Origin of the sequence: Autumnicola lenta (assembly GCF_031846515.1) — a bacterium.
In the GTDB taxonomy this organism is placed as follows: Bacteria; Bacteroidota; Bacteroidia; order Flavobacteriales; family Flavobacteriaceae; genus Autumnicola; species Autumnicola lenta.
The window spans coordinates 1-57671 of sequence record NZ_JAVRHO010000015.1; the positions used below are offsets into that span (position 1 = coordinate 1).

50 protein-coding genes (1 of these 50 running past the window's edge) are annotated in these 57671 nt (G+C 38.8%); 33 read left to right on the forward strand and 17 right to left on the reverse strand.

From position 1 onward, the window contains the following. Positions 1–323: 323 nt before the first annotated feature. Positions 324–626, forward strand: coding sequence for a GNAT family N-acetyltransferase (locus RM545_RS11310; protein WP_311495389.1), 303 nt, complete (start codon positions 324–326; stop codon positions 624–626). Here the strand turns inward: RM545_RS11310 and mtaB are convergent. Beyond that, positions 623–1960 (reverse strand): tRNA (N(6)-L-threonylcarbamoyladenosine(37)-C(2))-methylthiotransferase MtaB, encoded by a 1338-nt coding sequence (gene mtaB / locus RM545_RS11315; protein WP_311495390.1) that lies wholly within the window; start codon positions 1958–1960, stop codon positions 623–625. The two genes, RM545_RS11310 and mtaB, sit on opposite strands and share 4 nt — an antisense overlap. A 205-nt stretch (positions 1961–2165) precedes the next feature. On the opposite strand from mtaB, the gene RM545_RS11320 reads away from it, so the two are divergent. After that, a complete protein-coding gene (locus tag RM545_RS11320; protein ID WP_311495391.1) occupies positions 2166–2432 on the forward strand; it encodes a hypothetical protein in 267 nt (88 codons plus the stop codon). A gap of 69 nt (positions 2433–2501) precedes the next feature. On the opposite strand, the gene RM545_RS11325 is transcribed toward RM545_RS11320, so the two are convergent. Together RM545_RS11325 and RM545_RS11330 are read right to left on the reverse strand one after the other, a co-directional pair. After that, positions 2502–3674, reverse strand: a complete 1173-nt coding sequence (locus RM545_RS11325; protein WP_311495392.1) for a GlmU family protein — start codon at positions 3672–3674, stop codon at positions 2502–2504. A gap of 149 nt (positions 3675–3823) precedes the next feature. Then, on the reverse strand, positions 3824–4075 hold the full coding sequence (locus RM545_RS11330; protein ID WP_311495393.1) for a type B 50S ribosomal protein L31: 252 nt from the start codon (positions 4073–4075) through the stop codon (positions 3824–3826). A gap of 148 nt (positions 4076–4223) precedes the next feature. Here RM545_RS11330 and RM545_RS11335 point away from each other — a divergent pair, with 148 nt between their 5' ends. From RM545_RS11335 to RM545_RS11365, 7 genes are all read left to right on the forward strand, one after another. Next, a complete protein-coding gene (locus RM545_RS11335; protein ID WP_311495394.1) occupies positions 4224–4754 on the forward strand; it encodes a DUF4199 domain-containing protein in 531 nt (176 codons plus the stop codon). Positions 4755–4757: 3 nt separating this feature from the next. Then, a complete protein-coding gene (locus RM545_RS11340) occupies positions 4758–5717 on the forward strand; it encodes a glycosyltransferase family 2 protein (protein ID WP_311495395.1) in 960 nt (319 codons plus the stop codon). Between the two features lie 49 nt (positions 5718–5766). Continuing rightward, positions 5767–7497: a phospho-sugar mutase gene (locus RM545_RS11345; protein WP_311495396.1), complete on the forward strand. Its 1731-nt coding sequence runs from the start codon at positions 5767–5769 to the stop codon at positions 7495–7497. A gap of 13 nt (positions 7498–7510) precedes the next feature. Continuing rightward, the gene (locus tag RM545_RS11350) at positions 7511–9340 is read left to right on the forward strand and encodes an ABC transporter ATP-binding protein (RefSeq protein WP_311495397.1); all 1830 of its coding nucleotides are present in this window, start codon (positions 7511–7513) and stop codon (positions 9338–9340) included. Positions 9341–9702: 362 nt separating this feature from the next. Then, on the forward strand, positions 9703–10248 hold the full coding sequence (locus RM545_RS11355) for an RNA polymerase sigma factor (RefSeq protein ID WP_311495398.1): 546 nt from the start codon (positions 9703–9705) through the stop codon (positions 10246–10248). Positions 10249–10280: 32 nt separating this feature from the next. Continuing rightward, positions 10281–10805 (forward strand): hypothetical protein, encoded by a 525-nt coding sequence (locus RM545_RS11360; protein ID WP_311495399.1) that lies wholly within the window; start codon positions 10281–10283, stop codon positions 10803–10805. Between the two features lie 6 nt (positions 10806–10811). Further along, positions 10812–11252, forward strand: a complete 441-nt coding sequence (locus RM545_RS11365) for a hypothetical protein (RefSeq protein ID WP_311495400.1) — start codon at positions 10812–10814, stop codon at positions 11250–11252. 104 nt (positions 11253–11356) lie between these two features. Here RM545_RS11365 and RM545_RS11370 read toward each other — a convergent pair whose 3' ends face one another. After that, positions 11357–12424, reverse strand: a complete 1068-nt coding sequence (locus RM545_RS11370; RefSeq protein WP_311495401.1) for a WD40/YVTN/BNR-like repeat-containing protein — start codon at positions 12422–12424, stop codon at positions 11357–11359. Between the two features lie 109 nt (positions 12425–12533). On the opposite strand from RM545_RS11370, the gene RM545_RS11375 reads away from it, so the two are divergent. Both RM545_RS11375 and purL read left to right on the forward strand, forming a co-directional pair. Further along, positions 12534–13748, forward strand: a complete 1215-nt coding sequence (locus RM545_RS11375; RefSeq protein WP_311495402.1) for an RsmB/NOP family class I SAM-dependent RNA methyltransferase — start codon at positions 12534–12536, stop codon at positions 13746–13748. A gap of 721 nt (positions 13749–14469) precedes the next feature. Beyond that, on the forward strand, positions 14470–18150 hold the full coding sequence (purL, locus tag RM545_RS11380; protein WP_311495403.1) for a phosphoribosylformylglycinamidine synthase: 3681 nt from the start codon (positions 14470–14472) through the stop codon (positions 18148–18150). A gap of 94 nt (positions 18151–18244) precedes the next feature. Here the strand turns inward: purL and RM545_RS11385 are convergent, their stop codons facing one another. Then, the gene (locus RM545_RS11385) at positions 18245–18901 is read right to left on the reverse strand and encodes an NAD-dependent epimerase/dehydratase family protein (protein WP_311495404.1); all 657 of its coding nucleotides are present in this window, start codon (positions 18899–18901) and stop codon (positions 18245–18247) included. Positions 18902–19069: 168 nt separating this feature from the next. Then, the gene (locus RM545_RS11390; RefSeq protein ID WP_311495405.1) at positions 19070–19666 is read right to left on the reverse strand and encodes a DUF4136 domain-containing protein; all 597 of its coding nucleotides are present in this window, start codon (positions 19664–19666) and stop codon (positions 19070–19072) included. A gap of 282 nt (positions 19667–19948) precedes the next feature. Between RM545_RS11390 and RM545_RS11395 the strand changes: the two genes are divergently transcribed. From RM545_RS11395 to RM545_RS11420, 6 genes are all read left to right on the forward strand, one after another. Beyond that, positions 19949–21724 carry an AMP-dependent synthetase/ligase gene (locus RM545_RS11395; protein ID WP_311495406.1) on the forward strand — a complete coding sequence of 592 codons (1776 nt, stop codon included), beginning with the start codon at positions 19949–19951 and terminating at the stop codon, positions 21722–21724. Positions 21725–21886: 162 nt separating this feature from the next. Then, positions 21887–22357 carry a MarR family winged helix-turn-helix transcriptional regulator gene (locus tag RM545_RS11400; protein ID WP_311483972.1) on the forward strand — a complete coding sequence of 157 codons (471 nt, stop codon included), beginning with the start codon at positions 21887–21889 and terminating at the stop codon, positions 22355–22357. Positions 22358–22411: 54 nt separating this feature from the next. Next, positions 22412–24817: a 3-hydroxyacyl-CoA dehydrogenase/enoyl-CoA hydratase family protein gene (locus tag RM545_RS11405; protein ID WP_311495408.1), complete on the forward strand. Its 2406-nt coding sequence runs from the start codon at positions 22412–22414 to the stop codon at positions 24815–24817. Positions 24818–24970: 153 nt separating this feature from the next. Further along, a complete protein-coding gene (locus tag RM545_RS11410) occupies positions 24971–26161 on the forward strand; it encodes an acetyl-CoA C-acyltransferase (protein ID WP_311495409.1) in 1191 nt (396 codons plus the stop codon). A gap of 37 nt (positions 26162–26198) precedes the next feature. Then, complete coding sequence (locus tag RM545_RS11415) at positions 26199–26558, forward strand: four helix bundle protein (protein ID WP_311495410.1); 360 nt, start codon at positions 26199–26201, stop codon at positions 26556–26558. A 51-nt stretch (positions 26559–26609) separates the two neighbouring features. Then, positions 26610–28415 carry an acyl-CoA dehydrogenase FadE gene (locus RM545_RS11420; protein WP_311495411.1) on the forward strand — a complete coding sequence of 602 codons (1806 nt, stop codon included), beginning with the start codon at positions 26610–26612 and terminating at the stop codon, positions 28413–28415. A 68-nt stretch (positions 28416–28483) separates the two neighbouring features. Here the strand turns inward: RM545_RS11420 and RM545_RS11425 are convergent, their stop codons facing one another. After that, a complete protein-coding gene (locus RM545_RS11425) occupies positions 28484–29389 on the reverse strand; it encodes an SMP-30/gluconolactonase/LRE family protein (protein ID WP_311495412.1) in 906 nt (301 codons plus the stop codon). 237 nt (positions 29390–29626) lie between these two features. Here RM545_RS11425 and RM545_RS11430 point away from each other — a divergent pair, with 237 nt between their 5' ends. Beyond that, positions 29627–30682, forward strand: a complete 1056-nt coding sequence (locus tag RM545_RS11430; protein WP_311495413.1) for a mechanosensitive ion channel family protein — start codon at positions 29627–29629, stop codon at positions 30680–30682. Here the strand turns inward: RM545_RS11430 and RM545_RS11435 are convergent. Continuing rightward, entirely contained in the window at positions 30668–32467 is a 1800-nt protein-coding gene (locus RM545_RS11435; RefSeq protein ID WP_311495414.1) for a glycoside hydrolase family 15 protein, read from the reverse strand. The two genes, RM545_RS11430 and RM545_RS11435, sit on opposite strands and share 15 nt — an antisense overlap. 95 nt (positions 32468–32562) lie before the next feature. Between RM545_RS11435 and RM545_RS11440 the strand changes: the two genes are divergently transcribed. The 5 genes from RM545_RS11440 (at position 32563) to RM545_RS11460 (ending at position 38286) form a co-directional block, all read left to right on the forward strand. Next, complete coding sequence (locus RM545_RS11440; protein WP_311495415.1) at positions 32563–34770, forward strand: bifunctional alpha,alpha-trehalose-phosphate synthase (UDP-forming)/trehalose-phosphatase; 2208 nt, start codon at positions 32563–32565, stop codon at positions 34768–34770. Positions 34771–34910: 140 nt separating this feature from the next. Beyond that, the gene (locus tag RM545_RS11445) at positions 34911–35198 is read left to right on the forward strand and encodes a YtxH domain-containing protein (RefSeq protein ID WP_311495416.1); all 288 of its coding nucleotides are present in this window, start codon (positions 34911–34913) and stop codon (positions 35196–35198) included. Positions 35199–35322: 124 nt separating this feature from the next. Beyond that, positions 35323–36678 carry a M28 family metallopeptidase gene (locus RM545_RS11450; RefSeq protein WP_311495417.1) on the forward strand — a complete coding sequence of 452 codons (1356 nt, stop codon included), beginning with the start codon at positions 35323–35325 and terminating at the stop codon, positions 36676–36678. 280 nt (positions 36679–36958) lie between these two features. After that, positions 36959–37204 carry a hypothetical protein gene (locus tag RM545_RS11455; protein WP_311495418.1) on the forward strand — a complete coding sequence of 82 codons (246 nt, stop codon included), beginning with the start codon at positions 36959–36961 and terminating at the stop codon, positions 37202–37204. 53 nt (positions 37205–37257) lie between these two features. Further along, entirely contained in the window at positions 37258–38286 is a 1029-nt protein-coding gene (locus RM545_RS11460) for a hypothetical protein (RefSeq protein WP_311495419.1), read from the forward strand. A gap of 161 nt (positions 38287–38447) precedes the next feature. Here RM545_RS11460 and RM545_RS11465 read toward each other — a convergent pair whose 3' ends face one another. After that, on the reverse strand, positions 38448–40571 hold the full coding sequence (locus tag RM545_RS11465; protein WP_311495420.1) for a Tex family protein: 2124 nt from the start codon (positions 40569–40571) through the stop codon (positions 38448–38450). Positions 40572–40653: 82 nt separating this feature from the next. Beyond that, positions 40654–41619: an App1 family protein phosphatidate phosphatase gene (locus RM545_RS11470; RefSeq protein ID WP_311495421.1), complete on the reverse strand. Its 966-nt coding sequence runs from the start codon at positions 41617–41619 to the stop codon at positions 40654–40656. A gap of 68 nt (positions 41620–41687) precedes the next feature. Here RM545_RS11470 and RM545_RS11475 point away from each other — a divergent pair, with 68 nt between their 5' ends. The 3 genes from RM545_RS11475 to RM545_RS11485 all read left to right on the forward strand — a co-directional run bounded on the left by RM545_RS11475 (position 41688) and on the right by RM545_RS11485 (position 44160). Beyond that, positions 41688–42563 (forward strand): diacylglycerol/lipid kinase family protein, encoded by an 876-nt coding sequence (locus RM545_RS11475; RefSeq protein ID WP_311495422.1) that lies wholly within the window; start codon positions 41688–41690, stop codon positions 42561–42563. A gap of 116 nt (positions 42564–42679) precedes the next feature. Beyond that, positions 42680–43297 carry a hypothetical protein gene (locus tag RM545_RS11480; protein ID WP_311495423.1) on the forward strand — a complete coding sequence of 206 codons (618 nt, stop codon included), beginning with the start codon at positions 42680–42682 and terminating at the stop codon, positions 43295–43297. A 20-nt stretch (positions 43298–43317) separates the two neighbouring features. Continuing rightward, positions 43318–44160: a PRC-barrel domain-containing protein gene (locus RM545_RS11485; protein WP_311495424.1), complete on the forward strand. Its 843-nt coding sequence runs from the start codon at positions 43318–43320 to the stop codon at positions 44158–44160. 87 nt (positions 44161–44247) lie between these two features. Here RM545_RS11485 and RM545_RS11490 read toward each other — a convergent pair whose 3' ends face one another. Together RM545_RS11490 and RM545_RS11495 are read right to left on the reverse strand one after the other, a co-directional pair. Further along, complete coding sequence (locus RM545_RS11490) at positions 44248–44928, reverse strand: gluconate 2-dehydrogenase subunit 3 family protein (protein WP_311495425.1); 681 nt, start codon at positions 44926–44928, stop codon at positions 44248–44250. Between the two features lie 10 nt (positions 44929–44938). Then, a complete protein-coding gene (locus RM545_RS11495) occupies positions 44939–46639 on the reverse strand; it encodes a GMC oxidoreductase (RefSeq protein WP_311495426.1) in 1701 nt (566 codons plus the stop codon). Positions 46640–46782: 143 nt separating this feature from the next. On the opposite strand from RM545_RS11495, the gene RM545_RS11500 reads away from it, so the two are divergent. The 6 genes from RM545_RS11500 (at position 46783) to RM545_RS11525 (ending at position 53358) form a co-directional block, all read left to right on the forward strand. Further along, a complete protein-coding gene (locus tag RM545_RS11500; RefSeq protein WP_311495427.1) occupies positions 46783–47802 on the forward strand; it encodes a sugar phosphate isomerase/epimerase family protein in 1020 nt (339 codons plus the stop codon). A 1-nt stretch (position 47803) separates the two neighbouring features. Next, positions 47804–49042 carry a nucleoside permease gene (locus RM545_RS11505; protein ID WP_311495428.1) on the forward strand — a complete coding sequence of 413 codons (1239 nt, stop codon included), beginning with the start codon at positions 47804–47806 and terminating at the stop codon, positions 49040–49042. 13 nt (positions 49043–49055) lie between these two features. Further along, a complete protein-coding gene (locus RM545_RS11510) occupies positions 49056–50195 on the forward strand; it encodes a Gfo/Idh/MocA family protein (protein ID WP_311495429.1) in 1140 nt (379 codons plus the stop codon). 14 nt (positions 50196–50209) lie between these two features. Continuing rightward, positions 50210–51268 (forward strand): sugar phosphate isomerase/epimerase family protein, encoded by a 1059-nt coding sequence (locus RM545_RS11515; RefSeq protein WP_311495430.1) that lies wholly within the window; start codon positions 50210–50212, stop codon positions 51266–51268. A gap of 9 nt (positions 51269–51277) precedes the next feature. Then, the gene (locus RM545_RS11520; RefSeq protein ID WP_311495431.1) at positions 51278–52033 is read left to right on the forward strand and encodes a 3-keto-disaccharide hydrolase; all 756 of its coding nucleotides are present in this window, start codon (positions 51278–51280) and stop codon (positions 52031–52033) included. A 110-nt stretch (positions 52034–52143) separates the two neighbouring features. Then, the gene (locus RM545_RS11525; protein ID WP_311495432.1) at positions 52144–53358 is read left to right on the forward strand and encodes a bifunctional alpha/beta hydrolase/OsmC family protein; all 1215 of its coding nucleotides are present in this window, start codon (positions 52144–52146) and stop codon (positions 53356–53358) included. Between the two features lie 16 nt (positions 53359–53374). Here the strand turns inward: RM545_RS11525 and RM545_RS11530 are convergent, their stop codons facing one another. Next, positions 53375–54469 carry an AI-2E family transporter gene (locus tag RM545_RS11530; protein WP_311495433.1) on the reverse strand — a complete coding sequence of 365 codons (1095 nt, stop codon included), beginning with the start codon at positions 54467–54469 and terminating at the stop codon, positions 53375–53377. Positions 54470–54791: 322 nt separating this feature from the next. Between RM545_RS11530 and RM545_RS11535 the strand changes: the two genes are divergently transcribed. Beyond that, complete coding sequence (locus RM545_RS11535) at positions 54792–55400, forward strand: superoxide dismutase family protein (RefSeq protein ID WP_311495434.1); 609 nt, start codon at positions 54792–54794, stop codon at positions 55398–55400. Between the two features lie 170 nt (positions 55401–55570). Here the strand turns inward: RM545_RS11535 and RM545_RS11540 are convergent, their stop codons facing one another. The 4 genes in view from RM545_RS11540 to RM545_RS11555 are tightly spaced (at most 7 nt apart) and all read right to left on the reverse strand, a layout consistent with a single transcriptional unit that may run on beyond the window. Next, positions 55571–56320 carry a LytR/AlgR family response regulator transcription factor gene (locus tag RM545_RS11540; RefSeq protein ID WP_311495476.1) on the reverse strand — a complete coding sequence of 250 codons (750 nt, stop codon included), beginning with the start codon at positions 56318–56320 and terminating at the stop codon, positions 55571–55573. Between the two features lie 7 nt (positions 56321–56327). Beyond that, a complete protein-coding gene (locus RM545_RS11545; protein ID WP_311495435.1) occupies positions 56328–56654 on the reverse strand; it encodes a 2TM domain-containing protein in 327 nt (108 codons plus the stop codon). Beyond that, on the reverse strand, positions 56651–56965 hold the full coding sequence (locus tag RM545_RS11550) for a 2TM domain-containing protein (RefSeq protein ID WP_311495436.1): 315 nt from the start codon (positions 56963–56965) through the stop codon (positions 56651–56653). Before RM545_RS11550 ends, RM545_RS11545 begins: the two co-directional genes overlap by 4 nt. Then, positions 56965–57671, reverse strand: the 3' portion of a protein-coding gene (locus RM545_RS11555) for a 2TM domain-containing protein (RefSeq protein WP_311495437.1). The gene runs 616 nt beyond the window's last position; the window shows 707 of its 1323 coding nt (coding positions 617–1323); its start codon lies beyond the right edge, outside the window; it ends in the stop codon at positions 56965–56967. The genes RM545_RS11550 and RM545_RS11555 overlap by 1 nt, the downstream gene beginning before the upstream one ends.

A 57671-nucleotide genomic window follows, 5' to 3' on the forward strand; every position in this document is an offset into this window, starting at 1 on the left:
AAAGAATAATTCAGGTTTCTACTTTTAAAATAATAATGTTTTTTCAGAAAGTTCTACTTCTGAAGGTGGTACTAAAAGTAATTCCGCGTAATACTGCAACTTAATAATAAAACCGGCACATTAGAACGAATTTTATTATAAAAGGCTTATTTTTGTACAACTCTTTGATATTCTGTAAAATCATCTATACTTTAATAATATCTGATTTGGTATACAATTTGAAGTAGTAGAAGCTTGAAAGGAGCAGGCTATTCTTTATTTACCAGAAAGATTTCTTAAGCTGCTCTTCCTTCTAGAGTCTCTAAAATTAAAACAACTGCATTATGAGTAATGAAGATTTAAAAATTACAGACAACGAATTTCTAAGACAATACGAAACTACTGTCAACGAGGAACTTGCAACGATTGAATATTCCAGGCAGGAACGAAAGGTCTTCCTTACCAAACTACACATGTCCGAAAGTGTCCGGGAGCAGGGTTACATGGAAAAATTTATAGAAGCTGTTCTGGAAGAAATTCAGGAAAGTAATACCAGAGTGATGCCCACAAGTCCTGAAATTGCCAAATACATGCGTAAAAACCGAAGGAAATACAAAGATTTGCTTCCGGTAGGTATAAATATTTAAACTGCTACAGCTTCGGACTCATGGAGAAACTCTAATCTTACCAGTCCGTCGTTATCAATTTTCTGAAGTTTTATCTCGTGTAATGTATTTACAAGGGCTGGATTCCACGGTGTTTTAACTTTAACATAGTTTTCCGTAAATCCATGGATAAACCCTTTTTTATTTTCTCCTTCAAAGAGAACCGTTGCTGTATTTCCTATCTGACTTTCATAAAAAGCACGACGCTTTTTAACTGAAAGTCCTCTTAGCATTTTGCTGCGTTTTTTGCGCACTTTTACCGGAACAGCGTCAGCCATTTCTGCAGCGGGAGTATTATCTCTTTCCGAATAAGTAAAAACATGCAAGTAGGAAATATCCAGTTCGCTTAAAAAATTATACGTCTCCAGGAAATGTTCGTTTGTTTCCCCGGGAAAACCAACTATAACATCCACACCAATACAGGCATCTGGCATCACGGTTTTAATCTGCTCTACCCTGTTTACATAAAGTTCCCGCATATATCTGCGACGCATTGCTTTTAAAATTGAATTGCTCCCGCTTTGCAGAGGAATATGAAAATGCGGGACAAAAATTTCACTTTCCGCCACAAAATCTATAGTCTCGTTTTTCAGGAGGTTTGGTTCTATGGAAGATATTCTCAATCGCTCAATTCCTTTAACCTTATCCAGCGATTTTACCAGGTCCAGGAAAGTATGTTCATGTTTTTTATTTCCGAATTCTCCCTTCCCATAATCCCCAATATTAACACCCGTCAATACGATCTCCTTTATTCCTTTTGCTGAAATTTCTGCAGCATTGTGCAGGACGTTTTCCAGCTTATCGCTTCTGGAAATTCCACGCGCGAGCGGAATTGTACAGTAAGTGCATTTATAATCGCATCCATCCTGAACTTTTAGAAAAGCCCTTGTACGATCTCCAAAAGAGTAAGAACCTACGTAAAAATCTGCCTCCTCAATTTCACAGGAGTGAATTTCTCCCATGTCATTTTTTGAAAGATCGTTGAGATAATCCGTAATTTTAAATTTTTCGGTAGCACCTAAAACCAGATCCACACCGTCTACAGCAGCCAGTTCTTCCGGTTTTAGTTGCGCATAACAGCCAACGGCAATCACAAAAGCATTTTCATTCACCTTCTGAGCCTGCTTAACAATGGTTTTAAATCTTTTATCTGCGTTGTCGGTTACAGAACAGGTGTTAATAACATAGATATCCGCTTTTTCATCAAATTCCACCTTTTTAAAGCCTTCATCTTTAAAAGAACGCGCTATTGTAGAAGTTTCTGAAAAATTGAGCTTACAGCCCAGGGTATAAAATGCTACTTTCTTATTGTTCATAAAATAACCGGTTAATCAGGATATAAAAACCTGTTTTTCAAGGGCTGCAAATATACCGAATTTTACCTACTACTCAAAAATCCTTCAGCGGATTACAAAGCAATGGTTTCGTTTTAAGATCAATGCCAAAAATTGCCAATTTTCGACCTATACTATGAAAATGACCTAAAGCAAAAATTTTGTATATTGAAATAAAACTTACAACATGGGATTTGGCGGCAGTAGCAGCGGGGCAAACGTAATAATGAAAAACAACCGCAGAAGCAGAAAGTCTAAGACTGAGAAATTTCAGAAAACCACAGGTTCTAAAATAGGAGGAATAGGATTTGATCAAAAAATTTCTGAAGCTGATCTTGAAAAAATCAGAAATGGTTTAAAAACAAGCAACAAGAAGCGACAATTAAAGATTTTGGCAGCAACGGCAATTTCCCTTCTCCTTTTCGGATTTATTTTCTTTTACTTCATGTTTTAATTCGCAAATTCCAGCTCACCAGAAAATCGATGTTCAAATTAGCACATTTTGAAATTTTCAAATTGAAGACTAATCCCTTCTCCATTTTTTGGTTTCTTCAAAGACATGTTCCAGAATTGCCTTGTCTTCTTCAGTGAACTCAACGCCTCTTCTTTTCATTACAATCTCAGCAACTTCAAAAGCTTTTTGTGTTTTATATGTAGTTGTACCTGCACTTCCTCCCCAGCTAAAACTCGGTATAAAATTCCGCGGAAATCCAGCCCCAAATATGTTAGCACTCACTCCCACCACTGTACCTGTATTAAACATGGTGTTAATTCCGCATTTACTGTGGTCGCCCATCATTAATCCGCAAAATTGCAAACCTGTACGCGCAAAACCTTCATCTTCGTAACTCCATAACCTAACTTCAGCATAATTATTTTTAAGATTCGATGTATTCGTATCTGCGCCAAGATTACACCATTCCCCTAACACCGAATTACCTAAGAATCCGTCGTGGCCTTTATTCGAATTTTGCATAAGCACGGCATTGCTAATCTCTCCTCCTGCCTTACCGCCCGGACCAATAGTGGTTCCTCCGTAAATTTTCGCACCCATTTTTATAACAGCATTCTCAGCAATTCCCAGAGGACCACGCAGCAGGCTACCTTCCATTACCTGCGCATCTTTTCCTATATAAATAGGGCCGGAAGAAGCATTTAGGGAGCAAAATTCCACCGAAGCACCTTCTTCAATAAAGATATTTTCAGGATTTATCACATTAATGGAAGAAGGGATAGGTACTGAAGTTCTATCCTGGGTGAGCAATTCGAAATCTTCATTTATGGCTTGAGCATTTTTGGAAAAGATATCCCAGGTATTTGCTATAAAGAGAGCTTCCCCGGAAAGCTCCCGACGATCGTATTCATCAAAATCAACTTCCTGATCTTCAGTTACATAAAAAGCCACAACTTCTTCTTTAAAAAAGACAGCCTGATTCGCCTGAAGGTTTTTTACCTGCTCCAACAGACCTGTAGTGGGCAAAAAGGCAGCATTTATCATTACATTTTCCTCCATTTCCACCAACGGCCATTTTTCAGCTAAATAATCTTCAGTAACTGTTGTAGTGGTACTTTCCAGAACCATTTCCCACTTTTCACGGATGGTGAGGATGCCTATTCTTATATCTGCCACAGGCCTGGTGAACGTAAATGGCAGTAATTGATTTCTATAAGAACCGTCGAATAAAATATAATTCATACTGAAAAAAGTTTATGAAAAATCAAATTTAAGTGTAATGCTTAAAATGGCAATTATCGGCAATAAATAAAATTTTTGATTAAAGGTAATAAACAAAAAAAAAGGCTGCCTAAAAAGACAGCCTTGTATAGCTTAGAAAATTCAGGAAATTATTTCTTGAATTTTGAATATTTGTTTTTGAATTTATCAATTCTACCCGCACTATCAACTAGTTTAGATTTACCAGTATAGTAAGGATGAGAAGTTCTTGAAATTTCTAACTTCACCAAAGGATATTCAGTTCCGTCAACTTCAATTGTTTCTTTTGTATTCGCGGTAGATTTTGTAAGAAACACGTCTTCGTTAGACATGTCTTTAAATGCTACTAATCTATAATTTTCCGGATGGATTCCCTGCTTCATCGCTTTATTCTTTTAATTTTCGAGGTGCAAATTTAAGTAATTTGATCATAAAAACAAGTATTCCTATAAAACTTTTTAAAAAAAACTGTGTGTAACGTTTTACTATATTTGCTTACTAATGCAGCATAATCACTAAGCATCCAAAATTATGAAAAAATCTGTACAAGCTGTTATTTTGCCTTACGGCCTATATCTTGGGCTGGCATCTATTCTCATTTCGGTATTAATTTACGCACTAAACCTGGAACTGTTCACAAAATGGTATGTTACTGTTATTAGTTTTACTGTGGTGCTGGTATTGGGAATTATGGCCGTAAAAAAAGCTAAAAGTCTGGATCCAGATCCTTTTTTCTCTTTCAAAAGCGCGTTTTCTGCCTTCTTTCTTCCGGTTATCCTTGGCTCTTTTATTTCTATAATTTTCACAGCCATTCTTTTTAACGTTATTGATCCTGAAGCGGCAGCTTATGTTCAGGAAATGACCCTTGAAGCGAGCAGGGATATGATGGAACGTTTTGGCGCATCACCGTCGCAGATAGATGAAGCCATAGCCGGCCAGGCAAATGTTAATCCTTATTCTGTAAATAATATTTTTATGGGCTTCGCTTTTACCATAGTTTTATACGCAATACTATCTTTGTTGGTAGCCTTAGTTTTTAGAGAAAAAGATCCCAGAGCATAATTTATGCAAATATCTATCGTCATACCTCTTCTAAATGAAGAGCAATCTATAACCGAATTATATAATTGGATCGCAAAAGTGCTGCGGTCCAATTCTTTTTCTTATGAAATTATTTTTATAGACGATGGTAGTACAGATAATTCCTGGGAAGCAATAGCATCACTTTCTAAAGAGGATGACAGGGTTAAAGGAATTAAGTTTAACCGCAATTACGGGAAATCCCAGGCGCTGCATGCCGGTTTTCTTAAAGCACAGGGTGAGGTCGTGATTACCATGGATGCTGATCTCCAGGACAACCCGGAAGAAATTCCGGAGCTTTACAGAATGGTAAAAGAAGAAAGTTACGACCTTGTCTCCGGCTGGAAAAAGAAGCGTTACGATAACGTGCTTTCAAAAAATATACCGTCGAAACTGTTTAATGCCGCAGCCAGGAAAACATCTGGCGTAAAGCTTCATGATTTTAACTGCGGACTAAAAGCTTACAAAAAGGCAGTGATAAAAAACATTGATGTTTATGGTGAAATGCACCGTTACATCCCGGTTTTAGCAAAAAATTCAGGGTTTATAAAAATTACCGAAAAAGAAGTACAGCACCAGGCAAGAAAATACGGCAAAACAAAGTTTGGTGTAGAACGTTTTATTAATGGTTTTCTGGACCTTATAAGTATCTGGTTTCTGTCAAAGTTCGGGAGGCGCCCCATGCACCTCTTTGGCGCACTGGGGGTTCTCATGTTTATAGTTGGTTTTATTTCTGCCGGGTGGATTGGTATTTCCAAGCTCTACAAATTGTACCACGGTCTTCCCAATGTTCTTGTTACTTCTAACCCGTGGTTTTATATTGCCTTAACTGTAATGATAATTGGTAGCCAGCTTTTTCTGGCAGGTTTTCTGGGTGAACTCATTCTCAGGTCAAAAAGAGAGAAAGAGCGTTATTTAATTAACAAAACCACAGGAAATTTTTAGATTGTTTACGGGATATAATCCTTATTTTTGTTAAAGAAAATTTTATGATATGTCACAGATAAAACCTGAAATACGCTCCAGAGCTGAAGCCTGGCTTACCGATGTTTTTGATAAGGAAACTAAAAATGAAATCCAAAACCTGATGGAAAACAACCCAAAGGAACTGGAAGAAAGTTTTTACAAAAACCTGGAATTTGGTACAGGCGGGATGCGAGGTATTATGGGTGTTGGGACAAACAGAATTAATAAGTATACCCTCGGAAAAAATACACAGGGACTTGCAGATTTCCTGAAAAAAGAATTTCCCGGGGAACAACCAAAGGCCGCCATTGCGTATGACTGCCGGAACAATAGTAAAGAACTGGCAAAAGTAGTTGCAGACGTTTTCTCTGCAAACGGAGTGGAAGTTTACTTATTTTCAGACCTACGACCTACTCCGGAACTTTCTTTTGCGGTAAAATACCTTGATTGTCACTGCGGAATAGTTTTAACCGCAAGCCACAATCCGCCGGAATACAACGGATATAAAGTATACTGGCAGGACGGCGGGCAATTAGTGCCACCCCAGGATAAGCAGGTGGTAGACCTTATCAACAACCTGGAATACAGCGAAGTGAATTTTAATTCCAAGCAGGAATTGATCCACGAAATAGATACTGAAGTTGATAAAGCTTTTTCTGAAGCATCTGTCAAAAATGGCAGTTTTCATACTTCAGCTTCAGCAAAAGAAAATCTGGGCATAATATTTACTTCCCTTCACGGAACTTCGATTACACTAGTTCCCGGTGTTCTTGAAAAAGCAGGTTTTACAAACGTAAATATCGTTCAGGAACAAAAAGAACCTGACGGAAATTTTCCTACAGTAAAATCACCAAACCCTGAAGAGCCTGAAGCTCTAAAAATGGCACTGGACCTTGCGAAAGAGAGAAATGCAGATATTGTAATTGGTACAGATCCAGATTGTGACCGGCTGGGGATTGCCGTTCCGGATCTTAATGGGGAAATAATCCTGCTAAACGGAAACCAAACCATGCTCGTGATGACCTGGTTCCTGCTGGAGCAATGGAAAAAGGAAAATAAATTAAAAGGAAATGAATTTGTTGCATCCACAATTGTTTCCACTCCTATGCTTAAAAACATTGTTGAATCTTACAACGTTGAGTACCACGAAGTCCTTACTGGATTTAAATGGATCGCGAAACTAATAAAAGACCATCCTGAACTTGATTTTATAGGAGGTGGTGAAGAAAGTTTTGGTTATATGGTAGGGGATTTTGTACGGGACAAAGATGCTGTTACAGCTACTCTTCTCGCTTGCGAAATTGCTGCCAAAATGAAGGAAGAAGGCAGCTCCTTTTATAAAAAATTACTTGAACTTTATACTGAATATGGCCTGTACCGCGAAGAATTAATTTCTTTAGTAAAAAAAGGTATTGAAGGAGAGCAGGAAATCAAGCAGATGTTGATTGATCTTCGTGAAAATCCATGGCAGGAAATAGACGGGGAAAAAGTAGTATTAATAGAGGATTATCAGTCTTCCACTGCACGAAACCTTCAGGACCATACTGAAGAGAACATTGATTTACCAAAATCCAATGTTCTTATTTACTACACAGAAGGCGGCACGAAAATCGCAGCAAGACCAAGTGGTACAGAACCAAAAATTAAATTCTACATCAGCGTCAATGCTGATCTTGATAAAGTTAACAATCACGAAAAAGTAAATCAGGAATTAGCCGATAAAGTTTCCAGAATTAAGAAGGAACTTCAAATAGGCTAGCCCCTACGCGCTTATGAGTTATTTTAAGAAGATACTTCAGTTCGCAAAACCATACAAGCGTTTTGCGATACTGAATATCATTTCCAATATTTTTTATGCACTTTTCAGCACCCTTTCTTTTCTTGCATTTATTCCAATGCTTCAGGTGCTCTTTCAAGAGGAAGAACCAGTATTAACAGAACCTGACTGGGACGGCAGCTTTTCAGGTTTAAAAGATTTTGGAAGTGATTATGCCAATTACTTTTTAAACCAGAGGATTGAAGAACATGGCCAGATTTCAGCATTAATTACCATTTGTGTAGCTGTTGTCGTTTTATTCCTTCTCAAGAATTTTTTCAACTACCTGGCAATGTACTTTATCGCCAATGTACGCAATGGAATGCTGCGCGATATAAGGAATAAAATTTATTACAAGATAGTAGAACTTCCTATCTCCTTTTTTTCTGAAAAACGAAAAGGTGATTTTATATCGCGCATTACCAGTGATGTGCAGGAGATCCAGTCTTCTTTTTTAAGCATGCTGGAAATGTTTATAAAAGAACCGCTAACGCTTATCTTCACCCTTTTTGCGATGATCGCTATAAGTCCGAAGTTAACGTTATTCGTTTTTATATTTCTACCAATTTCCGGATTATTAATTTCTTCTATAGGTAAAAAACTTAAAGCAAAATCTACAAGCGCACAACAGGAAAACGCTAATTTTCTCTCCCTGGTAGAAGAGACACTTTCCAGCCTTAAGATCATCAAGGGTTTTAATGCAGAAGATAGATTCAGAACAAAATTCACCAACAGTACGAACAGATTAAACCGGATTCTAAATTCATTACTGCACAGGCAGGACCTTGCATCTCCTTTAAGCGAATTTTTAGGAGTAGTGGTAATTACAGTAATTCTGTGGTTTGGAGGAAACATGGTGTTGATTGAAGGGTCTATGGATGCCTCTACTTTTATTGGTTTTCTTGTGCTCACATACAATATTCTCACTCCAGCAAAAGCAATTTCAAAGGCAACTTATAGTATTCAAAAAGGAAATGCCAGTGCCGAGCGGATCCTGGAAATTATTGAAACTGAAACTAATCTTAAGGACAAAACTGATGCTATAAATAAAACTTCTTTTGATTCTGATATTCTTATTGAAAACATTTCTTTTCAATATGAGAAAGAAAAGGTCCTGAAGAATTTCTCACTGGAAGTAAAAGTTGGAGAAACCGTAGCCCTTGTAGGGCAATCTGGCAGCGGAAAATCTACCATTGCCAATCTTATTACCCGTTTTTACGATGTAAATAATGGCGCTATTTATATTGATGGGAAAGACATCAGGGACATTTCCAAAGCTTCCTTACGAGGACTAATGGGGCTAGTTACACAGGATTCTATTTTATTTAATGATACCATAAGAAATAACATCGCGCTTGGAAAAGAGAATGCTACAGAAGAAGAAATTATTGATGCGCTAAAAGTGGCAAACGCCTGGGAATTTGTAAAAGATCTACCACTCCGGCTGGACACAAACATTGGCGACAGTGGCAATAAATTGAGTGGCGGACAAAAACAACGATTATCCATTGCCCGGGCGGTACTTAAAAATCCACCAATAATGATCCTTGATGAGGCAACTTCCGCACTTGATACAGAGAGCGAAAAACTTGTACAAAAGGCTCTGGAAAACATGATGAAGAACCGCACCTCCATTGTTATTGCACACCGTCTTTCAACGATTCAAAATGCAGATAAAATCGTGGTAATGCAAAAAGGACAAATTGTAGAGCAGGGCCGGCATGAAGATCTTCTTACAAAAGGCGGTAACTACCAAAAGCTGGTAGAAATGCAATCTTTCGATTAGCTGCCAGACATTCTTACACCAAACATTTACAAATAAAAAATGGACGAAGTAGGTTCGTCCATTTTTAAATGTTACTTCCATTTTGGGGCTGATGAAAATAACACAATAAGTCTGATTTTATTTGGGGCAAAAAAAGACTATTCTCTTATTTTTGATGAGATAAAGATAGAACTTTATTCCGCTATTCCAAGAAAAAAGTGTCTTTAAACTCTAAAATATGTATTTTAGCGGAATATATACACTAAATCGACATATTTTTCCTACAAAAATTAAAATGATCTGTATTTACAGGCTCTCACTTTTTCAATACCTTTACATATCAAAATCCTCATATTCTAAACTATAAGCAAACTTGAAGCAGATTGGAACCATCTGAAAAGGAATTCATAAAACGCCTTAAAAATGAGGCTACAGCTCAGGACGCTTTTAGAGAACTTGTCTCTGCATATAAAGAACGACTTTACTGGCAAATTCGGTATATAGTTAAGGATCATGACGATACCGATGATATTCTGCAGAATACCTTTATTAAAATCTTCAAAAATATTGGTAACTTTAAAGGAAAAAGTCAGTTGTTTTCCTGGATGTATAGAATAGCTACTAATGAAGCCATTACTTTTCTAAACAAAGAAGCACGAAAAAAACATATTTCCTCACAGGAATTGCAAGAAAAAGTCATTGATAATCTCGAAAGTGATGTCTATTTTGAAGGAAATGATATTCAGCTTAAACTGCAAAAAGCTATTAATAGCCTGCCGGATAAACAGCAACAAGTTTTTAATATGAAGTACTTTCAGGATCTAAAGTATAGGGAAATGGCTGAAATTCTTAAAACCAGCGAGGGAGCTTTAAAAGCCAGCTATCACATTGCCGCCAGAAAAATTGAAGATTTTTTAAAATCTCATTAAACCTTTTGACAAATTAATAGTCAAACTATCAAATGGAAAAGAATAAGCTACCATACAAACCCAATTCGGGCTTTAAATTGCCTGATAACTATTTTGATGATCTCACCAGTCGTCTTATGGATAGCATTGATTCTGATTCTACCGATAACAACCCGCTTTTAACCGAAATAGAAAGTAGTGGTTTCAAAGTACCGGAAGGTTATTTCGAGAATTTTGAAGTAGAATTATCTCCTAAGGAAGAGAAGGAAACCAAAGTAATTCCTCTTTTCAGCAAAAGGAATCTATACTATGCTTCGGGTGTGGCTGCAATCGTTATTGCGATTTTCAGCACCTTTCATCTTGATTCTTCACCTGAATCTACCTGGGATAATGTGAAGCTCTCTGCGATAGAAAATTATATTGATGCAGGCTATACAGATTTGTCTCCATTAGAAATTACCAATTTTTTATATGAAGGAAATTATGTTGTGGAAACAAATTTTGATAATTTAAATTCTGATGCGGTTTACGATTATCTGGACGAAAATGTTGAAGATCCGGCTTATATTCTTGAATAAGGTATTATGAAGAAGTTTTTATTTGTTTTATTTATGTTTTCCTGGTTCTGGCAAAGTAATGCGCAGGAGGATAAGGAGCGTATAAAAGCTCTGAAAACAGCTTTTATAACTCAGGAAATGAAAATGAGCAATAAAACAGCTCAAAAATTCTGGCCTGTCTATAATGATTATGAAACCAGGAGAAGGGAACTTCATGAAGAAGAAGATACTAAATTAAAAGATACAGAATGTATAAATGAGCAGGATGCAGGAAAAATGCTTGCTGAATATTTAGACATAGAACGAAAAGAATATGTTATAAAAAAGCAACTTTTGGAGGATTTGAAAAAAATATTTTCTGCAAAGGATATTATAAAACTGCATCGACTCGAAGATGAATTTCATAAAAAACTAATTAGAGAATACAGGGCGAGGAAGCAAAGTGCAAGAGAGGAAAATAATAAATAGAATAATATAGTTTTTTAGTTGATTAGTTAGTAGTTAGTTGGGATATTCCGGATGATTAATTTTGTCCGGAATATTCTTTTAATACCTAAACCATCTTCCCCTTATCAATTAAATTTTACCATTGCTATTCTTCCTTTTCCCGCGGCATAAGCGGTAGAATCATTCACAAATCTCAGGGTATAAAAACTTTCATCTGAAAGTTTTTCCCAGCTTTCGCCTGCATTTTTACTGTAGGAAATTCCGGTAAATCCAACAGCAATAACTTCATCACCACCCGAATTTGGCAAATATCGCACGCCGCTTTTATAGCCCGGCTCCTCCCCTTCTCCAACCAATTCCCATGTCCTTCCACCATCCCGGGTAATGACTTTATTCCTGGAATTTTCTTCAGGAGCAGTATAATCACCTCCTATTATTATCCCTATGCTTTCGTTGTAAAAATCCATGCTGTAACCTCCCGTTGTAGCGTTTCCCTGCACTAAGGGAGTATCAAAAACTTCCCAGCTTTTTCCTTTATTTGGAGAATAAAAAACTCTGGACTTCATTCCGCCGCTAAGAATCCAGGTATTATCACCCTGTATCGCAATATTAGAATTACTTGCCGCAAAAGCAGCTTCCCCTTCTTCAGTTTCCGGCAAGATCGAGCAATCTAATTTTTTCCAGGTTTCTCCGCCATCGCGGGTGATAATAACAGAAAGGCATTTATCGGTAGGGTCGCCCATTGCTATTCCCTCCTGGTCGTTCCAAAAAGCCAGGGCATCGTAAAAGACCTTCTCATTTTCCTCCTTATACACCAGCTCCATCTGGCCGTTTTCCCCGGTTTTGTAGAGAAGTGCCGGATTTCCAACACTCAGCATAAAAAAATCGTTCGCAGTACTCGCTACAGCCCTAAATTCTGGAGTTGTACCATTATATTCCTGCACATTCGTTTTCCAACTTCCTTCCGCAGCATTATATAGTCCGTAGACCCCATTGTTTCCTGCAAAGGCCAGGTTATTTCCAATAACTTCAATTGCTCTTACACTCAGCGAATCGTCCTCCAAAATTGTCTGTACATGAACATTAGAAATAAATGTTTCTCTATCTTTTTCTTCTTCGGAAGGATTTCCAGATTTATTTTCAGATTTGCAGGAAATGATCAATAATATGTATAGGTAAAGGAGTTTTTTCATATTCAGAATAAATTATTCAGTAGGCCGAAAATTGCCATTTTAGGCAATGCTTCAAAGATAAATTTTTCCGAAGCAAAAAACCGTACCTTTGCAGCCTTAAAATTTATTTATGCGCTTACACAGAAATTTGGTTTTTGCCACTATCGATGCTTTATCAGATATTTTTAATGAAGGAAAATATGCAGACAAAGTGATCGCAAATGCCTTGAAAAGAGACAAAAGATGGGGTTCCCGTGATAGAAGTTTTATTGCTGAAACCACTTATGATATCGTGAGATGGAAACGTCTTTATGCTGAGATTGCCGAAGTTAAAGAACCTTTTTCCCGTGAAAACCTATTCCGATTGTTTGCAGTTTGGGCAACCCTTCGCGGAATCGAATTGCCGGACTGGAAACAAATTGAAGATACGCCAACCCGAAGAATTAAAGGGAAGTTTGACAGCCTTAGCCAGATAAGAAAATACAGAGAATCCATACCAGACTGGCTGGATGAACTGGGTGTGCAGGAACTTGGAGAAGAATTATGGACAAAAGAAATTCATGCTCTTAATAACACTGCTCCGGTTGTGGTGCGTGCAAACTCTTTAAAGACTACTAAAGAGAGTTTGAAGGAAGAGTTGCAGAAAGAAAATATTGAAACTCATCCTTTAAAAGCATATCCTGAAGCTCTTGAACTTAATGAAAGAGCAAATGTTTTCAGAACAAAGGCATTCCAAGACGGCTTTTTTGAGGTACAGGATGCATCTTCACAGCAAGTGGCCCATTTTCTTGAAGTGGAGCCGGGAATGCGGGTTGTGGATACCTGTGCCGGTGCCGGTGGAAAATCCCTTCACCTTGCTGCACTAATGGAAAATAAAGGACAGATTATCGCGCTGGATATCTACGGAAATAAACTGAAGGAACTGAAGCGGCGCGCTAAACGTGCCGGGGCTCACAATATCGAAACCCGCGAAATTGACACTACCAAAGTGATCAAGAAGCTGTACAACAGTGCAGATCGTGTTTTGATTGATGCCCCTTGTAGCGGACTAGGAGTACTTAGTAGAAATCCTGATGCGAAATGGAAATTACAACCGGAATTTATCGACAGGATCAAAGCCACACAATCTGAAATCCTCGATAGCTATTCCAAAATTGTAAAATCTGGAGGAAAAATGGTCTACGCAACTTGTTCGGTTTTGCCGTCTGAAAATCAGGAGCAGGTAGAGAAATTCCTTGCCCGGGAAGAAGGAAAAAACTTCAGGTTGATTAAAGACCAAAAATTGCTTTCTTCTGAAACCGGCTACGACGGATTCTATATGGCTTTGCTGGAAAAGACGAGTTAAGTTTAAGTGGAAAGAGAAGAGAGAAGAGAAAAGATTTCGTCCCTCGTACTTCTAACTTCTCACCTCAAGTAAAATCGATAACTGCCATTTTTAGGGCTTCTCTTTTTTTCTTTATACTATCAAGGCCAGAGGAATACGTTTCTATCCTGCAAGGTCTTTTTTTGACCTTGTTGGTATAATTTCCAGAAACTTTCTTTTTATGGACTGAATCTAATCAGACCTAAGAGGTTTTAAAACCTCGCCGGAATTTTTTACTTCCCTTTCTTTAGTACAGGTCGATAATTGCCATTTTCAGCATGCCCCTTTCCTGAAATTCAAGAATTTCTTCTGGGAAAACCAGCAACATCTTCAAGAGCATAAACACCTATTCGGTATTCGTGGTAAAAAATAAAGGTCGATAATTATAATCTTTTTAGACTTCTTCTTTCTTCTTTATTCTATTCGAGCGCATTTAGGAATGCATCTGGTAATCCTGCAAGGTCTTTTTTTGACCTTGTAGGTATAATTTTTCAGAAATTTTCTTTTATGGACTGAATCTAATCAAACCTACGAGGTTATAAAAACCTCGCAGGAAATCTTTGCTTCCCGTTCTTTACTAAATGCCGAAAATTGCCATTTTCAGCATGTCGCTTTCCCTCAAAAATTTCCCAATTCCCAACAATTAAAATTCAGCTGAAAAGCCTAAATTTGTCCTTTCTTAAACATCATTAAACAACCAGGAATGATCCTTTTCTTCGGAACCCAAACTACTAAGGTTTTTGCAGTAGAAACGCACAACAACCTTTCTGCACAAGATATTTCAAAATTAAACTGGCTTTTTGGCGACGCAAAAAAATACAACAAATCTGCTCTGGCAGATTTTTTTGTTGGTCCGCGTGCCGCAATGATCACTCCGTGGAGTACAAATGCCGTGGAAATCACCCAAAATATGGGAATTGAAGGTATTGTTAGGATTGAAGAATTCCTGAAAGTAGATGAAAATTTTACCGATTTTGATCCTATGCTTTCGCAGAAATATAACGGACTGGACCAGGATATTTTTGATATTCATATTAATCCGGAGCCTATTATTGAAGTTGATGATATTGAAGCTTACAACCAGAAGGAGGGCTTGGCATTAAATATTGAAGAAGTAGCTTACCTTCAGGGGTTAGCAGACAAATTAGGCAGGAAGTTAACAGATTCTGAAGTTTTTGGTTTCTCCCAGGTAAATTCTGAACATTGCCGGCACAAAATCTTCAACGGAACTTTTGTAATTGACGGAAAAGAAAAACCCTCTTCCCTCTTTAAACTCATCAGAAAAACTTCCGAAGAAAACCCGAATGAAATAGTTTCCGCATATAAAGACAACGTTGCTTTTGTAAAAGGGCCAAGAATTGAACAATGGGCACCAAAGTCGGCTGACGTTCCCGACTATTACCAGGTTAAAGATTTTGATTCCGTTATTTCCCTTAAAGCTGAAACCCATAATTTCCCGACTACCGTAGAGCCATTTAACGGCGCGGCAACAGGAAGCGGCGGGGAAATCAGGGACCGGCTTGCCGGAGGAAAAGGTTCTTTGCCTCTTGCCGGAACCGCGGTTTATATGACTTCCTATTCAAGATTGGAAGAAAACCGCAGCTGGGAAAAAGGAATGAAAGAGCGGGAATGGCTGTACCAGACTCCGATGGATATTCTGATAAAAGCCTCCAACGGAGCTTCAGATTTCGGGAATAAATTCGGACAACCCTTAATTTCCGGTTCTTTACTTACTTTTGAACATAGCGAGCATGAGCGGCAACTGGGCTACGATAAGGTGATTATGATGGCCGGTGGTGTTGGTTATGGAAAAGCAGAGCAGGCACAAAAAGATATTCCGAAGAAAGGTGACAAAATAGTAGTCCTTGGTGGTGAAAATTACCGGATAGGAATGGGCGGTGCCGCGGTTTCCTCTGCCGACACCGGGGAATTTGCCAGCGGAATCGAACTTAACGCCGTGCAACGCGCAAATCCAGAAATGCAAAAACGTGCGGCTAACGCGATCCGCGGAATGGTGGAAAGTGAAGAAAATCCTATTGTTTCTATTCACGATCACGGTGCGGGCGGACATTTAAACTGCCTTAGTGAACTGGTAGAAGAAACCGGCGGAAAAATTGATTTAGAAAAACTTCCTGTAGGCGATCCTACACTTTCAGCAAAAGAGATTATCGGCAACGAATCCCAGGAGCGTATGGGACTGGTGATTGGCGAAAGTAAACTGGAAATGCTGAAGAATATAGCCGACCGTGAGCGTTCACCAATATACGAAGTTGGGGATGTGAGCGGAGACCACCGCTTTACTTTTGAAGGAAAAACTTCCGGAGAAAAGCCTATGGACCTGGCATTGGCAGATATGTTTGGCAGCTCGCCAAAAACGATAATGACCGATAAAACGGTAGAAAGAAATTATGAAGGATTAGAATATTCTTCAGAAAAAATAAAAGGTTATCTACATGAAGTGCTCCAACTAGAGGCCGTAGCCTGTAAAGATTGGTTGACAAATAAAGTAGACCGTTGTGTGACAGGCCGTGTGGCCAAGCAGCAAACGGCAGGCCCGTTGCAACTTCCACTAAATAATTGCGGAGTGATGGCGCTGGATTACAAAGGGAAAGAAGGTGTGGCAACTTCTATTGGCCACTCCCCCGTTTCGGCTTTGGTAGATCCCGTTGCGGGCTCCAAAAATTCTATTGCCGAAGCGCTTTCTAACATTATTTGGGCGCCGTTGGAGAAAGGACTAAAATCTGTTTCCCTCTCGGCTAACTGGATGTGGCCTTGTAATAATGAGGGTGAAGACGCGCGTTTGTATGAAGCGGTACAGGGAGTTTCAGATTTTGCGATTGCACTGGGAATAAATGTGCCCACGGGAAAAGATTCGCTTTCGATGAAGCAAAAATACAAAGACAGCGAAGTGCTTTCTCCGGGAACCGTGATCATTTCGGCTGCGGGGCATTGCGACGATGTTACTAAAGTTGTGGAACCGGTGCTTCAAAAAGATGCGGGCGACATTTACTACATCAATTTATCGCAGGATTCTTTTAAACTCGGAGGCTCTTCTTTTGCCCAAATCCTGAACAAAGTGGGCAACGAAGTACCAACTATAAAAGATGACCAGAAATTTACCGATTTTTTCTATAATATCCAGGCGCTTATTAAAAAGGAAATGATCGTTGCCGGTCATGATGTAGCTTCAGGCGGATTAATTACCACTTTACTGGAAATGTGTTTTGCCGATGTGAATTTAGGAGCAGAGCTTGATCTTTCTGCTTTAAATGAAAAAGACACGGTAAAACTTCTGTTTAACGAAAACTGCGGAATTGTTTTCCAGGCAAAAGATGATTCAGCTGAAAAAGTTTTAGCTGAAAATAATATCGAGTTCTTTAAAATTGGCCGTCCAACTGAAGGAAACGAGCTTAAAATCAAGAACGGAACAGAAAATTTGAAGTTCAACATTTCCGAATTAAGGCATGTATGGTACAGAACTTCCTTTTTACTGGACCAGAAACAAAGCGGAAAAGATAAGGCAACGGAGCGTTTTAATAATTATAAGAATCAGCCGCTAAAATTCAAGTTTCCCGAGAATTTTACAGGTAAACTCCCGGTTCTCGACTCCGCTCGAACTGACAAAGAAGGAGGACGTATAAAGGCCGCAATTATTCGTGAAAAAGGATCAAATTCTGAACGTGAAATGGCAAGGGCAATGTATCTCGCCGGTTTTGATGTAAAAGACGTGCACATGACCGACCTCATCAGCGGTCGGGAAACTTTGGAGGACATCAAATTTATTGCTGCTGTGGGAGGATTTTCAAATTCTGATGTTTTGGGAAGTGCCAAAGGCTGGGCAGGAGCTTTTCTTTATAATGAAAAGGCAAAAACTGCATTGGACAATTTCTTTAAAAGGGATGACACTCTTTCTATAGGCGTTTGTAACGGCTGCCAGCTTTTTATTGAACTGGGACTAATTAACCCAGATCATGAAGAGAAACCTAAAATGCTGCATAATGATTCGGGCAAATTCGAATGTACATTTACTTCAGTAGAAATAAGTGAAAATAAGTCGGTTATGCTGGAATCGCTTTCAGGAAGTAAGCTGGGGATCTGGGCTGCACACGGCGAAGGAAAATTCAGTTTTCCCTACGCAAAAGAGCGCTACAACATCGTTGGGGAATATGCTTTTGATACTTATCCGTCCAATCCCAATGGTTCGCACCACAACACTGCTATGCTCACAGACGATACGGGGAGACATCTTGTTATGATGCCGCACCTGGAACGTTCTACTTTTCAATGGAACTGGGCCTATTACCCAAAACACAGAAAAGATGAAGTAACGCCATGGATAGAAGCTTTTGTGAATGCCAGAAAATGGCTGGAGCAAAAAGCTTAGCTTAACTTTAAAAATATTCGGATTTTCACAGGCCTCTCAAACTACATTTTGGGAGGTTTATTTATTTCCAAACTACCGGAAAAGACTGTTGCAGTCAGCTTAATTTGCTAATATCACTTACTTCCAGAATCGTTTTAGAATAACCATTCATAGTGGCTTCCAGCATTGCCAGTCCTACCTCATCTGTAGTAGAAAAAGCATTGGGAAATAATTTTTGCCCCAGATTATGGAGCCAGCGGGAATATTGGTAAAATCCAGGTGCCTGCTTCGCTTCTTTTCTTGGTTTCATTATAGCCGGACGAAAATTGTAAACCTGGAGCGGTAATTTTTGTAAATCCTGTTCGGTTTTACCTTTAACCCTTGCCCACATTAATTTCCCATCGGGGTTAGTGCCTGCACCAGATACGTATATGAAAACGGCATCGGGATTTTGAGCACTATAAATTTTAGCAAATTGCAAGGTTAGATCGTGGGTCACTCTGCGGTATTCTTCTTCCTTCTTTCCTATTGCCGAAATTCCGGCACAGAAAAAGCAGGCATCATATCCGGTTATTTCACTTCGGATTTTTTCAACATGGAAAAAATCCTTCAGAATAATTTCTTCCAGTTTTTCGTGATAAATTCCTGATGGGCTACGGGTAACCACCAATATTTTTTCTACTTCGGGTTGTTCCAGACAAACCCGAAGAACACCTTCACCTACCATTCCCGTGGCGCCGGTAAGGATAATTTTAAGTCCTGAATCTTTCATTTGCCTTGCAATCTAAATTTAAAATTAAATGGAATAGAAAAGTATTGTTTGCTTAAAAAGAAAAGACTCTTACACAAAAAGACGATCTTCAACCAAGATAATATAAAAAACACCTTTTTCAGAAGAATCCCGAAAAAGGTGTTAGAAGAAGTTTAAAAAAACCTATGATTAATTATTGTTTAACGGGTATTCTTCAAAAATTTGATTTACCAACTCCCTCTTGGCAGCGGTATTAGACTGATCATAAAGAGCATCAGACGTCATTCCTTTCCAGACAGTTTCCTTCGTTTGCCTGTCTACCAGGTTGATGACCACAGTACCTTCTTCATAAGCATAAGTATCTGTATCGTAGCCCATTACTCCTCCGCCAAAAGTATTATAACCACGGTAGTAATAAGAACCGTAGTACGGGCTTACCGTACCTACTCCCGCAGTATAAGGATAAGTTGCATACACAGGGTCTGTAGTGGTTTCCCTTTCAATCTCAGTAGAAGTGCTTATCAGCACCAAAAGATCGGGGTTATCCCTGTCTAAGGTATAGCCGGTCTGACTCATATTCTGGTTGACCGTTTCTACAATCATACGGTTTACATTTTCATCATTATAAGCTTTGCCGGGAACTTCAGCATTAGTATTGGGCAGGTAAGCAAAAGTACTATACTTGCTAAGATCTGTGTCCATAGGTTTAACCGTTTGTACCCGCGGCCCACAGCTCAATACCATTAGTAATATTGAACAAATTAAAATAGATTTCATAGCTTTCATAATCTTTGTGTTTTTAGAATGAATCCATAAGTTACATAGTTAATTGAGAAATTTTTTACGAGATAAAAAATTTAGAATCAGTTTAACGAAAATCGGATATTTTTAATACAATCTTGGCAGGAATAGAAAGCGTGCTGGGCTATAGACACCATATTTAAGAATAGTTAATTAATAATTTTTATGTTTAATACTTGATAAAATAACACTTCTTTTTTTAAAAATTCCATTTGATATAGGATAGAAAATTGCTATTTTGCAGAGAATCCCATATTAACAGGACGCATGACAGAGATAAAAAGACTTTTTGATTTTCCATATTATCAGTTGGAGAATCATCCCCTGGAAAAAGCTTTAAGTACAAAATATAATAACGCCTGGGAATCAATTTCTACACAGCAATACATCGACAGGGCCAATACCATGAGCAGGGGACTTCTTAGGCTTGGAGTAAAACCAAACGATAAGATTGCCGTTATCTCTAGTTCCAATAGAACAGAATGGAACATTCTTGATATTGGTGTTTTGCAGATAGCAGCTCAAAACGTACCTGTTTATCCAACAATTTCTGAAGAAGATTATGAGTATGTCCTAAACCATAGTGAAGCTACTTACTGTTTTGTTTCTGATGAAGAAGTCCTGCAAAAACTTAATGCCATTAAAGGAAAAACAAAACTCAAAGAAGTTTACAGCTTTAATGAAATCGCCACCTGTAAGAACTGGAAAGAAGTGATGAAACTGGGGGAAGATAAGGGAAATCAGGACGAAGTGGAAAAGTTAAAAAAATCTGTAAAGTCCAGCGACCTTGCAACCTTAATCTACACCTCCGGCACTACAGGAAGACCCAAAGGCGTGATGCTTTCTCATGAAAATATAGTAAGCGATGTTTTGAACAGTGCCCCGCGGGTTCCGTTTGAATTTGGAACTTATGTGGGTCTAAGTTTTCTTCCGGTATGCCACATATTTGAAAGGATGATTCTTTACCTGTACCAGTACTACAGTGTTTCCATTTATTTTGCTGAGTCCATCGATAAAATAAGTGACAACCTTAAAGAAGTAAAACCGCATGTAATTACTGCAGTTCCGAGATTACTCGAAAAAGTTTACGATAAAATTATTGCAAAGGGAAATACCCTTAGTGGAATAAAAAGAAAACTTTTTTACTGGGCCGTGGAACTGGGCTTACAATATGAGCCTTATGGTGCAAACGGCTGGTGGTATGAGACCAGGTTGAGCCTTGCCAGAAAATTGATCTTCTCCAAATGGAAAGAAGGACTGGGAGGAAATATTGATCTAATTGTTTCGGGTAGTGCTGCCTTACAGCCAAGACTCGCAAGGGTTTTTGCTGCAGCTGAAATTCCGGTTATGGAAGGTTACGGATTAACAGAAACCTCTCCTGTAATTGCTGTTAATGATGAACGGAACAAAGGCTTTAGAATAGGGACTGTAGGAAAAGTTATAGATAATGTAGAAGTGAAAATTGCTGAAGACGGGGAAATTCTGACCAAAGGCCCCAATCTTATGATCGGGTATTATAAGGATGAAGAAAAAACCAGAGAAGCCATAAATTCAGATGGATTTTTTCACACCGGGGATATTGGTAAAATTGATAAAGATGGATTTTTGAAGATTACCGACAGAAAAAAAGAAATGTTCAAAACTTCCGGAGGAAAATATGTTGCTCCTCAAATTATCGAGAATATTATGAAGCAATCCCGTTTTATAGAACAAATTATGGTTATTGGGGAAGGTGAAAAAATGCCTGCAGCTTTCATTCAGCCAAACTTCGAATTTGTACGGGATTGGGCAGAACGTAAAAAAATTGATATTGGTGATTCCAACGACGCTCTTGTGAGAAATTCTGAAGTGATTTCAAGGATCCAGGAAGAAGTTGATTTTTATAATATAAAATTCGGTCACTGGGAGCAGGTAAAGAAATTTGAATTAATACCCGAAGTGTGGGGAATCGATAACGATCAGCTTACTCCTACCATGAAACTGAAGAGAAGAAACATTAAAGATCGTTACTCAGATCTATATGATAAAATTTACCAGCATTAATTACTGATTTTCAAAATAGTATATGTATTTTAAACTCTCCGCCACCGGAGAGTTTTTTTTCAGCCTCTAACCTAAAACTTTTAGATTCCTATAATTTTTGACTGTCTTTTATTATGCATGCATAATATTTTTTGCTAACTTTGGAATTCACAGACAAAAACAATGAAGGAAAAAACCATTGATTACGTATTGCGGGCTACCTGGATGGCAGTTTCCAAGATGTATAATGAAGAAGCCGGAAAAGCAGGAAGCACCATGGCTACAGGTTTTGCTCTCCTGAGTATAGATCCCGAAAACGGAACACCCTCTACCTCTCTTGGACCCAAAATGGGAATGGAAGCCACCAGTTTGTCACGTATCCTTAAAACCATGGAGGAGAAAGGATTAATCCTTAGAAAGAAAAACCCGGAAGATGGTAGAAGTGTTCTTTTGCATCTCACTGATTTTGGGAAGGAAATGCGGGATTTTTCAAAAAGAGTTGTCTTGCGGTTTGATGAAGCTGTAAAAGAAAATGTTACGCCTCAAGAACTCGCGACCTTCAATAAAGTTGCCAATACCATCACCGACCTTATTTCTGAAAGAAAAATCTACAAAGAAGAAATCAGCTTAAATAAATTAGAAACTGACCAATAGTGATATAAATGGTACAGACATTTTTATTGATATCTCTGCCAAAAAACGAAATGTATGAAACGAAGAATTAATAAAGTTGCCGTTATAGGCTCCGGAATTATGGGAAGCGGGATTGCCTGCCACTTTGCCAATATTGGTGTGGAGGTATTACTGCTGGACATTATTCCCCGCGAACTAAATGACAAAGAAAAAAAGAAAGGCCTGAGCCTTGAAGATAAAGCTGTAAGAAATCGTATTGTAAACGATTCTCTCCAGGCTTCTTTAAAATCCAAACCTTCTCCAATTTACCATCAGGATTTCGCACGGAGGATAAAAACCGGAAACCTTGAGGACGATATTTCTAAAGTTTCTGAAGTTGACTGGATAATTGAAGTTGTTGTAGAACGGCTGGATATTAAACAACAGGTTTTCGAAAACCTGGAGAAGCATAGACAAGAAGGAACTTTAATTACTTCAAATACCTCGGGAATTCCAATTCAGCAAATGAGTGAAGGAAGAAGTGAAGATTTTCAGAAGCATTTCTGCGGAACGCACTTCTTTAATCCGCCACGATATCTGCGGTTATTCGAGATTATTCCCGGGCCAAAAACTTCAGAAGAAGTTCTTCAGTTTCTGAATGAGTACGGAGAAAAATTCCTCGGAAAAACTTCTGTAGTAGCAAAAGACACCCCGGCATTTATTGGAAACCGGGTGGGTATTTTCAGCATTATGAGCCTTTTCCATATGGTAAAGGATATGGATATGACCATTGAAGAAGTAGATAAGCTTACAGGACCGGTAATTGGCCGCCAAAAGTCGGCTACCTTTCGAACGGTTGATGTTGTTGGGCTGGATACCCTCGTGCACGTTGCAAATGGCTTACATAAAGGTGTTCCCAATGATGAAGCCCACGATCTTTTCGCACTTCCGGATTTTATCCAGACCATGATGGACAACAAATGGCTGGGAAGTAAAACCGGACAGGGATTCTACAAGAAAATCAAAAAAGACGATGGATCCAGTGAAATTAAATCTTTGGATTTAAACACGCTGGAATACCGGGATCAAAAAAAGGCAAATTTCGGCACACTGGAGCAAACCAAGACGATTGATAAAGTCGAAGACCGATTTGAAGTGCTTATAAACGGAAAAGACAAAGCGGGGGAATTCTACAGAAAAAACTTTTCTGCTTTGTTTGCTTACGCTTCAAACCGAATTCCGGAGATAACCGATGAGTTTTATAAAATTGATGATGCCATGCGTGCCGGTTTTGGCTGGGAGCATGGGCCATTCCAGATATGGAATGCCCTTGGTGTAGAAAAAGGAATTGAAATGATGAAAGCGGAAGGTTACGAGCCTGCCGCATGGGTAAACGAAATGCTGGCGAGTGGCAGTAAGAGTTTTTACACCGTGAAAAACGGTAATACCTATTACTATGACATTCCGAAGAAAGAACAAGTAAAAGTTCCCGGCCAGGATGCATTTATTATCCTGGACAACATTAGGGAATCCAAAGAAGTCTTTAAAAACAGCGGAGTTGTAGTTGAAGATCTTGGTGATGGAATCCTGAATGTCGAATTCCGAAGTAAAATGAACAGTATTGGCGGTGATGTTCTAGACGGCCTTAACAAAGCCATTGATATTGCTGAAAGAGACTACCAGGGATTAGTAGTTGCCAATAATGGTAAAAACTTCTCTGTGGGTGCAAATATTGGGATGATCTTTATGATGGCTGTAGAGCAGGAATATGAAGAACTGAATATGGCCATTAAATATTTTCAGGATACCATGATGCGCATGCGCTACTCCTCTATTCCCACAGTTGCCGCACCACACGCGATGACGCTGGGCGGCGGATGTGAACTTTCACTGCATGCAGATAAAGTTGTTGCCGCAGCCGAAACTTATATTGGTCTTGTTGAATTTGGAGTTGGTGTTATTCCAGGCGGTGGTGGTTCCAAGGAAATGACGGTTAGAGCTTCAGATACTTTTCAAAAAGACGATGTAGAGCTTAACAGGTTAAGAGAGCACTTCCTTACGATAGGAATGGCAAAAGTATCCACATCAGCATACGAAGCTTTTGACACCAATATTCTTCAGAAAGGAAAAGATATTGTAGTAGTGAATCCGGACAGGCAACTTGCAATTGCTAAGAAACACGCTTTGCTAATGGCAGAAAACGGATATACAAAACCCATCCATAGAACAGATATTAAGGTACTTGGAAAACAGGCACTTGGAGCATTTTTGGTAGGAACAGACCAGATGTTTGCAGGAAAATACATTAGCGAACACGATAAGAAAATTGCCAACAAGTTAGCCTACGTGATGGCCGGTGGTGATCTTTCTGAAGCGTCTTATGTAAGTGAACAATACCTACTGGACCTGGAACGGGAAGCTTTCCTTTCCCTTACCGGAGAACGCAAAACTCTGGAAAGGCTTCAGCACATGTTGCAGAAGGGGAAACCGCTAAGAAATTAGAAGCCCCACCCAGCCTCCCCAAAGGGGAGGAGTAAAAGACGTTCTGGAAAAATTTTGTTTAATAAAATCCTGTTGTTCTCTTTAAAGGAACAAGGATAAAAAATCCTATTAACCCCTAATAGGTGTTCCCCCTTCGGGGGATAGGGGGCTTATATGAAAACAGCATACATAGTAAAAGCATATAGAACCGCAGTGGGAAAGGCTCCCCGCGGAGTGTTTCGGTTTAAAAGACCAGATGAACTGGCAGCGGAAACCATTGAACATCTAATGAAAGAGCTTCCGCAGTTGGACAAGAAACGTATTGACGACGTGATGGTTGGAAATGCGATGCCCGAAGCTGAACAGGGGCTCAACATGGGACGTTTAATCTCTTTAATGGGACTGGACATTGAAGATGTTCCCGGCGTGACTGTTAACCGCTACTGCGCTTCGGGAATTGAAACCATTGCAATGGCTTCGGCTAAGATCCAGGCGGGAATGGCAGACTGTATTATTGCAGGTGGTTCAGAAAGTATGAGCTATATTCCAATGGGTGGTTACAAACCCGTTCCCAATTATCAGGTTGCAAAAGAGGGCCACGAAGATTATTACTGGGGAATGGGACTTACTGCAGAAGAGGTGGCAAAAAGGTACAATATCAGCCGTGAAGATCAGGATGAGTTTGCCTTCAATTCTCATCAAAAGGCACTAAAAGCTTTAAAGGAAGATAAATTTAAAGATCAGATCGTCCCTATTGAAGTCGAAGAAAATTTTATTAATGCTGAAGGGAAAAAGGAAACCCGAAAGTATACTGTAGACAAAGATGAAGGTCCACGTGCAGATACTTCTGTAGAAGCACTTTCCCGTCTAAGACCGGTATTTAGAGAAGGAGGAAGTGTAACTGCAGGTAATGCTTCCCAAATGAGCGATGGTGCTGCTTTTACGATGGTAATGAATGAAGAAATGGTAAAAGAATTAAATCTGGAACCTATTGCGCGACTAGTAAACTACGGTGTGGCCGGGGTAGATCCACGCGTAATGGGAATTAGCCCTGTAATTGCCATTCCTAAAGCTTTAAAACGCGCCGGACTCAAACTGCAGGATATGGAACTCATAGAATTAAACGAAGCTTTTGCTTCCCAATCCCTCGCGGTAATCCGCGAGACAGGATTAAATCCCGATGTAGTAAATGTTAACGGTGGTGCAATTGCTATGGGCCACCCTCTGGGATGTTCTGGAGCAAAACTATCTGTTCAGATTTTTGACGAAATGCGCAAAAGAAACCTCAAAAATAAACATTGCCTTGTAACCATGTGCGTCGGAACCGGACAGGGAGCTGCGGGAGTTTATGAGTTTCTTTCGTAGAAAAAAGAATAGAGAGAAAAGAATAGAGAAAATATAAATGACCCAAAGAAAAAGGCATAATTATAAAAATCTCAAGATTTGGAAGTTAGGTCTTGAGATAGCTAATGATACTTCGGATCTATTACTCAAATTCCCTAATCATGAAAAATATGATTTGAGTTCTCAAATGAGCCGATGTTCTATTTCCGTGCCTAGTAATATAGCCGAAGGTTCTGCTAAAACAGAAAAAGGTTTTTCTCATTATTTGGACATTTCTTTAGGATCTTCTTTTGAATTAGGTACTCAACTTTTAATAGCAAAGCATAAAAATTATATTAATCAACAACAATTAGAAAACTTAGAAGAGAAGATTACAGAATTTCAGAAGATGACAATGAGCTTTCAAAACAAGCTATAGTCTCTTTTCTTTTCTCTCTTATCTGTTTTCTTTATAATTCAGAATAATAAAATGGAAACTACAGAAAATAAAGAATTACTCCGCGGTGGCCAATTCCTGGTAAAGGAAACCAGCTGCGAAGATGTTTTCACTCCGGAAGACTTTAACGACGAACAAATTATGATGCGCGATTCTGTTAAGGAATTTGTGGAGCGTGAGATCTGGCCGAACAAAGAAGAGTTCGAAAAGAAGAACTATAACTTAACCGAAGAAATCATGCGCAAAGCAGGGGAGCTTGGTTTCCTTGGAGTTGCTGTCCCGGAAGAATACGACGGGCTGGGAATGGGCTTTGTTTCCACGATGTTGGTGTGTGATTATATATCGGGCGCCACCGGCTCTATCGCCACTGCTTTTGGTGCGCACACAGGAATTGGTACAATGCCGATTACACTTTATGGAACTGAAGAACAGAAGAAAAAGTATGTTCCAAAATTAGCAACTGGGGAATGGTTTGGTGCCTATTGCCTTACGGAGCCGGGAGCGGGTAGTGATGCCAATTCCGGAAAGACAAAAGCAGTTCTTTCTGAAGATGACCACTATTACAGCATTAGCGGACAAAAAATGTGGATCTCCAACGCAGGTTTTGCAAATGTGTTTATTGTTTTCGCGAGGATTGAAGATGATAAGAACATCACCGGCTTTATAGTTGAAAATGATCCAAAAAATGGAATCACCTTTGGCGAAGAAGAGAAAAAGCTGGGAATCCACTCCTCCTCTACCCGCCAGGTTTTCTTTAATGACACTAAGGTTCCGGTGGAAAATATGCTTTCTGAAAGGGGAAATGGTTTTAAAATTGCCATGAATGCATTGAACATCGGGAGGATTAAACTTGCCGCAGCTTCTTTGGATGCACAAAGACGCGTGACCGACCTTTCTGTAAAATATGCCAACGACAGAGTTCAGTTTGATACCCCAATTGCGAAGTTTGGTGCTATAAAATCCAAACTTGCAGAAATGGCAACATCAGCATACGCCGGGGAAGCGGCGTCTTACAGGGCAGCAAAAAATATTGAAGATCGTATTAACCTAAGATTAGAAAGTGGAAATTCACATGCTGAAGCTGAACTTAAGGGTGTTGAAGAATATGCTATTGAATGTTCGATCTTAAAAGTAGCCTGTTCTGAAGATATTCAGAATTGTAGTGATGAAGGGATTCAGATTTACGGCGGAATGGGATTCTCTGCTGATACCCCAATGGAATCTGCATGGAGGGATGCCCGTATTGCCAGAATTTACGAAGGCACCAACGAGATTAATCGCATGCTTGCCGTTGGAATGCTGGTTAAAAAAGCCATGAAAGGGCATGTTGATCTTCTGGGGCCGGCTACAGCTGTGGCAGACGAGTTAACCGGAATTCCTTCTATGGACAAACCCGATTATTCTGAATTGTTCGCAGAAGAAAAAGAAATGATCGGCAAGCTTAAAAAGGTATTTTTAATGACTGCCGGGAGCGCCGTACAAAAATTTGGACCTCAACTGGAAGAACATCAGCAGCTTTTAATGGCTTCCGCAGATATTTTAATTGAAATTTACCTGGCAGAATCTGCCATTCTAAGAGCTGAAAAGAATGCAAAACGTTTTGGTGAGGATGCTCAAAAAGAGCAAATCGCCATGGCTAAGCTCTATCTGTATCATGCTGTAGACACAGTGAACCAAAAGGCTAAAGAGGGAATTGTATCTTTTGCTGAAGGTGACGAGCAGCGTATGATGCTTATGGGACTAAAGCGCTTTACGAAATACCAGAATCACCCGAATGTTGTTCAATTACGAAACCTAATAGCTGAAAAACTGACTTCAGAAAACAAATATTGCTTCTAAGCATGCTGTTTATTGCAAAAAAAGCCGTCTTCAGACGGCTTTTTTATATAATTCAGCTAAAAACTCTTCTACCATCTCACTCCTTTTACGTTCATTTTAAGGCTGTATAATGCATCCATTGCAGTAATAAATAAAGTCTGTCCATTTTTTCCTCCAAAAGTTACATTTGCAGTCCAGTTCTCATTTACAGCAATATGCTTAATTTGTTTTCCGTTTTTATCAAAAACCGTTACGCCATCCCCGGTTATATACAAATTTCCCTGGTTATCTAAAGTCATCCCATCTGAACCCATTTCTACAAATAAGGTTTTTTCGCTCAAACTGCCATCTGTAGCAATAGTATAGGAATAGGTTTTTTTGTCTCCAATATCTGCTACATACAGTGTCTTGCCATCCAAAGTTCCAATAATTCCATTGGGCTGCACAAGATCTTTTGCTACAGTAATTAATGATTTTGCACCAGGAGCCAGGTAATATACATTTTGACTTTCCAGATCGGGAGATGTGCGATCCCAGTAAGGCCTTTGGTAATAAGGATCAGTCAGGTAAATTCCTCCATCTTCAGCTATCCAGAGGTCATTAGGGCCATTTAATTTTTTCCCCTCAAAATCATCTACAAGAACTTCAATATCCTTATTGGGGCTTATTTTGATAAGCTGAAATTCTTCATCTGCACAGGCTATGAGATTATTTTCATCATCAAAATAAAGTCCGTTAGACCTTCCCGCTCCTTCCATAAAAACAGAAACTGAATCAGCTTCAACATCATATTTAATAATATGGTCATTTGGTTGATCTGTAAAGAACACGTCGCCGTTTTTATCTGCCGCCGGCCCTTCAGTAAAATCATATCCATCTGCAACGAGACGAAGTTCTGCTCCTTCGGTAACGATGCGACTATTCTGTGCACCGCAACTTTGTACGGCAAACACCTGACTGATAATTCCGAAGAATAAAATAAAATTAGCTTTCATATGTGTCATTTCTTAAGGTCGATAATTGGCATTTTGGAGTCTCCTCTTTTTAAGGTTTACAAATTTCTCTAAATCTAAAAGAACTATGGTAGATATTCTTCAGAAATGACAAAGAAAGTCTTACAGGCAAAAAAAATGAAGCTTATATAGTTAAAAAGAGCTTAATTTGATCCATTTTAATTCAAAAAGAAGCATTTTTTATATAGTTTTAAAAATAATATTTAGAATTACCCAAATATGGAAGAACTGGATCAGGAAATGCTTCAATATACAATTGCAGGTATTATTGCGTTAATCGTATGCTTTGTATCTACATTTTATCTTCTAAGAAGAATAGGTAAAGATCCACGAAATATCTTACCCGTCAACTTTGCCAATAGAATCCGGGTTCCTTTGCTAATATTTCTGTGTTGTCTTTTGGCTAAAGTTGCTATTATCGCCAGGCTATTCAGGTTTGATTATACCTACTCCATTGTTGGCCGCCTCAGTACGATTGGGATTATACTGAGCGTGGCCTGGATCCTTATCATCTTTCTGAAGGTTTTTAAGGTCCAAATGCTTCGGAAGTACGATGTTGATACTGAAGATAATCTAAAAGCCCGGAAAGTTTACACTCAGTTTATGATCCTGGAGAACATTATAATTTTTATAATTGTTCTTCTGGCAGTGAGTATAGCATTAATGACTTTTGAAAGTATCCGTTCTGTAGGGATAAGCTTATTAACTTCTGCAGGGATCGCGGGAATAATTATAGGTCTGGCAGCTCAAAAGGCCATAGGGACGCTGCTTGCCGGAATACAGATCGCGTTAACACAGCCCATAAGACTCGAGGATGTTGTAATTGTAGAAGGAGAATGGGGGAAAATCGAAGAAATCACCCTCACTTATGTTGTGGTACGGATCTGGGATAAAAGAAGACTGGTCGTTCCTTCTACATATTTCATTGAAAATACTTTTCAGAACTGGACGCGACAGTCTGCCGACATTCTTGGAACTGTATTTCTTTATACAGACTATCAAATTCCGGTTGAAAAATTGAGGGAAGAACAAACACGGCTGCTGGAAGCTACTCCGTTTTGGGATAAACAGGTAAACGTTATCCAGGTTACAGATGCAACTGAAAAAACTGTGGAAGTGAGATTACTGGTAAGCGCTAAAGATTCTTCAACGGCTTGGGATCTCAGGGTATATCTTCGGGAAAATATGTTAAAGTATATCCAGAAAAACTACCCTGAAAGCCTGCCGAAAACGAGAATTAGTATCCCCACAGAAAAGCCCTTAGAAAACTCCTAAAAAGTTTTCTTCAGAAACCAGTCCTTTACTAAAATTCGCTGCTGTTTCAATTAGTGCCAGATGAGAATATGCCTGTGGAAAATTCCCTAACAAACGTTTGGTTTCAAAATCTATATCTTCACTAAAAAGCCCTAAATGATTGCTGTAAGAAAGAAGCTGATCAAACATAGCTCTAGCTTTCTCTCTTTCTCCTATTTTATATAGGCTATCAATGAGCCAGAAAGTACAGATCGTAAAGGATGATGTAGGTTCTCCAAAATCATCTTTATTTTTATAGCGATACATAAGTCCGTCGCGGCAAAGTTCCTTTTCTGTCGCCCTCACTGTACTTTCAAAACGTGGATCTTCTGCTTCAATAAACCCATAAGACTCCATTAGTAAAGTGGAAGCATCAAGATCTTTTGAACCGTAGGATTGTGTATATGCCTGGATTTCTTCATTCCAACCATTGTTATAAATATCATTATAAATATCTGCACGCAGGGTTTTCCATTTTGTATCGTTTATTCCCATACGCAAAACCTCTCCAATTTTTATAGCCCGGTCTATTGCGACCCAACATAGAAGTTTTGAAAAAACAAAATGGCGGTCTTCGGTACGAAGTTCCCATATACCCTTATCTGGTTTTTGCCAGTTTTCTTCCACAATCATTACGATTCCACGAACGATGGTCCACAATTCCTCGCTATTTTCCAAAGAAGTTTCAAACTGAAGGAACTGCTGATAAATTACCTCCATCAAAATTCCATAAATGTCATTTTGCTTCTGAATATATGCTGCATTACCGGTTCTAACAGGAGCAGAACCTTTATAGCCCTTTAAATGATCCAAAATATGTTCAGTAAGTTCCTTTTCTCCATTTATACCGTACATGATTTGAATTTTTTCATCTTTGTGCGGTATAATATCAATAATAAACTGAAGAAACTCTTTGGCAGACTGCACATGGCCTAATCCGGCCATCACTTTTATCACCATAGAGGCATCCCTAATCCAACAAAACCGGTAATCCCAGTTACGTTCCTCTCCAATCGTCTCCGGCAAAGAAGTGGTAGCTGCAGCCAGAACAGCACCCGATTTTTTATAGCTCAAAGCTTTAAGAACCAATGCGCTTCTCATAATTTCGTTGTGATAATGAGAATACCTGGTTGTCTTTTCGCTCCAGTTCATCCAATAAGTTTTCGTCCTTTGAAATTTAAGGTATGACCTGTCCAGGGTTTGAGGAATAAGTTTCTCATGATAGGCGAGTAAACAGTAAGAATTTTCCTTCAGAACAATTTCCCTTTCTTCGAGAATACTGTCCAGATCAAAACTTGAATATAAGAAGAGGGAGTCATATTTCCCTTCTCTTGTAAAGCTTTTAATATAAGAGCCTTTATTCTCATTAAACGTTTTTTCCTTTGCAAACTCCAGGCGCGGATTGTAAATAACTTTAAACTTAGGAGCTCCCTTAAGTAACCGAAAAAACCTTATAATATCTGGCGGAGCGTAGTAAGAACCATCATTGCGCGAATAGCGTGGCATGAAATCGATTAGCTGAAATGCATCCTCGCCATTATCAAACACTGTACTTAAAATATTGGTTTCCCAAAGATATTCCTGCTCTATATTATAATCATCACCTGTATTTATTTCGAAACTTCCTCCTATCTCATCGTCTAATAATTTTGCAAAAATTCCTGCCGAATTGAAGTTGGGGAGACAACACCAATCCATAGAACCAGTTTTTGAAACCAGGGCAGCACTTTTACAGTTTCCAATTATTCCGTAATCTAAATTTTCCATATAATCTTAAAGTTCTTTTAAAAGGGTGGTATTCTAATATGATTTTCGGAAATTTAAGAAAAATCAACTTTGCTGCAACAGAACCAACGAAAAATATGAGCAAAACCATAATTATCTCGAACAGATTACCCTTACAAATTAACCTTCAAAATGAAAAATTGGAAGTTACCCCCAGCGTTGGTGGTCTTGCAACAGGTCTCAAGTCCTTTCATAAAGAAGGAGACAGTATCTGGATAGGATGGAGTGGAATGACTGTAGAAGAAATCCCCGAACATCTCCTTGATGATGTTAAAAGCAAAGCCCGGGAAGAAGATTGCGTGGCGGTTAATCTTACTGAAGATGAAATTGAAGGGTTCTACTATGGGTTTAGTAACCGTACCATCTGGCCACTATTTCATTATTTTATGGAATTTACCGAATCTGATGACTGGTACTGGGAAACCTATAAACAGGTAAATCAAAAATATGCCGATGAAGTTTTAAAGCATTATCAGGAGGGAGATCACATTTGGGTACACGATTACCAGTTGCTATTGGTTCCTAAAATGATTAGGGAACAGGCTCCAGATGCGATAATTGGCTTTTTCAACCATATACCATTCCCTTCTTATGAAGTGTTTAGAACGCTCCCATGGAGGGATGAAGTTCTGGAAGGAGTTTTAGGTGCCGATCTTATAGGATTCCACACCTACGATTATGAAAGACATTTCCTGAGTTCTGTTAGCCGGATTCTTAGGCACCAGGTAGATTTTAATGAAATTACGCTTCCAGACAGAATTGTGAAGGTAGATTCCTTCCCAATGGGAATTGATTACGAAAAATTTGAAAAAGCTGCACTTGATCATTTTGAAAAAACATCCGAAAATCATTCTGAATTACAACAAAGGCTGGATCACCACCTAAAGGCTACACCAGATGCTAAATTAATTTTAAGTCTGGATCGCCTGGATTATACAAAGGGAATTGCTAACCGCCTAAGGGCTTTTGAATATTTTCTGGACAAATATCCGGAATTTATTGAAAAAGTAAGGCTTGTCATGCTCGCTGTTCCTTCCCGTTCCAATGTGCCGCAATATCAACGCCTAAAAAGAGAAATTGATGAACTTGTGGGGCGCATAAATGGTAAATTCTCTACCGTAAGTTGGACGCCCATCTGGTACTTCTACAGGTCTATGCCTTTTGAAAATCTTATCGATCTCTATACTTCCTGTGATATTGCTTTACTTACACCCATTAGGGACGGGATGAACCTGGTTGCTAAGGAATATGTAGCCACCAGGACCAATCATACAGGTGTTTTGATCTTAAGCGAAATGGCAGGTGCTGCACATGAGATGAATGAAGCGCTTATTATTAATCCGAATAATTTTGACCAAATAGCCTCTACGCTCAAACAGGCTTTTGAAATGCCGGAAGAGGAGCAGATTTCGCGTAACAAAATGATTCAAAAGAGGTTAAAACGCTACAGTGTAGAGAAGTGGGCACAGGATTTTATGAAAGCCCTGCGTAATACTGAAGATAACCGTCAGGCATTTGAGGCGATAAGAATAAATTCCAAAGTGTATGATGATCTTCTTGAAACTTATAAAAATGCGAAAAGCAGGATTCTATTCCTGGATTACGATGGGACATTGGTAAATTTTGCAGATAAGCCCGAGAATGCCCAACCCGACGAAGAATTAATCACAATTATAAAAAAACTCGCCAACCAGGAGAATACAGAAGTTATTCTTATTAGCGGAAGGGATAAAGATACACTTGGTAGATGGTGGGAAGATACACCTATCGATCTAATCTCTGAACATGGGACTTGGGTACGGGAAAAAAGGGCTGACTGGGTACTTTCAGAAAATGTAAAGAACGACTGGATGGAAGCTGTTCGACCCGTGATCGAAAATTTTGTGGATAGGACACCGGGTACTTTTATTGAAGAAAAAAATTATTCCCTGGCATGGCATTACAGAAAAGCCGATCCTGAACTGGGTGAAATAAGAGCAAATGAACTATCAAATGTATTGAAGGAGCTCATCTCAAACCATGGACTAAGTGTTCTAAATGGTAATAAAGTGCTGGAAATCAAAAGCAGTGGAGTTAACAAAGGAAAAGCTTCAAACAAAAAATTGAGAGATCAGGATTTCATTTTTGCTATAGGAGACGACTGGACAGATGAATACATGTTTAAAGAACTTCCTGAAAAAGCGTATACCGTAAAAGTCGGGATCAAGCAAACCAGCGCCAGGTATTATGTAGAAGACACTAAAAAAGTGAGAACAATTCTGCAAGCTTTTACCGAAAACGGATAGAACATTTTTGTTAAAATATTGACATTTCAGAAAAAAGTTTATACCAATGTTAACGAGCAGTTTATGGTCTTAACGCTTATTCGCGTTACTTTTACATTCTCATTAGAATTAGAAACTAAACTAATAAACTACAGACTATTATGAAATCAGGAAAATTGTTGATAGGATTAATTTCAGGGGCTGCTGCAGGTGCGGTTGCCGGTATATTGTTTGCTCCAAAAAAAGGTGCTGAGACTCGTAAGGCAATCACTCAAACAGGAGATGATTATATTTCTGGCGCAAAAGGAAAGATTAACAACTTTACAGATTCCCTAAACCATAAAGTGGATGCGTTAAAAGCAAAAACAAAAGCTAATCTTAGCAAATCAAAATCGGAAGAAAAAATAAATGAAGCTAAGGCTGAAATTCATAAAATGAAAGCCAGCTAAAAGTTTCATTTCTATGAAATTGAATAAAAAGCTTCGGAAACGGAGCTTTTTTTATGTCTTCTTTTGAAATATCACCCTTTTGTATCATCGCCAAAGAGGTGGTATCTTTACAAAAATTAAAAGCATGAAAACGAAATTATCCCAAAGCTTAACTTTTCTCATTTTTAGCGTCTTAGTATCTTCTACCGGCCTTTCCCAACAAACAGATGCACGCATCTATGAAATTATTGAAAAAGTCTCTGCCGACAGCATAGAACACGATATCCGAAAATTGGCAAATTTCGGCACCAGAAATACCTTTAGCGATACTGTTTCCAGTACAAGAGGAATTGGTGCCGCCAGAAGGTGGATTAAATCTGAATTTGATAATATCTCCGGTGACTGCCAGGATTGTCTGGATGTTTTTTATCAGAAAGATTTTGTAACTCCCGAAGATGGCCAGCGAATCCCCCATGAGGCATGGATTGTTAATGTAATTGCCGTTCAAAAAGGCACAAAATATCCTAATCGCTACATCATCATGAGCGGCGACATAGATTCCCGTAATTCTGATACTATGGACTATGAAGGTGATGCGCCCGGTGCAAATGACAACGCCAGCGGGATGGCCGGTACCATCGAAGCCGCAAGAGTACTTTCCAACTATGAGTTCGAAAATAGTATCGTTTATGTGGGACTTTCTGGAGAAGAACAGGGACTCTTTGGAGGAAAAGGCCTGGTAGAATATGCCAAAAAAAATAACTGGGAGATCATAGGCATACTGAATAACGATATGATTGGAAATATTGAAGGTGTCGACGGAGTAATAGATAACCGTACCTTTCGCATCTTTTCTGAACCTGTCCCTCCTACTGAAACTGAACAGGAAAGGACCATGCGCAGATTCTATGGTGGTGAGGTAGATGGCATTTCCCGGCAGCTCGCCCGCTATATTCACAATACCACAGAAACCTATATGCCTGAAATGAACCCGATGATGATTTACAGGCTCGATCGCTTTGGACGCGGCGGCCATCACCGGCCTTTTAATGATCTTGGTTTTGCAGGTGTAAGAATAATGGAAGCTCATGAAAATTATAACCGTCAGCATCAGGATATAAGAACGGAAGATGGAATAGCATATGGCGATGTAATTGAAGGTGTTAATTTTGATTATGCTGAAAAATTAACTGCCGTAAACGCAATTAATCTTGCCAGCCTTGCCTGGGCTCCTCCGGCACCAGAAAATGTCGAAATTGGCGGAATCGTGGAAGCTTCTACAAAACTGAGGTGGAAAGAAGTAGAAGGAGATATTGCCGGTTACAAAATCTACTGGAGGGATACCACTTCCCCAACCTGGGACCACTCCCGCTTTGTAGGTGACGTAAACGAATTTACTCTTGAAGGTATAGTTATAGACAATTACTTTTTTGGCGTAGCTGCCGTCGGGAAAAAAGGGCATGAAAGTCTGGTTGTTTTTCCTTCAGGTACTTATAGATAAAATCTGTATATTTAAACTATTATCCCGAAACTTTTATTTAAGCTTCCGGGATTTTTTTGTTTACAAGTTCTGGAATTACAGGGAAACCTTCAGCTTTTGTAAGCCTTTGCTCATTTTCAAAATTATTTCAATCCCAGTTTTAATTTTCAGTCTACAGTTTTTGCAACGCAGCAACTTCAGAAAAAACTCTTAAGCCTTAATTAACAATACTTTATATTAAGCTTAGATAATCTGAGAGGTTTATGTGCTTACCTTAGATAGAATTAAACCACTAAAGGAGATGGCAGAGATAAATGTAGAGAAGAAAAAATCCAAATGGTTATGGATCATTTTGGCTGCGATTATACTTGGAATAATTTTACTTGTTTTTTTATTTCAGGATGGCAATGTTGATGAAGAAAATGAAAATCCTGACCAATTAGAAGAAGTTACACTTGCCCCAGGATTGCTGCTCCATTCATCAAATGTAAAATTTCTACAGGAGCTGCACGCGCCGTTCAGGATTAAAATTGAAGCGCTGGTTTAGAAAGTTATAATAACAGAAAAACAAAAGATTTAGATTAATAAATTATAAAAGCTATGAGCACAAAAAATAAAAATCAGCATCTTTTCCACTTCAGTGAATTATCAGATTATAAAATCTCCAGTAAAGATCCTGATATTAGAGGATGGGCAGTGAAAGATTCAGACAATCGTGTTATTGGCAAGGTGGACAACCTTTTGGTCAATAAAGAAATTGAAAAGGTTGTTTATCTGGATGTGGAAGTAGACTCAACCATTATTGAAGCAAATCACGATCCCTATGGGAAACCAACTAATGAAGATGTTCATGAATTTGTGAATAAAGAGGGTGAGAACCACGTTATTATTCCAGTTGGAATGGTAGGAATTAACCGGGATCAGAAATACATTTATACCGATACTATAGATCATCGTACTTTTGCCGAAACAAAACGTTATCGTTCTGGAAGCCATATAGATCGCGGTTATGAAGAAACGGTGCTTCAATCCTATAACCGTCATTCCTCTTCAGATAGAGCAAAGGCGAGAAGAAACAGTACTCCCGAGGATCTGGAGTACGAAAGAACTTCTGCAAGCAGAATTCCTGATGAGCAAGTCCGTCGCAAGGAAATTGAAGAACGGGAGCATCCACGCCACAAGGAATCTTCAGAAACCAGAAGAAGTAACACAGTTACCTCTGAAAAACATGCCGATACTTCTTATGACAAGGATTTGCGAAGTGACCGGGAGAAGCGACAATCTCAGGATCATAACTTTACAGAGGAACGGGATTATGATGAAAACCGTGATCGCGACTATAAAGAAAACCAATTTGATGAAGACCGTAATCGCGACTATAAAGATGGCTTTAAAGAAAGTCGTGTAGCGGGAAATAATCCAAAAGCGCCTAAGGCAAGTTCTGCTTATGACCAGCAATACCAAAGCGAAGAGCAACAAAGAAGACCGGAAAACGAAGATTTTCTCGATGAATCTGATAAAGACTCCTTCAGAAATAGAAGAACCAAAGCCGGAAATACGTCGGAAGATGATTTTTACGATAGAACAGAATTCCACAACAAGGATTATGACGGAAGACGGGAAGCCTAGTTGAAAAACGTATATATCTGAAGAATAAAAAGGCAAATATCGACTAGCCAGAGCCGATATTTGCCTTTTTTGATGCTCGTCTGTAAATGGTAAAATTGTTTACTAAGTTCTACAAAAACCTTACCCCTTTAAGAGCATCATAAACCTACCCGAGCGCACTTTTAGTCAATTAACGAAAGCTGAATCCGCTTCCGAGCCTCATCCAGTGAAATAATCGTCACCATAACCTCCTGGTTGAGCTTTACAACATTATTTACATCACTTACATAGCTATTTGCCAGTTTGGAGATATGAACCAGCCCACTTTCTTTAATCCCAATGTCTACAAAGCATCCGAAATTAGTAATATTATTGACCAAACCTGGCAATTTCATTCCTTCTTTTAAGTCCTGAAAGGTTTTAACGGAAGGATCAAATTCAAATTGAGAAATTTCGCTTCTTGGATCTAATCCTGGCTTCTCCAGCTCTCTTACAATATCTTTTAAAGTTGGCAACCCAGCTTCAGCAGAGATATAGGCCGATAATTGTAATTTTTGAAGCACCTCCTTATTTCCTGCCAATTCAGAAATTTTCATGTTATTGGTACGTGCCATTTTTTCCACAATATCGTAACTCTCGGGATGCACACCGGTAGCATCGAGCAAATTTTTTCCATTCTTTATCCGAAGAAATCCGGCAGATTGTTCAAATACCTTAGGCCCCAACCTGGTGATTTTCAGTAATTCCTTTCTGTTTTTTATTCCGGAATTTTTATTGCGATAATCGATAATATTTGAAGCAATCGTAGGCCCGACACCTGACACATAAGAAAGTAATTCCTTGCTGGCAGTATTCACATTCACACCTATTCTGTTTACGCAAAGCATTACCACATTATCCAATTTTTCTTTTAATTTTCCCTGGTCTACCTCGTGTTGGTATTGCCCTACCCCTATTGCTTTAGGGTCAATTTTCACAAGCTCGGCAAGAGGGTCAGACAACCTGCGACCAATTGAAACCGCACCCCTAACGGTAATATCACAGTCTGGGAATTCCTCTCTCGCTACTTTAGAAGCAGAATAGACCGATGCTCCTGCTTCGTTTACTACAAAAATTGAAATATCGTTTCTGAAATGGATACTCTTTACTATTTGCTCAGTTTCGCGGGAAGCAGTTCCGTTTCCTATGGAAATAGCATCAATTTCATATTTTTCAACAAGGGATATTATAGTTTGTACTGCCTCGGTAAGCTTATTCTGCGGAGGATGCGGATAAATATTAGTATTGTGTAAAAGCTTACCGCTTTCGTCCAGGCATACCAGCTTACAGCCAGACTTAAAGCCGGGATCCAAGGCAAGAATCCTTTTATTTCCCAAAGGAGGTGCCATAAGTAGCTGTTCCAGGTTAGAAGCAAAAACCGCTATAGCTTCCTCATCTGCCTTTAGTTTGGCTTCATTTAAAAATTCCGTAGAAAAAGAAGGCTTCAATAATCTTTTATAGGAATCTTCTATTGCTTCTGAAATTACCGTAGAAGAAGAAGAATTACCTTTTAAAATTATTTGAGAAATTATCTCATGTGCCTTCTTCTTTGCTACTTCTAGTATTATCCTCACCAGCCCTTCTTCCTGAGCGCGGTGAATAGCAAGAAAACGATGAGACGGAATCTTTTTCAGGCTTTCACTCCAGTCAAAATATTGAGAGAATTTTTGTGCTTCCGGAGTTTCCTTTTTAGACTTTACAACTTTAGAAGTAATCACTGCAGTTCTGGAATACAACTGCCTTAGTTTATGACGCACGACCTGATTTTCATTAACCCATTCTGCAATAATATTTTTTGCTCCCTCTAAAGCTTCAGAAGTATTTTTTATCTCCCCCTTTACAAATCGGTTTGCTGCTTCTTCAGAATTTGAAGAATTCTGAGCCATTAAAATTTTTGCCAATGGTTCCAGTCCCTGCTCCCGTGCAACATCAGCTTTTGTCTTTCTTTTCTTTTTAAAAGGCAGATATAAATCTTCTAGCTGAACAAGATCTGAAGCGTTATCAATTTGTTTTTTTAAGGGATCGGTTAAAGAATTTTGGTCTTCAATAGCCTTTAAGATGGTAATTTTCCTTTTCTGAAGCTCATCGAAAGACTTCAGCAGACTGTCAATTTTTTCGATTTCAACTTCGTTAAGATTTCCTGTAGCTTCTTTTCTATATCTGGCAATAAATGGGATGGTTGCTCCCTCTCTTATAAGTCCTATTGTGTTTTCAAGGTCCTTCCGGGGCAATTCCAGCCGGGTGGCAACAAAAGATATTGGTGTCAAGCAAAAATATGTTAGGGGTTATTAATACTACTTCTTAAACGGATTAAGGTAAAATTATGTAGATTATGATCGAAATTTTAATCTATATAATTTCAACTTTCTTAGAATGTGCAATTGCTTTATCACTGTTTTGGAAATAGCAGGTTTCCACTCCCATATCCTGCATATTCCTTAAAACAATCTTCACCTCCTCCTTCTGAGTTTTTTTCGTCTGCCGGATATACACGGCGCCTATACTTTTTGGATACATTTTAATCACTTTCTCGTAAAGAAAAGGATCGTGTTGGGAATCATCTCCCAGCAAAACATACTGAAGTTTCGGATAAAACGAAATGATATCGCTAATCTTATCAAATTTATGATCGTGGCTACCTCTACCACTGGATAAGAAATCCCGTATTCCGGTTTTTATTTTCTTCAGCTTAATCACTGCTTTTGGCAACTCATGAATTCTGGCGAATTCTTCAATAAATTCGTAAAGATTCCATTCGCTACTGGAAACATAGAAAAAGGAGTTTGATGCTTCCTTGCTATCCTGTCCTGCAATACTGAGAGCCTGATAATGGCGAACAACATCATTAAAAATTTTCCGTTTATTTATGTTTTTAGAAAGCATCACATACAGCTTTTTGAATACGTTGTTACTGTGCGAAATCAAAAAAGTATCGTCTATATCTGAAATTATCCCGAATTTACTTTTATAAGGTTTAAGTAGCTCCCCTTTTTCTATGATTCCAAAATCGTGCAGTTCACATATAACGGTATATTCATGCCAGCCACTCTCAATATCTTCAGTAAAAGGTATTGTAAATTGGAAAAATCCATCTTCCTGAGTCTTTGTGGTAATATTTAGATCTCTAAATTTTAATCTTATTTCTACATTTTCCAAAGGTTTAATTCTAAACATATGTAATATTGAAAATGCGTGCTTAATACCCTTACGGTCCAGCCTGTATTTATCTGGAGCCCAGGATTTGAAAAGATGTCCAAAAACTACAAGTTCCTGGTCATTAACGTAACCGCGATATAATTTTAAATCAAGTTTCAATTCTTTTATTTTTTCTCTAACTAAAGTTTTTATACAAAATACTTAATTTTAGACATATGACTAAATTTATGAAAGAAATTAAAGAAATTTTATTAGTTGTAAACCCTATTGCGGGTGATATTGATAAGAAAGATCTGGTGGAAGACTTTAAGGCTATTTCCGCAAAATGTGATGTTGAAGTATTTATATACCATACAAAAGGCGAAAAGGACATTAAACATGTTAGGAAAATAACAAGGGAAAGAAAACCCTTTAAGATTGTAGCTGCCGGAGGTGACGGAACTATTAAGATGGTAGCCGAAGCTATTAAGGGTCTGGATATCCCTATTGGGGTGATCCCGAGCGGATCTGCCAATGCGCTGGCTTTAAATTTAAATCTACCCAAAAGCCTGGAAGAGCAAATTAATGTTGCATTGGGACAGCACTACCTTGATGTAGATCTTATTTCGCTGAACGACGAAATTGGGCTGCATATGAGTGATCTGGGAATTAATGCTGAACTCATAAAGAATTATGAATCTTCAACATTCCGAGGTAAGCTTGGATATCTTTTACAAACCATTCCTACACTTATCCAAAGCAAGTATCCCTTCAACTTCACTGTAGAGACTAAAGATACTACTATTACAGAAAAAGGAGTTTTACTTGCTATTGCCAATGCCGGGAAATACGGTACGGGCGCAAAGGTGAATCCGGATGGAAAACTGGACGATGGTGTTTTTGAAATCTTAATTTTTAAGAATTTAGATTTGGTGGAAATCCTAAAAACACTAAGAAATGAGGTGAATTTAAGTTCCGATTTCATAAAAATTCTTCAAACAGAGAAAGCAAAAATTACCTGCAAAGAGCCTGTGGCCTTTCAGGTTGACGGAGAATACCTTGGAGAAACAAAGATTGTAAATGTTAAAATTCTCCCTGAAAAAATAAAAATAGCAGTACCCTAAGATGCTAAAGCCTTTATTAACAAAGCTTTATTTTAACCTTAATAAATTCTGCCTTTTCATTTTCTAACTTTGAACTACAACTAATTTAATTAATCTCGAACCAAAAAAATTACATTATGGCAGAAATCAAAGTTGAAAAGAAAAAGCCCATTTGGCCATGGATAATCGCCGGGCTCATTGTACTGGTAATTTTATATTTCCTTTTTGCAAATGGGGACGACGATGAGATGATCGATGAAACCGAACAGGAACAAGTTATAGACACAACATCTATAGAAGAGGAAAATACCGCTAACTGGGACAACAACAGGAATGATACTGTAGGCGGTGTAGATGGGTATTTATCGTACATAGGAGATGAGTCCAGAATGGGTATTGATCATGAATATACCAATAATGCTATCATCTATCTTATGAACGCCGTACAGGCTAAAGCGAACGAACTAAACGTGAATATAGATGCGGACATTGAGGAGATCAGACAAAAAGCTGAAAAAATCACTCAGGATCCTATGGCTACTAACCATGCTGATAAGATTAAGGACGCAGGAAGTGATCTCACTAATGTAATTGAAAATTTACAGGAAGAACAATTTCCTGATCTTTCACAAGACGTACAGGAAGTAAAATCAGCTGTACAAGACATTGATGGTTCTGTTCTCACGTTAGAACAGAAAGATAAAGTCAATAAATTCTTTGACGAAGCAGGAGATGTTCTAAATAAAATGAGCTAACAATTAAAAATTAAAAAATTATGGCAAATACTAGTAATAATAGAGACAATAAAAATAAACATTTGTTTTATCTGGATGAACTTTCCGACTATAAGGTTGCAAGCGATGATCCGGATGTAAGAGGCTGGGAAGTACAGGACAAAGATAACCGCGTAGTAGGAAAGGTGGATAACCTTATGGTCAATAAAAATACGCAAAGAGTAGTGTATCTTGACGTTGAAGTTGATAAATCCATTATTGAAGCTAACCATAAGCCCTATAGAGATAGTGCTGGTGATGGTGTTCACGAATTTATTAACAAAGACGGAGAGAATCATCTAATAGTGCCTGTGGGACTTGTTAGGCTTAATACTGATAAGAATTTTGTCTACACCGATAGGATTGATCACAGGACATTTTCTGAGACAAAGCGAATGGAAAAAGGAGCAAATGTGGACAGAGATTATGAGATTGTAGTACTGGAATCATATGATAGATCTGGTAGCCGTACAAGTGAGAATGAAAATGTTACGAGAGATGCAGCTACAGGAGCAGATGACCTTTCTGACAGAAAAGCTGATACCCGTACAGGTAATAGCGGCAATTTAACTGAAAATCGTTCTACCGGAGTTGCAGACAATCAAAATGACCCTGCCTTTAAGGAAAGTCGAGGACACAAAGCAGACAGTTTAAGCGATACCCATACTAGAGATAAAGATGAAAAAGGGACTACATCAAATACTGTTACTGGTAAAGAAAACGATTCTGCTTTTCAGGATGATCCAAAACACAGATCAGACGATGATCTGACTTCCAAAGATGATGAGTCTTTTTATAAACGAAGGGAATTTGATCGTACCAACTACAAAAGTAATAAAAACTAGGTTCTCCCTCAAAGGGCGAATGCGAAAGGAGAAGCTGTTCAGTTTCTCCTTTTTCTTTTAATATAGAATATTTTTTTAATTAAGACATTATAAGGACATAGCCTTACCACCACTTAGCTCTTCGACAGGACCGCAGGAAATATATTCACCCGGTATTGGGTCGTACCACAGTACATTTTCTCCTACTTCTTCGCTGGTTTTCCAGGCCCAGATCCCCATTTCCCTTACATTTTGTAAATATGAAAAAGCACCGGCATCAGCACTGATTCCAGAATATTTTAGATTATCACCAACTCCCTCATTCTCTTCTGCTGGATCTTTATCCTGCGGATCCTGAGTTTCGGTATTACGTTTTACGTAGCTTTCTCTTTCTTCGGGGGTTGCGCGAAGATATTTTGCAACAATTTGCTCATATTCTTCCTCGCTTCCCTCCCCTGTCTTTTTATCAAACATACTTTCAAAAGCTTCTGAAAAAGCTTCTGCAGAGTTTTTGAATTCCTTCTGACTTTCTTCGGAAGCTACTTCATTAATATAAGAATCCAAAAATTGCGCAATATTAAGATCTCCAGCACCCGGAGTGTCTGTCGTTGGTAGTATTACATCAAGGATTCTTGTAAGGGCAAAACCATTGGCAGCACTTAAAAAAGTTGGTTCCCATTCGTAATTCCTTTCATTCTTACAACTCTGCAAGAGCCCAAGCGTAGTTGGTCCCACAACCATTATTCCCGCTCCAAGCCCTATGTTTCTTAATGCCTGTCTTCTGTTCATCTACTAAATATTAAGCGTTAGATTTTTTAAAATTTTTTGAAGCATGATCAACTGCCCTTGCTGTCATCGCCATATAAGTAAGAGATGGATTCTGGCACCCTGCAGAGGTCATAAAGGAGCCATCTGTGACATATACGTTAGGAACCTCATGAATCTGATTATTTCCATTTAAGACAGAAGTCTTAGGATCCCTCCCCATTCTCGCAGTACCCATTTCGTGGATTCCCAGACCTGGTGCACCCAATTCGTCATAAGCGCTAATATCTTTAAAACCACCTTTTTCCAACATCGCCACAGCCTGCTCCTGCATATCTTTTCGCATCTTCAATTCATTTTCTTTAAATTCTGCGTCAAAAGTTACCGTAGGCAGTCCCCATTCATCAGTTTTATCATAATCCAGGAACATCTTATTATCGTGGTAAGGCAAGGTTTCTCCAAAACCAAGAAGACCCATTGTCCAGCCTCCCGGTTTAGAAATAGCTTCTTTTAGTTCTTGTCCATAAGCAGCTTCCGCAATGCTTTCTTCCCAATTACCGCGGCTTGCACCTCCCTGATAGCCATAACCTCTGGTAAAGCCCAGATTATCACTACCATTTACATTCCTGAAGCGCGGGAGATAAATACCATTTGGTTTTCTTCCCTTGTAGTAGTAATCTTCCATACCATCAAACTTAGCTGATGCTCCTACTCTAAAATGATGGTCCATAAGGTTATGACCTAATTCGCCACTGTCATTTCCCATGCCATCAGGAAAACGATCAGATTTAGATTGCAATAAGATGCTGCTTGAAGCCACTGTTGAAGCACACAAAAATATTACATTCGCCTTGTATTCTATTGCTTCTTTGGTTTCCGCATCGAAAATTTTAACTCCGGTAGCACGTTTATTGTCCGCATCGTAAACTACTTCATGCACTACAGAATTAGGACGCAAAGTCATATTTCCTGTGCGGCTTGCCGCCGGTAAAGTAGAAGAATTACTGCTAAAATATGCTCCATATGGACAACCTCTTACACATCGGTTTCGGAATTGGCACTTACCACGATCCTCGAATTTTTTGTCGCCCGTAATATGTGCAACTCGGCCGGAAGTTAAAACCCTTCCATTAAAATTTTCGGCTATACTTGTTCTCAGGTGATCTTCAACACAATTAAGCTCCATAGGAGGCAGGAATTGCCCGTCAGGCAATTGACTTAGTCCTAATTTCTCACCACTTACTCCTATAAAAGTTTCTACATAATCATACCATGGTGCAACATCTTTATACCTTATAGGCCAGTCTATTCCTTTTCCATCACTTTTATTTGCCGTAAAATCCAGATCGCTCAAACGATAACTATGTCTTCCCCACATAATAGATCGTCCCCCTACATGGTATCCGCGCATCCAGTCAAATCTCTTTATTTCATTGTACGGATGCTTAATATCATCCACAAACCAATGGGCGCTCGCCTCATTAGTAGTATAGCCTGTTCTTGCTTGTTTGTACTGTCTCCTTTTATCTTCACGAGTTTGTTGTCCCTTAAACTTGTAATCCCATGGATCATCATTCATAGTAGGATAATCTTTTACGTGCTCTACCATAGGACCTCTTTCCAGTACCAGTGTCTTAAATCCTTTTTCACAAAGTTCCTTGGCGGCCCATCCTCCACTAATACCTGTTCCAACGACTATAGCATCATAGCTATTGTTTTCGTAAAAATTACTCACAATTCAGCAGTTAATTATTAATTAAATAATAGATATAGTGCCAAATATATAAATTTATACTTATAATTTTTCATCTTTAAAAAAAAGTCTACTTTTAAAATTCAAAATTTTGTTAAATAAACTACTTTATCAATTAACTAATCATGAAAATTTCTAATTTCAAATTCTCCGGAATAGCTGTATTTATCATGCTGTTCAGCCTTAACTTTATTTCTTGTAAGGATTTTAACCAACAAGATTCCGACCAGGAAACTGTTAAGAAAAACGACACACTAGACACAAAAGATCCTTTTTTTAAAATTTCCCTGGCTCAATGGTCGCTCTCAGGACCTATGAGAGATGGCAGTATGGATCCTGTAGATTTTGCTCAAAAAGCAAGCGAAATGGGCTTTGAAGGTATAGAATATGTAAGCCAGTTATACACCAGCAGGTATGCAGATGCTGAAAACCCTGAAGCCGCTTTACAGTCCCTCCTGGATACCCTTAAGGCAAAAAGTGAGGAATATAATGTGGAAAATGTTCTTATAATGGTAGATCATGAAGGTGAATTAGCCGCTGCAGATGAAGCTGAAAGAAACGAGGCGGTAGAAAAACATAAGAAATGGGTGGATGCGGCAGAATTTCTTGGTGCTCATGCTATACGTGTAAACCTTTTTGGAAGTGAAGATGAGCAGGAATGGAAAACTGCTGCTACAGACGGCCTTAAAAAGCTTTCAGAATATGCTGCCGGTAAAAATATTGATGTTCTTGTTGAGAATCACGGCTATTATTCCTCCAATGCTGCCCTTCTGGCTGAAGTTATGGAGGACGTAAATATGGAGAACGCGGGAACTTTACCGGACTTCGGAAATTTCTGCCTCAAAAGAGAAGGTGGCGAGCGATATGAAGCCAAATGTGTAGAAGAATATCCAAAATACCAGGGAGTAGAAGAAATGATGCCTTACGCAAAAGCCGTGAGTGCAAAAGCCTACGAATTTAGTGAGCAGGGGGAAGAAACCACTATAGATTTTGAAAGAATGCTGCAAATTGTAAAAGATGCAGGATATAGCGGTTATATAGGTATAGAATATGAAGGTAGTGGTCTTTCTCCAGAGGAAGGCATTCTTGCCACCAAAGAACTCCTGATCGAAAAAGGAACTAACCTAAATTCAGAGAACCAGTAACGTGAAAAACAGTACACGCTTTCAACTATCAACCATGATGTTCCTCGAATTTTTTATTTGGGGAGGCTGGTTTGTAACTTTAGGGACTTTTTTGGGAAACAATCTTGAGGCAACTCAAACGCAAATTTCCACAGCATTCTCTACCCAATCCTGGGGCGCCATTATTGCCCCGTTTATAATTGGACTTATAGCCGACAGGTATTTCAATGCTGAAAAGATTTTAGCAATTCTTCATCTTATTGGTGCCTATTTAATGTACCAAATGGCTTATGCTGAAGATTTCACGACTTTTTACCCCTATATACTTGCCTATATGATCGCTTACATGCCTACACTTGCTTTAGTGAATTCTGTAAGTTTTAACCAAATGAAGGATCCTGCTAAAGAATTTTCCTTTATCAGGGTATTTGGAACCGTTGGCTGGATAGTTTCGGGAGTGGCGATTAGTTACATTTTTAGCTGGGATTCTGCGGAAGGAATTCAAGAAGGAATGCTTAGAAATACATTCCTTATGACTGCTGCTGCTTCAGCATTTTTGGGCATTTTCAGCTTCTTTTTGCCAAGCACTCCGCCAAAAGCAAAGACAGGAGAAAAACCCAGCCTTACTGAAGTTTTAGGTTTGGATGCACTAAAGTTGCTTAAAAGTAAAAACTTTCTAATTTTCTTTTTGTCATCTATTCTTATAAGTATTCCGCTGGCATTCTATTACCAGCACCTCAGTCCTTTCTTAACAGATATCGGTGTTGGAAATTCAACAGCAAAAGCAGCTCTGGGCCAGGCTTCAGAAGTTTTATTTATGCTTCTAATTCCATTTTTCCTAAAGAGATATGGCATAAAAATTACACTTTTGATGGGTATGATTGCCTGGGCCGTAAGATACCTGCTCTTCGCATATGGCAATGCTGATGAGCTTTCCTTTATGCTGCTAATCGGGATTGCCCTACACGGGGTCTGCTACGATTTCTTCTTTGTTTCAGGACAGATATATACAGATTCCAAAGCGGGAGAAAATTTTAAGAGTGCAGCGCAAGGCCTTATTACCCTCGCCACTTATGGAGTTGGAATGCTCATAGGTTTCTACGTTGCAGGCCTGGTAAGTGATGCTAATATGTTAAGTGACGGCAATCAGAATTGGACAGGAGTATGGACATTCCCTGCAATTTTCGCTTTTGCAGTAATGGTACTTTTTGCTATATTCTTCAGAAATGAAAAAATAGAAAAGAAAGATATAGAAATTTAAAAGCAAATAAATTATGAGTAAAAAAATAAAATTAGGCATACTTGGTGGAGGCGGTGATTCACTAATAGGTATCCTTCATCGGGTGGCTTCTGCCATGTATGACAAATATGAAGTGGTGGGAGGTGCCTTTAATCCCGAACTTGAAGAAAGCATAAATTTTGCAAAAGAGATTGGCATTGGTACAGACAGGATCTATAAAGATATTGATACTCTTATTGAAAAAGAAAAATCCCTTCCTGAAAATGAGAGAATCCAGGTAGTATCTGTCCTCACCCCTAATTTCCTGCATTTCCCCATGGCTAAAAAGCTGCTGGAAAACGGCTTTAATGTAATATGCGAAAAGCCAATGACCACTACTTACGAAGAAGCTAAAATTCTACAGGAGACACAGGAGAAATCAGGAAGCATCTTTGCAGTAACTTATACCTATACGGGATATCCTATGGTACGGCAAATGAAGGAGATGATTGCCAATGGAGAACTCGGCAAGATTCAGAAAATAGATGTTCAGTATTACCAGGGATGGATCAATTCAATTATCCATGACAAGGAAAAACGTTCCAGTACATGGCGCCTTGACCCTGAAAAATCCGGAATTAGCTGTTGTGTAGGAGATATTGGCACACACGCTTTTGACATGGTGGAATATGTTACCGGCCTGGAAGTAGAGGAAATTTTGGCAGACCTCAATTACTTGTACAAAGACAACGTAATGGATATTGACGGAACTGTGCTTTTAAGATGTTCAGAATATGTAAAAGGAGTAATACGTTCCAGCCAAATTGCTACAGGTGAAGAAAATAATTTTACGGTAAAGATCTATGGAGAAAAGGCTGGTTTAAAGTGGGAGCAGGAAAACCCCAATTATCTCTACATGTTGGAGGAAGGACAGCCAATGCGGGTCTTAAAGCCGGGACATCCTTACAACAGTAAATTGTCCCTTGACGGAACCAAACTTCCCCCGGGGCATCCTGAAGGAATTTTCGATTCCATGGGAAATATTTATAAAGGTGTAGCCCGTGCTATTAATGGGGAAGACTATCATCCTGCCGAATTCCCACAGCTCAGGGATGGTTTACGGGGAATGAATTTTATAGAAAAAGCTGTGCACTCCCATAAAGAAGGGAACGTATGGGTAAAAATTGATCAATAATAAAAAACCGGAAAATGAAGACAATTAAAGGACCTGCAGTATTCCTGGCACAATTTATCGATGAAAAAGAACCTTTTAATTCTTTGGATGGATTGTGCAAATGGGCTTCAGGATTAGGATATAAAGGAATACAAATTCCCACGTGGGAACCAAGGCTCATAGACCTGAAGAAAGCCGCAGAGAGCAAAAACTATTGCGATGAACTTAAAGGTAAAATTGAATCTTACGGACTGGAAATAACAGAACTTTGCACGCATTTACAAGGGCAACTTGTAGCCGTACATCCTGCCTACGATAAAATGTTCGATAATTTTGCGCCTAAAGAACTACACAATAAGCCAAAAGAAAGAACAGATTGGGCAATAGACCAGTTAAAAAGCGCAGCTAAGGCCACGCGTAACCTGGGATTGGATGTAATGGGAACTTTTAGCGGTTCTCTGCTTTGGCATACCTCCCATCCCTGGCCACAACGTCCTGCAGGACTCGTAGAACTGGGATTCAAAGAACTTGCTGAAAGGTGGGTTCCAATTCTCAATGAGTTTGACGAGCAGGATGTAGATGTTTGTTATGAAGTACATCCGGGAGAAGATGTGCACGATGGGGTAACTTTCGAGCGCTTTTTAGAGGCAACGAATAACCATAAAAGAGTGAATATTCTTTATGATCCCAGTCATTTTGTACTTCAGCAGTTGGATTACATTGAGTATATTGATAATTATCATGAGTTTATAAAAATGTTCCATGTTAAGGATGCCGAATTTAATCCTACGGGTAAAAAAGGAACATTTGGTGGCTATGAAGATTGGATTAACCGTGCAGGGCGCTATAGGAGCCCCGGTGATGGCCAGGTAGATTTTAGAACCATCTTTTCCAAATTAACACAATACGGGTGTGATGTATGGGCAGTAATGGAATGGGAGTGTTGTATAAAATCTCCTGAACAGGGAGCAAAAGAAGGTGCTCCATTTATCCAAAGCCACATTATTCAGGCAACAGAAAAGAAATTTGATGATTTCGCGGGAACAGAGATTAATGAGGAAAGATTAAAACAACTCCTCGGCACCAACAATTAAACTAAATCTATGAAACTATTCAATGTAAGCATTTTCGCTCTGGCAGTTTTGGCTTCAGGATGTAAAAATAATACTGAACAAGAAGAACAAGATGTTCCAACTGAAGAGCAGACCGTTATTTCGCAGGATCAGGAAAACGACTGGCAGGAACTTTCTTCAGGGAATGACCTGGAAGGCTGGAAAGCCTATAAGTCTGATTCTATTTCTGATCAATGGAAAAAAGAAGGAGAAGCTATAGTTTTTACTCCTTCTGAAGATGGTCCTGAAGGATCTGAAAACCTGATTACAGAGGACGAGTACACTAATTTTCAGCTCGATTTTGAATGGAAAATTTCCGAAGGAGGAAACAGCGGTGTAATGTGGGGCGTTCAGGAAATGGAAGAATATAATGAGCCGTACTATACCGGCCCTGAAATTCAGCTGCTCGATAACGAAAAGCATCCGGACGCTAAAAACGGACCTGTACGGCAGGCCGGAGCTTTGTATGATATGGTTCCCCCAGGTGAGGATGTGACCAATCCGGCAGGAGAATGGAACACCCAGTCTATTGTAATCGACCACGAAAACAACATAGGAAGTGTGACTTTAAACGGAACAAAAATCACAGAATTTCCCGTTCATGGTGATGAGTGGGAGCAAATGGTGTCAGAGTCAAAATTCAGTGACTGGGAAGATTTTGGCAAAAGTCGTACCGGCCATATTGCCCTTCAGGATCATGGGAACAAGGTGTCCTTCAAAAACATTAAAATTAAAGAACTGGAGTAAATCGTTTTTTACGCCTATTTTTAAGAGCTGTGTAGATTTCTACGCAGCTTTTTTGTTTTTATGGTTTCATTACAATTATTTTTCCTAATTTATTATCTAAAGTTCGAAAAATGAAAACTACAAAAGTCGCTTTTAAAAATAATGAGGGTAATGAACTGGTGGGGTACCTGGAACTTCCCACTAATCAAAAACCTCATAATTTTGTCTTGTTTGCTCATTGCTTCACCTGCAATAAAAACTTTTTTGCACCCAAAAATATCAGCCGCACGTTAGCTTCACGTGGCTTTGGTGTGCTGAGGTTTGACTTTACGGGATTGGGGGAAAGTGAAGGCAAATTCTCTGATACTAATTTTTCGGGTAATGTTGAGGACTTGGTTGCTGCGGCAGATTTTTTGAAGAAAGAGTATGAATCACCTTCTGTACTCGTAGGCCATTCCCTGGGAGGAGCTGCTGTTTTAATGGCTTCCGAAGAAATAGAATCTGTAAAAGCAATAGCTACCATTGCCGCTCCGTCCACTATTACGCATGTAGAAGGCCTCCTTTCAGAACAAATGGACAAGCTTATGAAAGATGCAAATGCAACTGTAAATATAGGAGGCAGGCCCTTTAAAATTAAGAAGCAGTTCCTGGAAGACCTGCAGAATCATGACCTTGGGTCTCGATTATCAAAACTGGAAAAAGCCATTCTTATACTTCATTCTCCTCAGGACGAAGTTGTGGAAGTCAAAAATGCTGAAGAACTTTACACAGCAATCAGCCACCCTAAAAGTTTTGTTTCCCTGGATGGGGCAGATCATCTCTTAAATGATAAAGAATACTCGATTTATGCGGGAAGGGTGATAGCAACCTGGGCAGAAAAATATATAGAACTTGAAGAAATCCAGGACCTGGAAACAGACCATCAGGTTGTGGCAAATTTGGGAAACGAAGGTTTTACCACCCAGATCAAGGCAGGTATACATAATTTTACTGCAGATGAACCCGTGAAAATGGGAGGAAATAATTTTGGCCCCACACCATACGAACTTATTTCCGCAGGCCTGGCTGCCTGTACTTCTATGACGATCCAGATGTATGCAAAGAGAAAAAAGTGGCCGCTGGAAAACGTAGAAACGCATGTTAATTATGCTAAACAACATGCGAAGGACTGTGAAGATTGCGATAAGGATAGCTCAAAAATTGACATTTTTGAAAGGGAAATCTCTATTTCGGGAGATCTCGATGAAAAACAGGTAAAACGCCTGCTTGAAATTGCAGACAAATGTCCTGTTCACAAAACACTGAGCGCTGAAATTGCTATCACCACAAAACTGGCTAACGCCTGACATGAAAAAATTTACTTTAGCGTTTTAGTTTTTTCTGAATCTTTTCTATAAAGGTATCTTTCGCTCCGGGTCTTTTGTAACCCATTAGAAAACCTATAGGCCGTAGTTCCTTGCTGTGATCTGCAATTATTTTTATAATCCCAAAAATAGGAACAAAAAGAATAAGCCCCGCACCGCCCCATATTGCGCCTCCCAGGAGAACGGCGATAATAATAAATAACGGACTTTGCTGTACCTCAGAGCCTATAATGATAGGTTCAAAAACATAACTTTCCATCAATTGAATGATGGTGACAATTATAGTAAAAGATATAATTTCTATGGAGCTTCCACCAAAAACAATCATAAAGATAATGGGAAGAATACCGCTTATAAAAGGTCCTATATATGGAATAATAGTAATCACAGTACCAAAAAGTACAAGTAGAGTTGCATGTTCGAGACCATAAGCGGTAAAGGTTATCGTATAAAGAATAGCCAGCAAAACCATCACCTGAATCCTTCCCCAAAGATATTTATGAGCTACCTTTTTTGTTTCCCTCAATATTTGTCTGGTCTCCTTCTTTTTGTCCTCAGAGATATATATCATCAGGAATTGTTTAAACTTATCCCGGTTTACAAGGAATAGAAATACATAGATTAAAACCAATAAAAATTTCACCAATATTTCAGTCACACTGGCGAGCACTTGAGAAATAAAACTTTGAATCCAGTTTATTATGGAGGTCATCTCATCCTGAAATAATTCCTTTTGCTGCTCCAGTGTAAAACCTGTTACACCCATTAGCCTTTCCTGAAGCACCGTCACATATGCTGCAATTTCCTCCTTTCTTTCAATAAGATCATTTAAAAAAAACCCCAGTTGACGAAAAAGAAAGAATAGCACCAATCCCACACCTATAAATAAAACGAACGTACTCACAAAAGATGATATAATACGTCCTGCCCCAGTCTTTTCCTCAAGAAACTTACTTACGGGAACCATTAGAGTAGACAGGAACACTGCAAACACTATGGGTATAAGTAGTGCTGCTCCAAAATAAAGACCTATAATTACTAAAAAAAGTGAAAATAATATCGTGTTCGTTCTTTGAAAATTTCTTCTTACCATTTTATTCTCTTAATTCCTGCGATCAAATCTTAAACCAGTCGTCTTTCAATGGATTTCACCTCCGGAAACTAAAGATAATTAAAAAATCCTCTTTTTGCTGATGCATCGCTGCACGAGATAACCTCATTACCTTAGAAAATTCCGATTGGACTCGGTTAGTCAAATACCTACATATAATTCATAACCAAAAATGGAATAAAATACATGTGAAATGCGCAAATCCCCCTTTCTACTTCACTGTTAAGCTATCCTTAAATCTTTGGTCAGCGCTTTTATTAGATTTAATTTAGTGTGGTATAACCAGAAAATTAACTACAACATTATGAAACGTACTAGTATATCTTTACTTTTTTGTGCTTCTGTTTTCGTCTTTGGTTGCAAAAACGAAGGAGAAAAAAACGAAAATGACCTGGAAACAACAACAGGTACAGAATTAACTACGGAAGAGGATGAAATGGACTCTGCTGAAGAGATGAAAGAAATAACCGTAGATCTTGAAGCCAAAAGTGGCAGCGACCTTTCAGGGACAGTTACTTTCACTGAAGAAAATGGAGAAGTAAGAATGGAAGGAACAATTAGTGGTCTTTCTGAAGGCACCCATGCCATTCATATTCATGAAAATGCAGATTGCTCTGCAGAAGATGGATCGTCTGCCGGAGGCCACTGGAACCCAACAAATGAACCACACGGCGAATGGGGTGACTCTGAAGGATACCACAGGGGCGATATTGGCAATTTTCAGGTAGACAGCAATGGAGAAGGAAATGTTAGCATGTCTACAGACCAATGGTGTATAGGCTGCGACGATGAAAACATGAACATCGTAGGAAAAGCTGTTATAGTGCACGATGGAGTAGACGATTATACATCGCAACCATCAGGAGACGCAGGAACAAGAGTAGGCTGTGGAGAAATTGAAATGGAAATGTAACATTTTGATTAATAGCATAAAATTATATCCGAAGAGTCTGGCTTAAAAGTCAGGCTCTTTTTATTTTGTAAGAGGGAATCTCCGTAAAATAAATTGTGCGGAAAATTGCCATTTTTCAATCCTCTTCTAAAATTTGATTAGCAAGTAAGGTCAAATCTCCTTTCCAAAGTCTAAGCAAGCCATTGCTTAAAATCTTTTACTTTTTCCCTGCTTACGATCAAGGGAAATTCACAAAAAGACTTCAGATTTATACGCAACCGGGAGTTAGAGTAAGCTACGATATCTTCAATAGCCGAAATATTTACAATACATTGTCGGTTGATCCTGAAAAAATTTTCGGAACTTAATTCATTTTCAAGCTTCTCCAGGGAAATATCGAGGGGATAATTCCGTTTGTCCAATGTATGGATATAAGTAGATTTATTTTCAGAACTAAAGCAGCTGATTTCCTCCACATTAATCAGTTTAATATGCTGGCCTACCTGTACAGTGAATCTCTTTCTGTGCTCTGAAGTGTTCAGGTTAAAAATAGATTTCAGATTTTGCACGCTCAGTCCACCATTAATAGCTGCAGAATTTTGATAAAATTTCTGCATTGCCGCAGCAAGTTCCTCATCATCTATAGGCTTCAGCAAATAATCCACACTATTCAGTTTAAACGCCTTCAGCGCATATTCGTCATAAGCAGTCGTAAAAATAATGGCACTCTTAATTTCCACATTTTCGAAAATTTCAAAAGACAGACCATCACTTAACTGGATATCCAGAAAAATAATTTCAGGATGTTCATTTTGCAGAAACCATTCCGTAGCCTCTTCCACACCATGTAGCGTAGCGATTACGTCTACCTTTAGTTTCTCCAGCATACGCTGTAAACGCCTGGCAGAAGGTTTTTCGTCTTCAATAATTAATGCCTGTATCATCATATTATTTCCAGTTTCTCCTTTTTTCTTTTTCCATCAATTCTTTGACTTTGCGCTCTTCCCAATTTTTTCCTAAAAGCTTATTAGGTCCAAAAACACTCGCCCAGTGAATAAAGAGACCAATTCCCCAAAGAAAGAAATGATGTAATTCCAGATATCGTCGATGACTTTCCCACACGCCCTCTTCCCTGTTTCCCAGCACAAAAAGGACAATATTTACTAAAATGTAAAGCAAAAGATGAATATAAAACCCTTTGATATCCTTCACTTTCTTTTTTGCCGACTTGTAATTGAAGTCTTCTTTAGTATGTTCTTCCATTTTTTCCATCATTCCCAGTTTCTCTTTTTATCTTTTTCCATCAATTCCTTCACTTTGCGCTCTTCCCAATCCTTTCCAAAAAGATTGTTGGGACCAAAGACAGCAAGCCAGTGAGCAAATAATCCAATTCCCCAGAAAAAGGCTGTGGAATACGTCCAGATATCATTTAAAGCGTGCCAATCGCCATTTTGATACGCCGCTACCGCGACAATTGCTACATTTACAAAGAGATAGACGAGCAGGTGCACATAAAACCCTTTGATCTCTTTCACTTTCTTTTTTGCAGCGTTATAGCCAAAGTCTTCCTTATAATACTTTTCCATTATTTCCACGATTTTTGTTGTTGCTGTTCCTTCTCCATGATCTCCTGAATTTTACGTTCCTCCCAGGCAGAGCCGTAGCCAAAGACCGAAAATCCATGAATTGTTAATCCAATTCCCCATCCAAATAGCGGAAACCAAAACCATTGAAAACCCCAAAAAGTATAATAATTAATAAATATCAGGAAGGGAATTACTATACAATATGAAAGGAGATTTCCATAGAACTCCTTTAATTCCTTTACGCGCTCTTTGGCCTTATAATATGCATTTTCTTCTCTAAAATCCTGTGTTTCCATAATGGCTATTTGTTTGGTTAGTACCGGTAATTTTACTCTGAAAATTTCCTGGTTTTGTTCTATAAATACTTTTCTCCGGGTCACAATACCGTAGCGGTCCACAATATTTTGAAGCCCTACTCCTTTTCGCTGATGCAGCACTTCTTTCTTCTGAAAATTATTCTCTATCACTAAATATCCATCTGCTTCATATATTTTAATCCGCAACGGTTTTGCCTCACTCACCACATTGTGTTTTATGGTATTTTCCAGCAACAACTGAAGGGATAGCGGCACCACCTTAGCTTCGGGCGTAGAAAGCTCTTCTGGAACTTCATAAAAAATACTATTTTCAAAACGCATCGTCAACAACTTCATATAAGTTACCGCAAAAGTCAGTTCCTCTTCCAAACTCACCAGTTCCTTATCTT

What these genes read in the sequence shown, in the direction of transcription:
- RM545_RS11310 (WP_311495389.1), top strand. Translation starts at nt 324, where the DNA reads ATGAGTAATGAAGATTTAAAAATTACAGACAACGAATTTCTAAGACAA.
- mtaB (WP_311495390.1), bottom strand. Translation starts at nt 1,960, where the DNA reads ATGAACAATAAGAAAGTAGCATTTTATACCCTGGGCTGTAAGCTCAAT.
- RM545_RS11320 (WP_311495391.1), top strand. Translation starts at nt 2,166, where the DNA reads ATGGGATTTGGCGGCAGTAGCAGCGGGGCAAACGTAATAATGAAAAAC.
- RM545_RS11325 (WP_311495392.1), bottom strand. Translation starts at nt 3,674, where the DNA reads ATGAATTATATTTTATTCGACGGTTCTTATAGAAATCAATTACTGCCA.
- RM545_RS11330 (WP_311495393.1), bottom strand. Translation starts at nt 4,075, where the DNA reads ATGAAGCAGGGAATCCATCCGGAAAATTATAGATTAGTAGCATTTAAA.
- RM545_RS11335 (WP_311495394.1), top strand. Translation starts at nt 4,224, where the DNA reads ATGAAAAAATCTGTACAAGCTGTTATTTTGCCTTACGGCCTATATCTT.
- RM545_RS11340 (WP_311495395.1), top strand. Translation starts at nt 4,758, where the DNA reads ATGCAAATATCTATCGTCATACCTCTTCTAAATGAAGAGCAATCTATA.
- RM545_RS11345 (WP_311495396.1), top strand. Translation starts at nt 5,767, where the DNA reads ATGTCACAGATAAAACCTGAAATACGCTCCAGAGCTGAAGCCTGGCTT.
- RM545_RS11350 (WP_311495397.1), top strand. Translation starts at nt 7,511, where the DNA reads ATGAGTTATTTTAAGAAGATACTTCAGTTCGCAAAACCATACAAGCGT.
- RM545_RS11360 (WP_311495399.1), top strand. Translation starts at nt 10,281, where the DNA reads ATGGAAAAGAATAAGCTACCATACAAACCCAATTCGGGCTTTAAATTG.
- RM545_RS11365 (WP_311495400.1), top strand. Translation starts at nt 10,812, where the DNA reads ATGAAGAAGTTTTTATTTGTTTTATTTATGTTTTCCTGGTTCTGGCAA.
- RM545_RS11370 (WP_311495401.1), bottom strand. Translation starts at nt 12,424, where the DNA reads ATGAAAAAACTCCTTTACCTATACATATTATTGATCATTTCCTGCAAA.
- RM545_RS11375 (WP_311495402.1), top strand. Translation starts at nt 12,534, where the DNA reads ATGCGCTTACACAGAAATTTGGTTTTTGCCACTATCGATGCTTTATCA.
- purL (WP_311495403.1), top strand. Translation starts at nt 14,470, where the DNA reads ATGATCCTTTTCTTCGGAACCCAAACTACTAAGGTTTTTGCAGTAGAA.
- RM545_RS11385 (WP_311495404.1), bottom strand. Translation starts at nt 18,901, where the DNA reads ATGAAAGATTCAGGACTTAAAATTATCCTTACCGGCGCCACGGGAATG.
- RM545_RS11390 (WP_311495405.1), bottom strand. Translation starts at nt 19,666, where the DNA reads ATGAAAGCTATGAAATCTATTTTAATTTGTTCAATATTACTAATGGTA.
- RM545_RS11395 (WP_311495406.1), top strand. Translation starts at nt 19,949, where the DNA reads ATGACAGAGATAAAAAGACTTTTTGATTTTCCATATTATCAGTTGGAG.
- RM545_RS11400 (WP_311483972.1), top strand. Translation starts at nt 21,887, where the DNA reads ATGAAGGAAAAAACCATTGATTACGTATTGCGGGCTACCTGGATGGCA.
- RM545_RS11405 (WP_311495408.1), top strand. Translation starts at nt 22,412, where the DNA reads ATGAAACGAAGAATTAATAAAGTTGCCGTTATAGGCTCCGGAATTATG.
- RM545_RS11410 (WP_311495409.1), top strand. Translation starts at nt 24,971, where the DNA reads ATGAAAACAGCATACATAGTAAAAGCATATAGAACCGCAGTGGGAAAG.
- RM545_RS11415 (WP_311495410.1), top strand. Translation starts at nt 26,199, where the DNA reads ATGACCCAAAGAAAAAGGCATAATTATAAAAATCTCAAGATTTGGAAG.
- RM545_RS11420 (WP_311495411.1), top strand. Translation starts at nt 26,610, where the DNA reads ATGGAAACTACAGAAAATAAAGAATTACTCCGCGGTGGCCAATTCCTG.
- RM545_RS11425 (WP_311495412.1), bottom strand. Translation starts at nt 29,389, where the DNA reads ATGAAAGCTAATTTTATTTTATTCTTCGGAATTATCAGTCAGGTGTTT.
- RM545_RS11430 (WP_311495413.1), top strand. Translation starts at nt 29,627, where the DNA reads ATGGAAGAACTGGATCAGGAAATGCTTCAATATACAATTGCAGGTATT.
- RM545_RS11435 (WP_311495414.1), bottom strand. Translation starts at nt 32,467, where the DNA reads ATGGAAAATTTAGATTACGGAATAATTGGAAACTGTAAAAGTGCTGCC.
- RM545_RS11440 (WP_311495415.1), top strand. Translation starts at nt 32,563, where the DNA reads ATGAGCAAAACCATAATTATCTCGAACAGATTACCCTTACAAATTAAC.
- RM545_RS11445 (WP_311495416.1), top strand. Translation starts at nt 34,911, where the DNA reads ATGAAATCAGGAAAATTGTTGATAGGATTAATTTCAGGGGCTGCTGCA.
- RM545_RS11450 (WP_311495417.1), top strand. Translation starts at nt 35,323, where the DNA reads ATGAAAACGAAATTATCCCAAAGCTTAACTTTTCTCATTTTTAGCGTC.
- RM545_RS11455 (WP_311495418.1), top strand. Translation starts at nt 36,959, where the DNA reads ATGGCAGAGATAAATGTAGAGAAGAAAAAATCCAAATGGTTATGGATC.
- RM545_RS11460 (WP_311495419.1), top strand. Translation starts at nt 37,258, where the DNA reads ATGAGCACAAAAAATAAAAATCAGCATCTTTTCCACTTCAGTGAATTA.
- RM545_RS11475 (WP_311495422.1), top strand. Translation starts at nt 41,688, where the DNA reads ATGAAAGAAATTAAAGAAATTTTATTAGTTGTAAACCCTATTGCGGGT.
- RM545_RS11480 (WP_311495423.1), top strand. Translation starts at nt 42,680, where the DNA reads ATGGCAGAAATCAAAGTTGAAAAGAAAAAGCCCATTTGGCCATGGATA.
- RM545_RS11485 (WP_311495424.1), top strand. Translation starts at nt 43,318, where the DNA reads ATGGCAAATACTAGTAATAATAGAGACAATAAAAATAAACATTTGTTT.
- RM545_RS11490 (WP_311495425.1), bottom strand. Translation starts at nt 44,928, where the DNA reads ATGAACAGAAGACAGGCATTAAGAAACATAGGGCTTGGAGCGGGAATA.
- RM545_RS11500 (WP_311495427.1), top strand. Translation starts at nt 46,783, where the DNA reads ATGAAAATTTCTAATTTCAAATTCTCCGGAATAGCTGTATTTATCATG.
- RM545_RS11510 (WP_311495429.1), top strand. Translation starts at nt 49,056, where the DNA reads ATGAGTAAAAAAATAAAATTAGGCATACTTGGTGGAGGCGGTGATTCA.
- RM545_RS11515 (WP_311495430.1), top strand. Translation starts at nt 50,210, where the DNA reads ATGAAGACAATTAAAGGACCTGCAGTATTCCTGGCACAATTTATCGAT.
- RM545_RS11520 (WP_311495431.1), top strand. Translation starts at nt 51,278, where the DNA reads ATGAAACTATTCAATGTAAGCATTTTCGCTCTGGCAGTTTTGGCTTCA.
- RM545_RS11525 (WP_311495432.1), top strand. Translation starts at nt 52,144, where the DNA reads ATGAAAACTACAAAAGTCGCTTTTAAAAATAATGAGGGTAATGAACTG.
- RM545_RS11530 (WP_311495433.1), bottom strand. Translation starts at nt 54,469, where the DNA reads ATGGTAAGAAGAAATTTTCAAAGAACGAACACGATATTATTTTCACTT.
- RM545_RS11535 (WP_311495434.1), top strand. Translation starts at nt 54,792, where the DNA reads ATGAAACGTACTAGTATATCTTTACTTTTTTGTGCTTCTGTTTTCGTC.
- RM545_RS11545 (WP_311495435.1), bottom strand. Translation starts at nt 56,654, where the DNA reads ATGATGGAAAAAATGGAAGAACATACTAAAGAAGACTTCAATTACAAG.
- RM545_RS11550 (WP_311495436.1), bottom strand. Translation starts at nt 56,965, where the DNA reads ATGGAAAAGTATTATAAGGAAGACTTTGGCTATAACGCTGCAAAAAAG.